51 protein-coding genes and 2 pseudogenes are annotated in these 57,671 nt (G+C 34.3%); 16 read left to right on the top strand and 37 right to left on the bottom strand.

Annotation, left to right across the window (positions count from 1 at the left end; translation table 11 throughout):
• The first annotated feature begins 85 nt into the window (after nt 1-85).
• Together ACNQGJ_RS15540 and ACNQGJ_RS15535 are read left to right on the top strand one after the other, a co-directional pair.
• On the top strand, nt 86-1,117 hold the full coding sequence (locus ACNQGJ_RS15540; protein WP_417974616.1) for a hypothetical protein: 1,032 nt from the start codon (nt 86-88) through the stop codon (nt 1,115-1,117).
• Nucleotides 1,118-1,257: 140 nt separating this feature from the next.
• Complete coding sequence (locus ACNQGJ_RS15535) at nt 1,258-1,980, top strand: hypothetical protein (RefSeq protein WP_417974614.1); 723 nt, start codon at nt 1,258-1,260, stop codon at nt 1,978-1,980.
• 572 nt (nt 1,981-2,552) lie between these two features.
• Here ACNQGJ_RS15535 and ACNQGJ_RS15530 read toward each other — a convergent pair.
• Genes ACNQGJ_RS15530 through ACNQGJ_RS15520 form a run of 3 tightly spaced genes read right to left on the bottom strand, consistent with a single transcriptional unit; the run spans nt 2,553 to nt 8,316 of the window.
• Nucleotides 2,553-3,644, bottom strand: a complete 1,092-nt coding sequence (locus ACNQGJ_RS15530) for an efflux RND transporter periplasmic adaptor subunit (protein WP_417974612.1) — start codon at nt 3,642-3,644, stop codon at nt 2,553-2,555.
• Complete coding sequence (locus ACNQGJ_RS15525) at nt 3,634-6,918, bottom strand: efflux RND transporter permease subunit (RefSeq protein ID WP_417974610.1); 3,285 nt, start codon at nt 6,916-6,918, stop codon at nt 3,634-3,636. The genes ACNQGJ_RS15530 and ACNQGJ_RS15525 overlap by 11 nt, the downstream gene beginning before the upstream one ends.
• 12 nt (nt 6,919-6,930) lie before the next feature.
• Nucleotides 6,931-8,316, bottom strand: coding sequence for a TolC family protein (locus ACNQGJ_RS15520; protein WP_417974608.1), 1,386 nt, complete (start codon nt 8,314-8,316; stop codon nt 6,931-6,933).
• Nucleotides 8,317-8,479: 163 nt separating this feature from the next.
• Here ACNQGJ_RS15520 and ACNQGJ_RS15515 point away from each other — a divergent pair, with 163 nt between their 5' ends.
• The 4 genes from ACNQGJ_RS15515 (at nt 8,480) to ACNQGJ_RS15500 (ending at nt 11,461) form a co-directional block, all read left to right on the top strand.
• Nucleotides 8,480-9,511, top strand: a complete 1,032-nt coding sequence (locus ACNQGJ_RS15515) for a sensor histidine kinase (protein ID WP_417974606.1) — start codon at nt 8,480-8,482, stop codon at nt 9,509-9,511.
• Complete coding sequence (locus ACNQGJ_RS15510; protein ID WP_417974604.1) at nt 9,508-10,206, top strand: LytR/AlgR family response regulator transcription factor; 699 nt, start codon at nt 9,508-9,510, stop codon at nt 10,204-10,206. The genes ACNQGJ_RS15515 and ACNQGJ_RS15510 overlap by 4 nt, the downstream gene beginning before the upstream one ends.
• Before the next feature lie 138 nt (nt 10,207-10,344).
• Nucleotides 10,345-10,914: a TlpA family protein disulfide reductase gene (locus tag ACNQGJ_RS15505; RefSeq protein ID WP_417974602.1), complete on the top strand. Its 570-nt coding sequence runs from the start codon at nt 10,345-10,347 to the stop codon at nt 10,912-10,914.
• Between the two features lie 121 nt (nt 10,915-11,035).
• The gene (locus tag ACNQGJ_RS15500; RefSeq protein ID WP_417974600.1) at nt 11,036-11,461 is read left to right on the top strand and encodes a DsrE family protein; all 426 of its coding nucleotides are present in this window, start codon (nt 11,036-11,038) and stop codon (nt 11,459-11,461) included.
• A gap of 426 nt (nt 11,462-11,887) precedes the next feature.
• Here ACNQGJ_RS15500 and ACNQGJ_RS15495 read toward each other — a convergent pair whose 3' ends face one another.
• From ACNQGJ_RS15495 to ACNQGJ_RS15405, 19 genes are all read right to left on the bottom strand, one after another.
• A complete protein-coding gene (locus tag ACNQGJ_RS15495) occupies nt 11,888-13,582 on the bottom strand; it encodes a bifunctional metallophosphatase/5'-nucleotidase (protein ID WP_417974598.1) in 1,695 nt (564 codons plus the stop codon).
• A gap of 100 nt (nt 13,583-13,682) precedes the next feature.
• Entirely contained in the window at nt 13,683-14,108 is a 426-nt protein-coding gene (locus ACNQGJ_RS15490) for a DsrE family protein (protein ID WP_417974596.1), read from the bottom strand.
• Nucleotides 14,109-14,124: 16 nt separating this feature from the next.
• Nucleotides 14,125-15,111 carry a c-type cytochrome gene (locus ACNQGJ_RS15485; protein WP_417974594.1) on the bottom strand — a complete coding sequence of 329 codons (987 nt, stop codon included), beginning with the start codon at nt 15,109-15,111 and terminating at the stop codon, nt 14,125-14,127.
• Nucleotides 15,112-15,204: 93 nt separating this feature from the next.
• Nucleotides 15,205-15,702 carry a DUF6691 family protein gene (locus ACNQGJ_RS15480; RefSeq protein WP_417974592.1) on the bottom strand — a complete coding sequence of 166 codons (498 nt, stop codon included), beginning with the start codon at nt 15,700-15,702 and terminating at the stop codon, nt 15,205-15,207.
• Nucleotides 15,703-15,712: 10 nt separating this feature from the next.
• Complete coding sequence (locus ACNQGJ_RS15475; protein WP_417974590.1) at nt 15,713-16,282, bottom strand: YeeE/YedE family protein; 570 nt, start codon at nt 16,280-16,282, stop codon at nt 15,713-15,715.
• Between the two features lie 30 nt (nt 16,283-16,312).
• Entirely contained in the window at nt 16,313-16,708 is a 396-nt protein-coding gene (locus tag ACNQGJ_RS15470; RefSeq protein ID WP_417974588.1) for a TlpA family protein disulfide reductase, read from the bottom strand.
• A 271-nt stretch (nt 16,709-16,979) separates the two neighbouring features.
• A complete protein-coding gene (locus ACNQGJ_RS15465; protein ID WP_417974586.1) occupies nt 16,980-17,246 on the bottom strand; it encodes a rhodanese-like domain-containing protein in 267 nt (88 codons plus the stop codon).
• Nucleotides 17,247-17,256: 10 nt separating this feature from the next.
• A complete protein-coding gene (locus ACNQGJ_RS15460) occupies nt 17,257-18,486 on the bottom strand; it encodes an MFS transporter (RefSeq protein ID WP_417974584.1) in 1,230 nt (409 codons plus the stop codon).
• Between the two features lie 67 nt (nt 18,487-18,553).
• Nucleotides 18,554-18,889 (bottom strand): DUF202 domain-containing protein, encoded by a 336-nt coding sequence (locus tag ACNQGJ_RS15455; protein WP_417974582.1) that lies wholly within the window; start codon nt 18,887-18,889, stop codon nt 18,554-18,556.
• 243 nt (nt 18,890-19,132) lie between these two features.
• The gene (locus ACNQGJ_RS15450) at nt 19,133-19,450 is read right to left on the bottom strand and encodes a rhodanese-like domain-containing protein (protein ID WP_417974580.1); all 318 of its coding nucleotides are present in this window, start codon (nt 19,448-19,450) and stop codon (nt 19,133-19,135) included.
• Nucleotides 19,451-19,461: 11 nt separating this feature from the next.
• Nucleotides 19,462-20,862: an MBL fold metallo-hydrolase gene (locus ACNQGJ_RS15445; protein WP_417974578.1), complete on the bottom strand. Its 1,401-nt coding sequence runs from the start codon at nt 20,860-20,862 to the stop codon at nt 19,462-19,464.
• A 346-nt stretch (nt 20,863-21,208) separates the two neighbouring features.
• On the bottom strand, nt 21,209-22,006 hold the full coding sequence (locus ACNQGJ_RS15440) for a sulfite exporter TauE/SafE family protein (protein ID WP_417974577.1): 798 nt from the start codon (nt 22,004-22,006) through the stop codon (nt 21,209-21,211).
• A 455-nt stretch (nt 22,007-22,461) separates the two neighbouring features.
• Nucleotides 22,462-22,656 carry a diacylglycerol/lipid kinase family protein gene (locus tag ACNQGJ_RS15435; protein WP_417974687.1) on the bottom strand — a complete coding sequence of 65 codons (195 nt, stop codon included), beginning with the start codon at nt 22,654-22,656 and terminating at the stop codon, nt 22,462-22,464.
• A gap of 164 nt (nt 22,657-22,820) precedes the next feature.
• A complete protein-coding gene (locus ACNQGJ_RS15430; protein ID WP_470303343.1) occupies nt 22,821-24,518 on the bottom strand; it encodes an LTA synthase family protein in 1,698 nt (565 codons plus the stop codon).
• 356 nt (nt 24,519-24,874) lie between these two features.
• Complete coding sequence (locus ACNQGJ_RS15425) at nt 24,875-25,306, bottom strand: PepSY-like domain-containing protein (protein ID WP_417974573.1); 432 nt, start codon at nt 25,304-25,306, stop codon at nt 24,875-24,877.
• Between the two features lie 108 nt (nt 25,307-25,414).
• Nucleotides 25,415-26,176: a COG4705 family protein gene (locus tag ACNQGJ_RS15420; RefSeq protein ID WP_417974571.1), complete on the bottom strand. Its 762-nt coding sequence runs from the start codon at nt 26,174-26,176 to the stop codon at nt 25,415-25,417.
• 10 nt (nt 26,177-26,186) lie between these two features.
• The gene (locus tag ACNQGJ_RS15415) at nt 26,187-28,598 is read right to left on the bottom strand and encodes a TonB-dependent receptor (protein ID WP_417974569.1); all 2,412 of its coding nucleotides are present in this window, start codon (nt 28,596-28,598) and stop codon (nt 26,187-26,189) included.
• Nucleotides 28,599-28,664: 66 nt separating this feature from the next.
• Complete coding sequence (locus tag ACNQGJ_RS15410; protein ID WP_417974567.1) at nt 28,665-29,954, bottom strand: sensor histidine kinase; 1,290 nt, start codon at nt 29,952-29,954, stop codon at nt 28,665-28,667.
• Complete coding sequence (locus ACNQGJ_RS15405) at nt 29,923-30,600, bottom strand: response regulator (RefSeq protein WP_417974565.1); 678 nt, start codon at nt 30,598-30,600, stop codon at nt 29,923-29,925. The genes ACNQGJ_RS15410 and ACNQGJ_RS15405 overlap by 32 nt, the downstream gene beginning before the upstream one ends.
• A gap of 155 nt (nt 30,601-30,755) precedes the next feature.
• On the opposite strand from ACNQGJ_RS15405, the gene ACNQGJ_RS15400 reads away from it, so the two are divergent.
• Complete coding sequence (locus ACNQGJ_RS15400; RefSeq protein WP_417974563.1) at nt 30,756-30,926, top strand: transposase; 171 nt, start codon at nt 30,756-30,758, stop codon at nt 30,924-30,926.
• A gap of 190 nt (nt 30,927-31,116) precedes the next feature.
• Here ACNQGJ_RS15400 and ACNQGJ_RS15395 read toward each other — a convergent pair whose 3' ends face one another.
• From ACNQGJ_RS15395 to ACNQGJ_RS15370, 6 genes and pseudogenes are all read right to left on the bottom strand, one after another.
• Nucleotides 31,117-33,141 carry a heavy metal translocating P-type ATPase gene (locus ACNQGJ_RS15395; protein WP_417974561.1) on the bottom strand — a complete coding sequence of 675 codons (2,025 nt, stop codon included), beginning with the start codon at nt 33,139-33,141 and terminating at the stop codon, nt 31,117-31,119.
• A 16-nt stretch (nt 33,142-33,157) separates the two neighbouring features.
• Nucleotides 33,158-33,376, bottom strand: coding sequence for a GDCCVxC domain-containing (seleno)protein (locus ACNQGJ_RS15390; RefSeq protein ID WP_233588609.1), 219 nt, complete (start codon nt 33,374-33,376; stop codon nt 33,158-33,160).
• A gap of 51 nt (nt 33,377-33,427) precedes the next feature.
• Nucleotides 33,428-33,766 (bottom strand): annotated as a pseudogene (locus ACNQGJ_RS15385) (MerC domain-containing protein); the annotation flags it as partial.
• Nucleotides 33,767-33,794: 28 nt separating this feature from the next.
• On the bottom strand, nt 33,795-35,048 hold the full coding sequence (locus ACNQGJ_RS15380) for an efflux RND transporter periplasmic adaptor subunit (protein WP_417974559.1): 1,254 nt from the start codon (nt 35,046-35,048) through the stop codon (nt 33,795-33,797).
• Nucleotides 35,049-35,058: 10 nt separating this feature from the next.
• On the bottom strand, nt 35,059-39,381 hold the full coding sequence (locus ACNQGJ_RS15375) for a CusA/CzcA family heavy metal efflux RND transporter (protein WP_417974557.1): 4,323 nt from the start codon (nt 39,379-39,381) through the stop codon (nt 35,059-35,061).
• Nucleotides 39,382-39,526: 145 nt separating this feature from the next.
• Nucleotides 39,527-39,847, bottom strand: coding sequence for a DUF6660 family protein (locus ACNQGJ_RS15370; protein ID WP_417974555.1), 321 nt, complete (start codon nt 39,845-39,847; stop codon nt 39,527-39,529).
• A 120-nt stretch (nt 39,848-39,967) separates the two neighbouring features.
• Between ACNQGJ_RS15370 and ACNQGJ_RS15365 the strand changes: the two genes are divergently transcribed.
• The 3 genes from ACNQGJ_RS15365 to ACNQGJ_RS15355 are packed head-to-tail and all read left to right on the top strand — an operon-like array spanning nt 39,968 to nt 42,839.
• Nucleotides 39,968-41,167 carry a di-heme oxidoredictase family protein gene (locus ACNQGJ_RS15365; RefSeq protein WP_417974553.1) on the top strand — a complete coding sequence of 400 codons (1,200 nt, stop codon included), beginning with the start codon at nt 39,968-39,970 and terminating at the stop codon, nt 41,165-41,167.
• Nucleotides 41,168-41,169: 2 nt separating this feature from the next.
• A complete protein-coding gene (locus ACNQGJ_RS15360) occupies nt 41,170-41,610 on the top strand; it encodes a Rieske (2Fe-2S) protein (protein ID WP_417974551.1) in 441 nt (146 codons plus the stop codon).
• Nucleotides 41,607-42,839, top strand: coding sequence for a hypothetical protein (locus ACNQGJ_RS15355; protein ID WP_417974549.1), 1,233 nt, complete (start codon nt 41,607-41,609; stop codon nt 42,837-42,839). The genes ACNQGJ_RS15360 and ACNQGJ_RS15355 overlap by 4 nt, the downstream gene beginning before the upstream one ends.
• Before the next feature lie 698 nt (nt 42,840-43,537).
• Here the strand turns inward: ACNQGJ_RS15355 and ACNQGJ_RS15350 are convergent.
• A complete protein-coding gene (locus tag ACNQGJ_RS15350) occupies nt 43,538-43,831 on the bottom strand; it encodes a hypothetical protein (RefSeq protein ID WP_417974685.1) in 294 nt (97 codons plus the stop codon).
• A 582-nt stretch (nt 43,832-44,413) separates the two neighbouring features.
• Between ACNQGJ_RS15350 and ACNQGJ_RS15345 the strand changes: the two genes are divergently transcribed.
• Nucleotides 44,414-45,160 (top strand): hypothetical protein, encoded by a 747-nt coding sequence (locus tag ACNQGJ_RS15345; RefSeq protein ID WP_417974547.1) that lies wholly within the window; start codon nt 44,414-44,416, stop codon nt 45,158-45,160.
• 136 nt (nt 45,161-45,296) lie between these two features.
• Nucleotides 45,297-45,743 carry a hypothetical protein gene (locus ACNQGJ_RS15340; protein ID WP_417974545.1) on the top strand — a complete coding sequence of 149 codons (447 nt, stop codon included), beginning with the start codon at nt 45,297-45,299 and terminating at the stop codon, nt 45,741-45,743.
• A 92-nt stretch (nt 45,744-45,835) separates the two neighbouring features.
• Here the strand turns inward: ACNQGJ_RS15340 and ACNQGJ_RS15335 are convergent.
• The 7 genes and pseudogenes from ACNQGJ_RS15335 to ACNQGJ_RS15305 form a co-directional block, all read right to left on the bottom strand.
• A pseudogene (locus ACNQGJ_RS15335) lies at nt 45,836-46,129 on the bottom strand (hypothetical protein); the annotation flags it as partial.
• A gap of 178 nt (nt 46,130-46,307) precedes the next feature.
• Nucleotides 46,308-46,952 carry a hypothetical protein gene (locus ACNQGJ_RS15330; RefSeq protein ID WP_417974543.1) on the bottom strand — a complete coding sequence of 215 codons (645 nt, stop codon included), beginning with the start codon at nt 46,950-46,952 and terminating at the stop codon, nt 46,308-46,310.
• A 351-nt stretch (nt 46,953-47,303) separates the two neighbouring features.
• Nucleotides 47,304-47,963 (bottom strand): P-loop NTPase family protein, encoded by a 660-nt coding sequence (locus tag ACNQGJ_RS15325; protein ID WP_417974541.1) that lies wholly within the window; start codon nt 47,961-47,963, stop codon nt 47,304-47,306.
• The gene (locus ACNQGJ_RS15320; protein WP_417974539.1) at nt 47,947-48,831 is read right to left on the bottom strand and encodes a transcriptional regulator; all 885 of its coding nucleotides are present in this window, start codon (nt 48,829-48,831) and stop codon (nt 47,947-47,949) included. The genes ACNQGJ_RS15325 and ACNQGJ_RS15320 overlap by 17 nt, the downstream gene beginning before the upstream one ends.
• Nucleotides 48,832-48,955: 124 nt before the next feature.
• Entirely contained in the window at nt 48,956-49,246 is a 291-nt protein-coding gene (locus tag ACNQGJ_RS15315) for a helix-turn-helix domain-containing protein (protein ID WP_417974537.1), read from the bottom strand.
• Between the two features lie 368 nt (nt 49,247-49,614).
• Nucleotides 49,615-50,445 (bottom strand): RteC domain-containing protein, encoded by an 831-nt coding sequence (locus tag ACNQGJ_RS15310; RefSeq protein WP_417974535.1) that lies wholly within the window; start codon nt 50,443-50,445, stop codon nt 49,615-49,617.
• Nucleotides 50,446-50,751: 306 nt separating this feature from the next.
• Nucleotides 50,752-53,274: an aminotransferase class I/II-fold pyridoxal phosphate-dependent enzyme gene (locus ACNQGJ_RS15305; protein WP_417974533.1), complete on the bottom strand. Its 2,523-nt coding sequence runs from the start codon at nt 53,272-53,274 to the stop codon at nt 50,752-50,754.
• 261 nt (nt 53,275-53,535) lie between these two features.
• Here ACNQGJ_RS15305 and ACNQGJ_RS15300 point away from each other — a divergent pair, with 261 nt between their 5' ends.
• From ACNQGJ_RS15300 to ACNQGJ_RS15285, 4 genes are all read left to right on the top strand, one after another.
• A complete protein-coding gene (locus tag ACNQGJ_RS15300) occupies nt 53,536-53,916 on the top strand; it encodes a DUF7793 family protein (RefSeq protein WP_417974531.1) in 381 nt (126 codons plus the stop codon).
• Between the two features lie 34 nt (nt 53,917-53,950).
• Nucleotides 53,951-54,862: a helix-turn-helix domain-containing protein gene (locus ACNQGJ_RS15295; RefSeq protein WP_417974529.1), complete on the top strand. Its 912-nt coding sequence runs from the start codon at nt 53,951-53,953 to the stop codon at nt 54,860-54,862.
• 235 nt (nt 54,863-55,097) lie between these two features.
• Nucleotides 55,098-56,624 carry a MauE/DoxX family redox-associated membrane protein gene (locus tag ACNQGJ_RS15290; protein ID WP_417974527.1) on the top strand — a complete coding sequence of 509 codons (1,527 nt, stop codon included), beginning with the start codon at nt 55,098-55,100 and terminating at the stop codon, nt 56,622-56,624.
• A 222-nt stretch (nt 56,625-56,846) separates the two neighbouring features.
• A complete protein-coding gene (locus tag ACNQGJ_RS15285) occupies nt 56,847-57,119 on the top strand; it encodes a DUF6520 family protein (RefSeq protein WP_417974525.1) in 273 nt (90 codons plus the stop codon).
• 45 nt (nt 57,120-57,164) lie between these two features.
• Here the strand turns inward: ACNQGJ_RS15285 and ACNQGJ_RS15280 are convergent, their stop codons facing one another.
• Nucleotides 57,165-57,572: an alpha/beta hydrolase family protein gene (locus ACNQGJ_RS15280; protein WP_417974523.1), complete on the bottom strand. Its 408-nt coding sequence runs from the start codon at nt 57,570-57,572 to the stop codon at nt 57,165-57,167.
• Between the last annotated feature and the right edge of the window lie 99 nt (nt 57,573-57,671).

The raw sequence follows: 57,671 nt of genomic DNA, 5'->3' as shown, positions 1-57,671 counted from the left end.
AATACGCAAAATGGAGTTCTATGCCACAAAAAACAATATAAAAAAGTATCAGTTCGATATTCTACATATTAAATAGTAGCTACATATGAAAACAATTAAATATTTATTAATGTGCGTTACTGTAGTGGTATTTATTTCATGTCAAGAGGAGGAAATATTGGTTATTCAAGACATTACACAAAACTTAACAGCTAAATCTCCTCTTGCGAGTTTGATTTCCAGAGTATCACAAAACCCTACGTCTAAGGATAATATTTTGGATAAATCAAGTTGTTTTAATGTTCAGTTGCCGGTTAATGTTATTGTAAATGGAAAGCATATTACAGTATCTAGCCAAAATGATTATATAGTGGTTCAAAACGCTTTAGATGCTTTTTCAAATGATGATGATGTAGTAAACTTTGTATATCCAATTACAATTCAATATCAAAATTTCAAGACAGAACTGATTACAAATCCGGATCAATTAGAGGATGTTATTGATAATTGTGAGGATGATGACGGGTTTGATGAGATTGACTGCCTACATATAAATTATCCAATAAAGATTAATATTTATAATGCAGATAATCAAATTGCAAACACTATTACTATTCAAAACGATAAAGAATTATATAACTTTTTAAAAGATTTAGAAAGTAATGTGTTTATATCCATCAATTATCCAATTTCTATTACAAATTTTAAGGGTCAAAATGTCGTAATTACAAACAACTCTAATTTTGAAAGCAGTATTGAAGATGGGATTAAAGAGTGTAATACTAATTCCGGCTCTGGAGGGAACCAGAATTTTGTTTCGATTTTGACAAATGGAACTTGGCATGTATCTTATTATTATGATGATAGTGATGAAACTTTAAATTACAAGGGATATAATTTTACTTTCAATTCTAATGGAACTGTTATGGTTGTAAAAGAAAAAAATACTATCGCCGGAAATTGGTCCACTTTTGTAAATAATAGTCAAGATATATTTCTGTTAAAATTTGAAGACAGTAAATTAGATGAATTGGAGGACGATTGGAAAATTACAGAATTTACAACCACAAACGTTAGACTGAAAAATAAAAGCACCAGCGATGGAGCAACTGATTATCTTTATTTCACCAAGAATTAATTAAAACGTAACACAAACCTACTTACTGCAAATTTTAAAGAAACTTTTTTTTATTAATACAATTATTAAAATTGTCTATCACAACTATCAATTATTAACCCCTAATTACATATTATTTAACCTTAAAAAAAATGAAAAAAATGAAAAAAACATCAATTTTAGCACTACTTGTCATTATGATGAGTTCTTGCACGGATGATCCATCTACAAGCGGTAATGTTACCTTAAAAGCTTCATCCGTTTCTGCTACAGGAAAAACGTCTACAACTGCTCGTACTGCTGCATCAACAGTGGTGTTCACGGAATTTAAAATAAACATTGGAAAGATAAAATTTGAATTAGATGAAGAAGATGATAAATATAATCTTTCAGATCCTTTTTATGATGATGATGTAAAACTTGTAGGTCCTTTTTTAGTAGACATTTTAGATCCTAACAAAACTTTGACTCAATTTATTACTTCTGTTAATATTCCAAATGCCAAGTATGAGGAAATTAAATTTAAATTTGAAAAAAGTATTCTGCCTGGCGAAATGGAAGGTAAAACTTTTTTAATCAAAGGGACAATAAACGGTAAAAACTTTATCATTTGGAGTGGCAAAGATGCTGAACTTGAAATGGATTTTGCAGATCCAACTAAAGATTTTACAGTTAATGGTACCGATATGACACTTAACATAAAAATACATCTTGATGCCATAATGGCAAGACTAATAACATTAGCCAATCAAAATTTATTGGTGGATGCAGATGGGGATGGAGTTATCGAGATTAGTACTGATAACGATGATGGACATCATGATATTGGAGAGCAAATAAAAAACTTGCTTGAACAAGAAACGGATTTAGATGACATGGATTAATTAAAAGTTGTAATCTATTGAAAAAAAGGCTGCTTAAAGTATAGTCACTGAAAAAGTCTTTTTAAGAATTATTTGTTTAAAAAAAAGGAGTAGAAATTAATTTTTTCTACTCCTTTTTTGTTTTTTTACTATATCAGAAATGCCGTTTACAGGTTAATAACGCAATAGTATGGTGGTGAAATTTTAATTAAAACATTGGTTTAAACTGAAAATTTGTTTGGATCAATGTGACCGTACCAAAAACCTATTGGCAACAATTTGGAAATAAATTGTATGGAGGATTTGTCGCTATTGTTTAACCCGTTTTAATTGTCGCCTGTAGATTGGAATGTTGGAAAATTTGTGGATATAAATGAAAATATTGGAGAAGGTTTTTGGAGTATAGTTCCGGCGATTAGTTTTTGACCAGTCTCACAAACCGTAATTCATTTGAATTATCGTTACCAAAAGCAACTCGACATTTTTCAAAATCCGCCATCGATTACTGACGGATTTAACTTTGGAATTTCCATTTGTTTTTAATTTTTTTGAAACTTGTTTTAAAATCTTGAGATAGCAAATTGTTTTTTTTGCTACTTCAATTCCACACCATCTTTCATTTCTTCTGAAGCCACTTTTACCAGTATAGAATTTTCAGGAACATCCCCAAAAATTTCAACGCGATTTTCCAATTCACGACCTTTCTGAACGGGAGTTCTTTTCGTTTTATTATTGTCTACTATAAATACATATACACCATCACTAGAGGTTACCACAGCCGATGTAGGAACCACATAATTATGGTCTTTTGATTTTAAAGGCAAAAGCACTTCGGCAATCATTCCTGGCAACAGTTTTTTAGAGGTATTTATAACATCTAATTCTACACGTTCAGATCGAAGTTTGCTGTCTAAAGCGCCGGACATACGAGCTATTTTTGCATGGAAAGTCTTGTTATTGATGGATTTCACATTAAAAATAAGTTCATCACCAATAGTCAAATAACCGGTGTAGATCTCAGGTACATATACCGATAAACGTAATTTATTCTGTTGCTGAAGCGTAAACAAAGGGAATTCCGATCCTTTTCCGGAAGATCCAACAAAGGTGCCTAGATTTACATTTCTGGCTGTGATGATTCCGTCAAAAGGCGCGCGGATCACCAAATAACTTTTCATAATCGCAATTTCTTTATAAGCTGCTTGGGTTGCTAGATATTGGGCGTAATCGGAATTTTTTCGGGCGGCGGCCTGTTCAAGATCATTTTTGGAGATCGTTCCTTCTATTTTGCTGGTCTTAAAGAGCCTGTCGAAAGTGCTCTTGCTTGCCGTATAAACAGCGTTTTGCGAAAGCTGTCTGGATTGGGCTGCCGCCAATTGCGAACTGATTTCCGGTGCTTCTAAAATTATTAATAACTGTCCTTTTTTAACTTGCGAGCCAATATCAACTTTGAGTTCTTTAACAAAACTGCTTACTTTGGCATAAATATCCACTTGTTGGAAACCGGTCAGTTCCGCCGGAATGCGAATTTCAGTAGCTAATTGTTCTTTGCTGATGGTAAATGTTTCAATAACAGGAGCGGTTTCTATGGCTGTAATTTCTTTCTTTTCAGAAGTATTACAGGCAGTTAAAACAGTGGCCAAGACTAAAAACAGAAACGATTTTTTAAATAATTTATTTTTCATTTTGAGGGTGTAAAGATGAGATATAATGTTGGCTTTCTTTGTCTTCTGGATCTAAGGATAAAGAGTGTACTGGAGTTTTACCCATTGCCCACGCGAAAATGAGCGGTAAAATAAGAAGTACCGTAAAGGTGGAAAATACCAATCCGCCAATCACGGCTCTTCCCAACGGAGAAATTTGATCGCCACCTTCCCCATGTCCGATAGCCATCGGGAGCATTCCGGCAATCATGGCAATACTGGTCATAATAATGGGACGCAGCCTCAGCGAAGCGGCCTCACGTGCTGACTGCAAAGCATTGCCATTGTGTTTTCGAAGCTGTTCTGCATTGGTAATCAACAGCACGGCATTGGCAATAGAAACACCCACCGACATAATAATCCCCATGTAGGATTGCAAATTTAAAGTGGAACCAGTGCTCACCAATAGCAATAAGGAACCTAAAACGACGGCGGGAACCGTAGTTAAGATGACCATTGAGATTTTAAAAGACTGGAAATTTGCAGCAAGCATCAGGAAAATAACCATTATCGCAATCAGTAAACCAGTCTGCAGACTGGTCATGGTTTCCTTTAAAACCGTGCTTAAACCAATTTGCTCTATGAACAATCCTCGCGGAAGTTCGCCAAGAGATTCAATGCTTTGCTGAACAGCTTTTGTAGCGGTTCCCAAATCAACGTGATCTATGTTTGCAGTCACAGAAATATAAGGCATGGCTCCAATATTGTCATTTTCTCCATAAGTGAAAGAAGGTGTAATAGTAGCCACATCACTTAAAACTGGACGGGATGCGTTCTTAAGCAACGGAATTTCTTTCAGATCATTTTTACTTTTCATTTTGTTTAAAGGAACCTGAACCTGAACATTATAGGAGAATCCAGCTTTTTCATCTACCCAGATATTCTTCTCGGTATATTGGGACGAAGATGTCGAAGCAATAAGGGAACGCGAAATGTCGTTCATGTCAATCCCTAATTGAGCGGCACGTATTCTGTCAATCGTGATGTCAAGCGCCGGATATTTTATGGGCTGGGCAATCTGCTTATCTCTCAGATAATCAATTTTATTCAGTTTTGCGATGAGTTTCGTGGCATAGGCTTCATTTCGCTTTTTATTTTTTCCGGCTATCCTGATTTCAATAGGAGTAGGAGAACCCTGACTCAGCACTTTGTCCGTCAGTTCGATGGGTTCGAAAGAAATTTTGACATTGGGTAGTAATTTTTTGATGCGCTGACGGAATTCATCTTTAAAAACATCCATATCCACATGATAATCTTTTAATCCAATTTGGAAGACGGCTTCATGAGGTCCGGCAGTAAACAAATATATCGGTGAAACGGAAAAAATGGCTGGATGCTGACCCACATAAACGGAGGATATTGCAACATGTTCTTTACCAATCATTTTTTCCAGTTCGGTCAACACTGTTACTGCTTTATCTTCGGTACTTTCCAGACGGGTTCCATCCGGCGCCCGAAGTCTCATTTGGAATTGACTCGAATTGACTTTTGGAAATACATCCTGTCCGATAATATTCAACAGCAAAATTACTAAACCGGCTGATAGGAAAAGATACAACAGCGCAACGGGTTTTTTATAGTCAAAAAGTCGATTGATGAATCGCATGTACCGGTTTCTGAATCGTTCAAAAAAGTTAATTTTGCCATCATTGTTAAAATCGGCTCTTTGTACCAGGATTTTTTTCTGGTCAAAAGTGTCTTCTTCGGATTCTATAGTCAGACCGGATATATTAAATTCGGCTTCATCATCGGTAATATTCGATGGATGCGCTTTTTTGGGATGTGCTTTCATCAGCCAGTTGGCCATCACCGGAACAAAGGTTTGCGAAAGTAAAAAAGAGACAATCATCGAAAATCCAATCGCTAATGCCAATGGCAGAAACAAGGCGCCGGGAATTCCGGTCATCGTAAATGCTGGTGCAAAAACGGCCAAAATACAAAGCAGGATTAACAACTTGGGCATGGCTATTTCTTTACAGGCATCCCAAATAGCCAAGGCCTTGGGTTTCCCCATATCCAAATGCTGATGGATATTCTCGATGGTTACCGTGCTTTCATCGACCAGGATTCCAATCGCAAGAGCCAAGCCGCTTAAGGACATCAGATTGATGGTTTGTCCGAATAGTTTTAAGAATAATACACCCGAAATAATCGCAATGGGAATTGTGAGTATGACAATCAATGCTGCTCTCCGATCTCCAAGAAACAATAAAACCATGAGCCCTGTAAGAACGGCACCGATTATCCCTTCGATAATTAAACTTTTCAGCGAGTTAATCACATGAACCGACTGGTCAAATTCATACGACAGTGTAACATCATCGGGTAAAGTACTCTGGATTTTAGGGAGTTGTGATTTTAATTTTTGAACAACATCCCAAGTCGAAGCATCACCGGCCTTGGCAATACTAATATATACAGAACGTTTTCCATTGACCAAAGCGTATCCTGCAGTAATATCGGCGCCATCTTTCACTTGAGCCACATCGCCAAGATATAAATTCTGGACACCGCCTTTGAGTAAAGGTATTTTTTCAAAATCCTTTACTTCTTTAATGGTATTATTTGTCGGAATGATATAGTTGATATCCCCAATTCTTAGGTTTCCCGAAGGAGCCGTCTGATTGTTTGTACGGATGGCTTCCACAATCTGATCCGCTGTCAGTTGATGCGCACGAAGCAAATCAGGATCTACATTAATTTCAATGGTTCTGGGGCTTCCGCCAAAAGGTGGTGGCGATAATAATCCCGGAATTGCCGTGAACGAAGCCCTAACATATACGTTTGCCAAATCCTGAAGCTCATTATTGGAACGGGTTTTACTGCTCAAAACCAATTGACCGATGGGCAACGAGGAAGCATCAAACCGAATGATAAACGGCGGCTGGGAACCTGGCGGAAATCTGGACTGGATTCTGTTGGACAGCGCACTGATTTCAGCAGCGGCCTGAGCCATATTAGTGCCTTCATAATAGGTCACTTTCATCAGAGTGAGCCCCTGAATATTCTTGGTCTCGATATCTTTTACACCATTGGCTAAAATCATCACGTTGACATAATTTTTGGCAAAATAGGATTCCATCTGATTGGGCGTATAACCTGCAAATGAGTGGGCTAAATAAATAACGGGAAGATTCATTTCAGGCAGAATATCCACTTTGATATCACGTACAGCACCAATTCCGAAAAAGAATAATCCGGCAACCAGTACCATTATCGAGATGGGTTTGCGAAGGGCAAAACGTATTAAATTCATTGCTTTACATAATTAAAATTCATTCATAAATAAGTCAAAATCTCCCGTGGCCGCGGCTTTCATCAAAAGGGATTGCCAGACATTGGTATAAATAATATCGCGGTCGGTTTCCGCACGGTTCAACGTGTACAAAGTCTGTGTAACATCTAAGAGATTGGTCATTCCGTTTTTATACAAAGTGGTTTTTTGCAAATAGGCCTGTTGCGCTGCCTGAACCTGTTTTGGAGCTTCAACATAATTTTCCAATGCATATTTTATTTTGGCATCAGCCGCATCCGACTGTATTTTTAATTGCTGGTCAATTACATTGTATTCTTCCTGTAAACCTTCGGAAATCAATTTTTGTGCACTAACTTTTTTACTTACCCGAGCAATAGTGGTCAGGTTCCAGGTAGCGCCAACGCCGAACAGATAATTTTGTCGGGAGGGATCAATGCCGTCTGAATAATTTTGGGAAAAAGAATTCTGATTTACGGCATAATCGGAGTTAAAACCGGAAGCCCGGCCCTGGTATATACCAAATAAACTGAAGGTGGGATAGTATTCCTTTTTAAAAAAGCGAAGCTGTTGTTCGCTGAAAGCTACCCTGCTTTTATGATATTCCAATATCGGATTCAAATTCTCACTAGAAGTTTCCTGTGATAGTATTGCTTTTGGTATTGTTGTGACAAATGTAGTATCGAGCACAAACTCCTGAATGGAAACGCCCATCAACGCAGTGAGTTTGTTATTTTGTTCCTTAACCTGATCTTTCACTTGGTTCAGGGTGATTTTGGATCGGGAGACTTCGGCGGAAGCCAGTGTGGAATCTACTCCGGCCAAGAGTCCATTTTTTACTCTCACTGCAGCAATATTCTGAAAGACCATGGCGCGCTCCAGATTTTTTCTTTGGGAAATCAACAATCGCTGACTCGCCAATAAGTTGAGGTAAGCGGCTGCAATTTTAATTTTATGTTGGAATTTTTCCTGATTCAGATCTTTTTCGTAACGCTGGGAATCCGCTTTGGATAGATTGATTTTTTGTTTCATTTTTCCAAAAGAGAAAAAATCCCAATTGACATTGACCAAATACAAGGCGCCGAAAGCTGCATTCCAATTTTGCTTTTCCAACGGAAGGCCCGAGGAAGCCACTCCAAGTCCACCAAAACCATAGAGCGGTCCGTTTTGCCCGTTAACGGTGCCGTAATCCTGTTGGCCTGAGAGCGTGACATTGGGCAGATATTCTCTGCGAACCTGTTTGATCGTTTCTTTGGAAGCATCGGCATAGTTGCTTTTTGCTTTTATCATTCCGTAATTAGCAATTCCGTTTTCCAGCGCCTCTTTTAGCGGAAGCGTCTGAGAAAATCCTTTGGAAAAGAAAATCAGAAATATAAAAAGAGTTATTTTTTTTGTTGTCATTGTTGTCTTTAGAATAAATTTGATATGCAAATCTAGCCTGGCTACTTCTTTTTGGACAGTTATAAATGACGTACACTTTTTATAAATGACGAATTGAATTGGTCACTCAATCGGTGCCTATTCAAATTATATGTCGTTCCTTTGGAACTTTAATTAACTGGAAATGAAATGGAAATTTAAACCGATTTTAGAAAATAAATGGGAACAGGAAACGGCTATTTTAGTTTTTTCTTTTATCCTTTTTACACTCAACGACTGGGTTTTTATACAAAGTTGGAAAGGTTTTAGTAACGGTTTGCTCTATTTTTTCGTGCTGTATTTTCATGCACAGCTCAATCGTGTTTTTCTACTTCCGGTTTTATTAAAAAAACATCAACCGGTTTTATATCTATTTCTTACCGTTGGGTTAATCGCGTTGTTCACGGTCTTTTTATATGAAGTATCAACCGAGTTTATTTATAAAAACTGCTTTTTATACAAATCATCTCATCAAAAAACATATCAGTTTCAGTTTGCTACCTTGTCCGGAACCCTAGTTTGTATTTTGGGAACTATACAGATTTTAGAACATTATCGGGACCAAAAAAACAAGACTAACAAGGCTCTTTTGTCCAATCAGGTTCAGCTTAATGCATTAAAGAACCAGTTTAATCCCCATTTTTTGTTTAATACGATGAATACGCTTTATGGAATTAGCCTGCAACATCCTGAACGCACTTCGGAAATGATTATGGAAGTGTCACAACTGATGCGGTATCAGGTGGAGCAGGGGAACAAAGAATTCGTTTCTTTAAAAAATGAAATTGCATTTATTTCCAGTTATATTCAGCTCGAAAAAGAAAGAGTAGGCTACCGCTGCAGTATTATTTTTGATTACGAATGCGATCAGGAAGAACAGTATGAAATTGCACCGATGGTTTTGATCACTTTTATTGAAAATGCTTTTAAGCACGGAGCCGCTACCATAGAAAAGTGTTTTGTAACCATTCATATAAGGGTTAACAAAGGAAAATTGTATATGAATGTATCCAATTCGGTTCCACAGCATAAAAAAGAAGTTGTTTCTACCAATATTGGTTTGAAAAACACGAGAGAAAGATTGGAAATATTATATCTAAAAAAACACCGTCTAGAAATCACTCCAAACGAGCACGATTATACCGTTAATTTAGTAATTGAACTACGCCAAACATGAACGTAAGAAAATGTATTATTGTAGATGATGAACCTGCCGCTCATTATGTGTTGGTGAACTATATCAGCCAAAACCCGCAATTGGAACTGGTGCAACAGTGTTACAATGGCATTGAAGCTTTAAATTATCTTCGATTCAATACGGTTGATCTGATGTTTTTAGACATTGATATGCCTGAGATTACTGGACTGGAGCTTTTGAGAACGCTGAATGATCCGCCCAAAACAATTCTGACCACTGCTTATTCAGAATTTGCATTGCAAAGTTATGAATTCGGCGTGTTTGATTACCTGCTAAAGCCCATTTATTTCCCACGTTTTTTAAAATCGATGGAGCGTTATTTTTTCTCTTTCATCGATGAAAAAATCGAAATAATGAACCCAATTATTGCAGTGAAAATTGATGGTTTTATGCTTGATCTTAATGTGAAAGATATCCTTTTTGCCCAAAGCTGCGGTAATTATGTCAAAATTTTCACATTCAAAAAAGTATATCTTGCCTCGATGACCACTAATGAACTGGAAAACAGTCTTTCTTCGGAACTTTTCATGCGGGTGCATAAATCCTATATTGTAGCCATTGCTAAAATTAACGAATGGGAGCGGAACACGGTGGTTATCAATAACGAGAGAATACCAGTCGGGATTACTTACAGAAGGGCATTGAAAGCGCGATTAAAGCTCAATGATATTTAATAAAATCGAAAATGAAGATTAACTGAAAAATAAAAAACGCTGATTTGAGGCCTTGTACATATCATCTCAATTTTGCAATCAAAAAGAGTCATAAAGAATCTGAAACTGAAGTATTCAACTTACTTAAAAAAGGAAAAAATGAACTGGAAAACACCAAAAAGAGCAACAATAAAAAATATTGTTTTTATAGTATTTTTAGCACTGCTACTATTTAGTCCACTGGGGACTTTTGTAAAAGTACAAATAAGTCGTTTATTGGCTTTGTCGCCAACAACCCTACCGGCAACCGAACAAAAAAAACTTTCAACCTACCAATGGCAATTGATTGACAACAATGGAAAGGTGGTATATTTGGAAGAATTTAAGGGTAAAATAATTTTTATAAATTTTTGGGCCACATGGTGTCCGCCATGTATTGCCGAAATGCCGGGTATGCAAAAACTGTATTCCGACTATCAGGACAAAATTGTATTTTTGTTCGTAACGACTGATTCCTTTGAGAAAGCTAATGCTTTTTTAATTAAAGAAAATTTAAACTTGCCAATATTTCAATCGGTTTCCAATCCCCCTTTAGAAATGGAGTCTTCAACCATACCGGCTACGTATCTTATTGATCAGGAAACTAATGTGGTACTTGAAAAAATTGGCGCTGCCGATTGGAATAGTGATTCGTTTAGAAGAAAATTAGATGATCTGCTCAAAAAATAATGCCGATTCATAACAATAGGTTTTAAAAAATATTTTTTCAAGGAGTGGCAATATGAACTAACATACGTATTCTCGCTCTTTTTACTCTCACCACTTTCTACTAAAATTTGAATACCTAATTATGAAAAACTTAATTTTAATATTTTTAGTACTTATCGCAATAACATCATCTAATGCTCAATCAAAACATGTGGAAGTAAATCAAAAACATAGAGTGGTATTCCAAATGAATTCCAATGATCTGGAATCCCAGAAAGCACTTGTTAATAACATTCTAAATGTAAAAAAAGCGTGGGGATCTCATGTTGCAATTGAAGTAGTCGCTCTTGGTCCGGGTATAGAATTGGTAATGACTGAAAAATCTGCTGCAGCGTTAGATGTTGCCAAAATGATTAAAAGCGGAGTAATTTTCGTTGCATGCGAGAATACGATGGCTAAAAAAAATATTACTAAAGCAGACCTCATTGAAAATGTTGGAACAGTACCAAGTGGAATAGTAGAAATTATTATCAAACAAAAACAAGGATGGTCTTACATTAAAGGATAAATCGCCAATTAATATCAGGATTTGGATTCTTACAGAATATGACGTGGTTAATACAGGGGAAAGTGTTTCACTATTAAGAGTAATACAACAAGGATTAGCAATGGTGAATATATAGAGAAGGTGTCTCTTAAATGGTCTGGTCATCCTTATAATAATTTTCTTAAACTACTATATTTTTAATCTATTGGTTCCGTTACAAAGCCCATTTCTGCTGGATTTTTATTAAATATGAAATTCCTTTTAGCATTACATGTACCATTGCTGATGCAGCAGATGAATGGATATTTAATAAAAAAACAAGAAATTAATATAAAAAAAATCTTTTGTAAGACTTTGATTTTTGACAAAAATAAACCCAACTGGAATAAATAGAGGTAACATTTATCACAGTTGGGAAATTATATGAGAAATTAAATGGTCAAATTGCTATCTAAACGTATAATCAACACCGGTAACTTGAGTTAATAGTGTTTCAGGAGCATCAAGAATTATTGCGTTTTTTTGCGGTGTAGGTGTAACAGGAGAATTTTGTTTTAAATAATCTCTCATTACCGAATGTAAGGTTGCATTTGTATTTTTGGCATCCATGACGCCTTTCATTCTGCAAAGCATGTCCACAGGATCCCCGTCACGCTCACAGGCCATGATTGAATATAATTTTTCAGGATCTAAAGGCATATTTTTCACTGTAATACTTTGAATTCTTTTGTCCATTTCGGCAAAAGCATTAAAGTGCACTTCCATTCCTTTAAATTTTACTACCCAGCCACCAAAACGTTTTGAAGCGTCATCAGCAAAAACATTGTTTAATTCCTTTTCCAGCCAGTTTTTCAATTGCTTTCCGGTTACTTTTGCTGTTCTTACGGTGCTATCAACGGGCAACATATCAAAAATAAATCCGTTTGTGATGGGAATATATCCGGTTTGATCTGGTGAAGTTTTTGGTGGACAAAAGCGGAATCCATTAGAAAGATTAATATCAATATCCGGGAATTTCCAGTGGAGAGCATTTAAAATCATAGTATCAATTGGATTTTCGACCACAAAATAGCGGTATAGAGGAATCGTGCTATAACCAATAACCTGATTAATTTTTTCAAGAGAACCTGATTCTTTTTCTTTCAATAATTTTTCGATTTTAGCATCGGGTTTTATTTTTGGAGAATCAACTTCAATTAATTCATAATTGTCACTAACCACTTTCCCGTTTAAAATGGTCAAATCTAATTTTCCAATAAATGAGCCAAATGCTCCCGGTTCCACCACTTTTGAATACTTACAAACAATTGGTTTACGAACTCTTTCGTGAGTGTCGCCGCCCAAAATGTAGTTTACACCTTGACATTCCGGTCGGTTTGCCAATGTTATTTGCTGCGATAAACCCAAATGTGCAATTATAATTACATAACTACATTGTTCCTGATTTCGTAACACATCTACATAATGAGCCAGATTTTCTTCGGGATTGGTATAAATAATTCCTTTACTGTAATTTGGACTCTGTCTTAATGGTACCAATGGATCGGTATAGCCTAAAAAACCAATTTTTGCTCCAGCAATATTCCAAATTGTATAGGATTGAAAAATAAGTTCCCCTCTCTCCCCTTCGCCTAAATCATGGTACATATTGGTACAGATTTTTGGTGCATCCAGAGAACCCAAAAGGGTTTGCATTCTCTTTTTGCCGTAAATCACTTCCCAATTCCCGGGAAGATATAAGTCATAATTCAACGCATTTAAAATAGGAACAAAAGCTTCACCGGCAGTTTCTACGCTTAATTCGCTACCTTGAAACATGTCGCCGGTGTCAATGGTATAGGTATTTGGGTTTTTCTTTTTGAGTTGTTTCAGTAAAGTTGCTATGTAGGCATAACCGCCCGTTTTTCTAAAAACAACTTTCCCATTTTCCCAAAATAACTCATCATGCGGATGAATTTGACAATGCACATCAGTGGTTTGAAGAATAGTAATCGTTTGCGGTTTGCTTCGGTCGACTACTGCATCCAGTTTAAGTTCTTCAGTTTGATTAGTATTTGCAACAGCGGAAATAGGTGAAATAATCGCTGCACTCAGACCTAAAGTACCCATTGATTTTAGAAAATATCTTCGGTTATTGCTCATTTTTTTAGATTTTTAGGTTCAGTTTTTAACAGATTTTTACAGGAAAAACTACAGCTAAGTTCATGGTGTACTAGGGTACAAAATAATTTACAATCTTACTTTAGAATCCGCCCTTGATGTACGTCCAGCCTTGTTCTTGTTTTTCTACAATTTCTGCTATTCCTACTGGTACATATTCTACTTCTGAAATCAATTGTTCTTTAGTTACTTTTTGACTTTTCATGGTGTTTTCGCACACTAAAAAACGAACACCTTTAGCCCGAAGTGCTTTTATTGCTTGTATTTGCTTTGATTTCCCTGACATTACAAATGGTAAACCCATGCTGTGAATTACCACCTCATATTTAGACTTTGGCCAATGCGTTGTTAGGTTTGTCAGCTGGTTTATTAGTGCTTTTTGTTGTAAAGTGTCAGCAGCATTGGTAAACTGAAAAACGATTTTGTGTTTGTTCGGCTTTTTTTGTGCCATCGAAACAATGGAAATCATACTCAGTACAAGAACAAATAAAATGGTTAGGTTTTTCATAATTAGGTTTTTAAGATTATTTTTTTTCGTTTTTCTTTTTTTTGGCTTTTATTGGTTTGAAAGGTCCAAATTTATGTTGGGTTTCCGTAAATGAATCTGAAAATGGACCAAAAGGATGATCCACCGGTTTTTTGGAAATATTGGGCCAGTCTCGACTTAAATCTTTCGACGGTCTTTCCAGATTTTCTACATAGGCAGCAATATCCCAAGATTCTTCATCGGATAATTGAGGATTTTCATAGGAGGCGCCCAATGGCATATTGTATTTTATGTACCCCGCAAGACGACTGATTCTAAACAATCCTGCACCGCTATTATACGAATTTTTACCCCAAAGTGGTGGATATGTATATTCTTTTTTATCCGCTGCCAAAATCCCCTCACCATTCTTTTGATGGCAACTGGCACATTTGGCATCATATAGTGCTTTTCCTTCTACAGGATCAGCGGCGCGATCTAAATACTCCAAATCATAGATTCCAGACGCATTTGCCTCTTTTCCTTTAGGAACTTTACTGCCAATATATTCAATGTACGCTATCATAGCCTTCATTTCCCTGTTAACTTCCTTTAGCGGCTGACCATTTAAGCTTCTTTCCATACAGTCGTTAACTCTTTTGTATAGATTCTCCACTTGGCCGCTTCTCGCTCTCATTTTAGGATACATCGAATATACGGAACCATAATTGTTTCCCCAAGGTTTTGTTCCGGCGTCCAGATGGCAATTGTTGCAATTCATCCCATTAGTGATTTGTTTCACACTGCCATTTGGACCCAAGTATTTAGCCGTATGCGCAATTAGATCTTTTCCATATTCGACTTCTTGTTTTAAAGTTGAATCTTTAATCAGAGCGATATCAGCCGGTTTCCAGAATTTTGCCGTTTCATTTTGCAAAATCACTTTTTTCTCAGCATCTACAAAAAGTGAATCAATTTGCGTATCATTTTTTTGAAACCAGGCAGTGATTGATGTATTAAAAAACAAAACAACGAACAAAAGCATTACCAGGAAGATAATAGTTGTAAACAGATAAATTAGCCTTTTTACGAGCGATTTAAATTGGACTGTATTTTGTTTTTCTGGATTCATAGGGTATTAATGAGGCAGTTTATCTCTAAAATAACCATATACCCAAGTTCCCACTATTGCAAAAAACAGAGTTACAATCATTACTGTGGCACCCGTTCCAATTTGTGCAAATAATGGTCCAGGACAAGCTCCTGTTACTGCCCAACCCAATCCAAAGATAAATCCTCCGTAGATTTGACCTTTGTTGAACGTTTTGTCATGGAACTCGATTTTTTCTCCATAAATGGTTTTAATATTGAATTTTTTAATTAGGAAAACGGATATTATACCCACCACAACGGCGCTTCCTATTACACCATACATGTGAAAAGATTGGAAACGGAACATTTCCTGAATGCGATACCAACTAATAATTTCTGCTTTAATGAAAACAATACCAAACAAAATACCAATGATTAAATATTTTAAATTGTGGTACCATTTGTGTTCTAATTGACTCTCATTAACACAAGAAGTATCTAAAGAACGCGTTTCGAAATCTGTATTTTGATCTTTGATGTTCATAATTTGTAATTTAAAGTGAAAGAATAAATGGTAAAATAACATTTGCCATAATCAATCCGCCAATGAAGAAACAACATGTTGCTATGAGCGATGGCATTTGTAAATTAGATAAACCGGAAATAGCGTGACCACTGGTGCAACCTCCCGCATAACGAGAACCAAAACCAATAAAAAAGCCACCAATAACCATCATAAAAAAGCCTTTGAGTGTAAATAAACTTTCCCACGAGAATAATTGCTCCGGTAAAATTCCATAAATTTCAGTTATGCCGTAGCCTGCCAATTCGGTTTTTAGATTTCCATCAACAATGATTGGATTTGGATTTGACAAAAAGCTGTACGCGATTACACCACCCAATACAATACCGAAAACGAAAAACATATTCCAGATTTCTTTTTTCCAGTCATATTTGAAAAATTTTATGTTTGCGGGTAAGCACATGGCACAAGTATGACGTAATGAGGCGCTAATGCCAAATGATTTGTTTCCAATGATTAATAAAGCCGGCACTGTAAGTCCAACTAATGGGCCTGCAATATACCATGACCAAGGTTCTCTGATTAATTCTAAAATTTCCATATTTATTTTTTATAACCCCAAAGATTAGATTTATAAATGAGTAGTTATGTTACTTTTGTCACATAAGAAAAAAAAAGTAAAAAATGACAGAGATTTTATTTTTTTGATAATGTCTAGCATTTCTTGGAACAAATCACTATTCCAATTTACGGTTCCGATTATATTTCCTGATTGATCAATAAGATAGGTTTCCGGAATTGTTGCCGATTCCATTTCTAATAGAGGATTGGTTACCGATTGATATACAGGGAGCGTCAGATTGGTCTTGATAATCAACATATAATTTTTGAATGCTTGCATTTCGGCAATACAAGGCGGAAACCAAGTGACCCAGAAATTAATGAATACTATTTTTCCTTTGTATGCGTCCAATGATAGAGCCTTTCCGGTGGCGTCTTTTAATTGCCATTGATAATTGGAAAGCATTTTTTGGTCTGTTACAGCATTGTTTTGGGTGAAAAGGTAATTAATCGGTTCAGTTGTACTTGTACAAAAGTGGCCAACGGACTGAACAGAAGCAGTGCTATTAATCCGATAAAAACAATATTTTGAATAGTGGATTTTTTTGGTGTTTCCAGTTCATTTTTTATTTTTTTAAAACATTACTTTCTGAAAAGAAAGAATCTCTTAGTTTTAGCTTTATCCCTTATTTTAAATTCAACCATTCATTTATTCCACCGAACCAGTTTGCATTGTATCACATTTCTTTTAAAAGTTTAGCTCCATCCATCGATCTTTCTCCACCTTTTCCACAAACGGTAATAATTTTACGATCTTTTTTGATTTGATCTATTTGGTTTTCAATTTCTGTCAAAGTAATATTTATGGCTTTCGGAATATGATTATTTGCAAATTCTTCTTTGGAACAGACATCAATAATCTGTTTTTTCTCAGTTCGCTGAAGCGCTTGTTTTACTACATCAACTTGAATGCATTCATTTGAGGAGCTTACTATTGCTTTCATGTCGTTTGAATCAGTTAATTGTCTTTTGTAAATTGTCTTTTGGCATTCTAAATTTGATTATTACTGATGATGCAATGGTGATAACTCCTATCAATATAATGGCATAATTTACACCGAATAAATCAGCTGTTATTCCTGAAATAATCGCGCCTATCGCATATCCTAAATCCCTCCAAAGTCTGAATGTACCAATGCTTTCGGCTCTTTGATGCGGATTTGTCGCCTGTGCGATGGCGGATAAAAAAGTAGGATAAACTAACGCCGTTCCTAAGCCCAAAAATGCTGAAATGGCAGCTAACTCATAGAATTCTGCAGCAAAAGGAATAAAAAGTATCGCAATTCCCTGAAGTAACATTCCCCAAAACAACATCTTTTTTTTCGAATAAACATCTGACATTTTTCCGGTTACCAATTGTCCAAAACCCCAAACAGTAGGATAAATAGCGGTTATAATTCCAATATCCTGCGAATCATAATTCAAAGAAAGCAACACAATAGGTAAAAGTCCCCAAATCATGCCGTCATTTAGGTTATTGACTAATCCTGCTTGTGTTATGGAGCTTAGTGTTTTGTTTTTGAAAGTGGTTTCCAGAAAAATATTATCTAATTTTTCAGTTTTATTCGTTGTGTTTTCTTGGTGAACAAATACTCGGGTATCTTTCACAAAAAACAAAGTCAATAAAAAACCAATTATCGAAATCCCAATTCCCAAGTAAAAAGGGTAGGGCGTAATGCCATATTTTTGTGCAATGTAGCCTGACAGAAAAGCAACTAATCCAACGGCAAAATAACCGGCAAACTCGTTGAGTCCCATCGCAAGTCCACGATCTTTTTCTCCAACTAAATCAATTTTCATCACTACTGTACTGCTCCAAGTAAGTCCTTGACTAATTCCCAATAAAATATTGGCAAAAATCACCCAGTTCCAAGATTCTGCATAAATTAAGATAAAAGGAATTGGAATGGCCAAAATCCAACCGAATAAAAGTAAATTTTTTCTCCCAAAACGGTTCGCCAGTTTGCCAGTAAAATAATTGGTAATGGCTTTTGTAATTCCAAAGGCAATGATGAAAGAGAGAATAGCCGTTTTTGAAGCAATGCCAAATTCAATCTCAGCAAATTTTGGAATAATGGTTCGTTCCATTCCTATCATTCCGCCGACAAAGGCATTGACAATAACCAAAATAGTGAACTGTTTCCAATTTTCTTTCAGTCCAATTTTGGTTGCATTTGTTTTCAATTGATGTAATTTATTAATTTAAACTCTCCGTTTGGAAAAGAAGTTAGGAACATAAAAGTTCCAGTTCTTATAATTTGTAATATTCTAATTGGTAGTCACCTATGTGTTTTTTATTTTCTGTTATGGATTTTTTGTGTTTAAAACAGTTCACAGTTCCAAAAACAAAAATGATAAATGAAGTGGCAAAAAGTGCGATTTCAATCAGTAAACTATTTTCAATCTTCAACAGATTTCTCAAACTCAAACCTGCAATCAAAAAATACATTGACGTTCTCAAAAAGGCAAGGTATGTGGATTGATTGGACAAAGTTGTTCGTTGCAACGCTAATTTCTCTCTTAAATTAAGTCTTTGTTTGCTGGTTTTTTCGCTTCCATAGCTTTTTATGTGTCTGATTGTTTGCAAAAAGTAGTTAAGTCGTTTTTGGTTTTTAAAAATCTAAAAATCATTAATTTTTTCTAAAAAGACTATAAAATTTACTCTTTATTTAAGTTAATTTGAAAAATCAAATATTTAAAGATACTTACTAAACTAACTACCAATCCAATTGCGTTAATTTACCGCAACTGCTGCGACATAAATAAGAATGCAGCTTAAAACAAACAATTTCAGATCTTAAACTGCACACTATTTTAAAACTATCGTTGTTTATTTACTTATCGCTTCGTTTACATCTTGCCAAGTACCGCCATTTGTAACGTTTTTGAAACCATTTTGTTCCAAAATCATTTTGGCTTGACCACTGCGATTACCGCTTCGGCAGAAAACAATAATATGCTCTTTTCCTTTAAATTTTTCCAATTGGCTCGCCACTTGATCCAAAGGAATATTGGATGAACCTTTTACGTGACCTTCTGTGAATTCTGACGGTGTGCGCACATCTACTAGGAACGCACCTTCTTTTATTATTTTTTCCATTTGTGTGGTGTCTTTTTTTGAAAACATATTTTTAAAAATTCCGAACATAATTGAGGTTTTTAGTATTCAGTAGGATTATTTTGGCCGATCCACTCGTTCATTCCAGGAGAATAGTTAAGTACATTTTTATAACCATTTCGTGCTAATAACGAATAGGCAATTGTAGCCCTGTCACCGCCTTGGCAATGGATTAGTACTTTTTTATCTTTGCTTATTTTGTGCAGATTATTTACTAAAGTACCTACAAATACATTGTCGGCTCCTTTGATATGACCTGCATTGTATTCCACAACACCACGGAGGTCAACAATTTGAACGTCTTTTTCTTGTTGTAAGGCTTTAAATTCTTTTATTGTAATTTGATTTACTTTCTCCAAAGAGCCGCCATTTTCTTCCCATATTTTAGTAGAAGGAATGTACCCGTGAATGTTGTCTAATCCAATTCGCATTAGTTTTCTGGTCAAATCGTCTAATTGTGATTCATCGGCAAGCAACATAAAAGGTTCTTCATACGTAAGAAACCATCCTGCCCAAGTGGCAAATGAATTATTTCCCTGAATGTTGATGCTTCCCAGAATAAATCCTTTAGAAAATTCCGTTTTATCTCTTGCATCAATCAATTTTATCCCTTTTTCTAAAGCTGCTGTTAATTCGCTATAATCCAGTTGTTTTAATTTTGGAACAGTTGTAAGAAGCGGACGATCAACTTTATTTAGTTTTTTCATCATTGCAAAATATTTTGGTGGTTCAGGTTGGTCTTCTAACAAAAATTTTACAAATCCAGTTTCATCATTTTTATGCTTAAAAGCCCAGTTTCTTATTTTTTCATATCCTACAGTGGTACTTGGTACTGTTCCTAGTGCTTTTCCACAAGCAGAACCAGCTCCATGGCCTGGCCATACCTGAATATGATCAGGTAATGCAACGAATTTATTAATCGATTGATACATTTGTTTGGCGCCAATGTCTTGAGTTCCTATCATTCCGGCTGCTTTTTCAAGTAAATCAGGTCTTCCTATGTCACCAACAAATACAAAGTCACCGGTGAATAACATTACGGGTTCATTGCTTGCGGGAATATCTGTTAACAGAAAACTGATGCTTTCCGGAGTATGTCCTGGCGTGTGAACTACATCGATTTTTAAGTTTCCTACTTTTAGAACATCACCATCTCTCACGTCAACATGAGGGAATTCGTATTTCCAATCGGGTCCGCCTTCCGCTGAAAGGTACATTTCTGCTCCCGTCAAAGCGGCTAATTCTCTGGAACCTGCAAGGAAATCAGCATGAATGTGTGTTTCTAAAATATGAGTAATTTTCATATTGTTCTGCTTGGCAATTTCAAGGTAGGTGTCAACATCCCTTTTAGGATCGATAACTGCGGCTACACCTGCTTTTTGACAGCCAATAAAATAACTTGCCTGAGCAAGACTCTTGTCGTAAATGTGTTGAAAATACATATCGTTTTTTTTTTAGATTAATTATTAATTTGAAACCAAAATTACATATAGCATTTATTAAAAACGGTGACATATGTTACACAAGCTTTTTATAACTATAATTGTACGATTTTACCAATATGAACGTCGTGGCGTGTAGATACAATTTTTGTTACTTCTCTTGTACAATTTGATTTTGGCCGATTAAATTTTTTTAATAAGCAATTGTGGAGTAACAGAAAGCACCGAATTACCTCGAGCTTTGCTTATTAATATTTGATATTGATTAGCCATTTATTTTAGTAATAAGAAGATAAATTTATTTAATTTGCTTGTGCATCAATGTGACTTTTGTTATACAATAATTTTATTTTAGAAATAACTCCTTAGTAATAATATAAATTCCCATCACTAAAACAAACCAACCAAAAGCAGGTTTCAGTTTGTTGCCATCAATTTTTTTGGATAATGCTGTACCAATAAAAATTCCAACAATTGCAAATGCTGAAATGGTAAATAAGAATTGCCAATCGATAACGTTTTCTCCACCTTCTCCGAAAAAACCGATTAAAGATTTTGCAGCAATGATTACTAATGAAGTCCCAACCGCTTCTTTCATAGGAAGTTTACTCAAAATAACCAAAGCCGGTATAATTAAAAATCCACCGCCAGCTCCTACAAACCCGGTAATTATTCCTACGATTGCTCCTTCTACAAGTATAAGTGGATAATTGAATTCTTGTTCATGTGGTTCTTCAGAAGCGAGTTTTTTGTCTTTTTTAATCATGCTATAAGAAGCAATAATCATTATAACAGCGAAAAACAGCATTAAAAAAAGGTCTTTAGTCAAAATAAAATTTCCCACAGAAAATAGCTCTTTAGGAATTGCAGGAACTATTATTGCTCTTGTTGTAAAAACGGCGATAATTGATGGGATACCAAAAACAATTACTGTTTTTATGTTAACCAAACCTTTTTTGAAATAGCCAACAGTTCCTACTGCACTGGTTAAACCAACAATAAACAACGAATAAGCTGTTGCTAATACTGGTTCAACTGCAAATAAATAAACTAAAACGGGCACAGTAAGTATTGAGCCACCTCCCCCGATTAGTCCTAAAGCTACGCCAATAAGAATCGACGAAAAATAACCTATAAAGTCCATAAATATAAATTTTATACTGCAAATATTGCTAGTTAAAATTTTATAGTCTGTGACATTTATCACAAGGGAAGATTAAATCTAAAAGTTAAATATTATTGCGATGCATTTTTAGAACTCCTCGTTGTTCTACTATTTTGAGTAAAGGAGAAATAATTTCTCTGAAAGAATTCAGTTCAGTTGGAATTTACTTGATGCGATAATTTCGTCGTATCACAATTACAAGCATCGCTATATCTTTTCAATTAAAATTCCAAACATTCATCTTCTGCATCTATTTTTTTTCATTAATTACTGCAAAAGTTAATCCCAGCACTTCAAATAAAGAAATATACTTCTTTACTGTATTTACATAAAAGACAATTACTTACCGGTAAATAACTTACTTTTTTCGTTATAATAGAATTTAATTGCTTTTCTAATTCTACTCCTGTCTGTTATTTTGGTTGCCATAAACATTATTTTTTTAACAAATGTATGGTTCTGACAACATGAATAAAGTCAGTAATTGAGATGTTTAAGTTCGACGCTAACCCATTTCCGGAACCTATCGGAATAATTCCTAATTTAATTTTGGTGTTTATTAAACACGATGCTACTTCGTTTATTGTACCATCGCCACCACAAGCTACCAAATAATCGGGTTTATCTATGACCGCTTTTTTTTTAGCAAGTTTTACATCGTGTTTTTTGTATTTTGAATAATCGATTTATATTTTATATTTTTCTTTTGGAATATGACTTTAAAGGAATTTTTTAGTGATGTTATGCTTACCACTTCCAGAAATTGGATTAACAATAAAATGAATGTAAATCATTATTTTAATAATTTGTTTACAAACAGATAATCGGCTGTTTGATACCAAGAAATTGTTTCTTTTAGAAAGGACTTGTCAATTGGAATTGACTTCAAACTATTGTCTGTTTTGTTCCAAGTATAAAAAGCTTGCTTTTTTTGGTCAGACAAAATCATTACTTTGTCTTTTTTCATAAGTACTAACTTTCTATAGGTTCCAACTAAAGCACGTTCTTCAAAATTAGTATTAAATACATTTTTGCCAAAGAAGTTGCTTCCATACTCCCAGTTTTGCAAGGCAAAGAAAGTAGGGAAAATATCAATTTGTGAGCATTGTTTGTCAATTTTTTGATTTAATGTTTCGGGAAGATTTACTATAAAAGCAGGAATATGATAATTGGCAACATCAATTTCATCTTTTCCAGCACTACTAGCACAATGGTCAGCTATGATAATGAAAACAGTATTCTTAAACCAAGGTTTGTTTTTAGCTTTCTCGAACATTTTTTTTATAGCATAATCTGTATATTTTACTGCACCATCACGACCTGTTCCAGATGGAATGTCAATTGAATTATCTGGGTAAGTATATGGTCGATGGTTAGAAGTTGTCATTACAAAATTGAAAAACGGCTTGTTTTTGCTATAATGTTCATCAGCCACTTTTAGCATTTTGGAATAAATGTCTTCATCGCAAATTCCCCAAGCATTTTCAAATGTTACTTCGTTGTCATTAATATTATGTCGTACCGTTTTGATTTTGTCGCTTAATACACTACCACGTCCACGATCATAAATTGTAAAACCATTTCCTCCGAAATAAGCATTCATATTATCAAAATAACCATCACCACCGTAAAAGAAGTTAGAGTAGTATCCTTTTTCTTTGAAAACATTGGATATCGTAAACAGGTTTTGATTTTCAGGTCTTTTTACGATGCTTTGCCCAGGTGTTGGCGGAATGCAAAGTGTCATTGCTTCCATACCTCGAACAGTTCTTGTGCCTGTTGCATATAAGTTGTTAAAGAATATACTTTTTTGGGTAAGACTGTCTAAAAATGGAGTTATATTTTCCTTATTACCAAACTCTTTCATGAAGCTGCCGCTTAAGCTTTCAACCAAAATAAAAACCACATTCTTCTTACTTGACACTTGGTTAGTTGTGTCTGTTATTGTTCTATGGATGGATTGTCCCTGCGATTGATATTTACTGTTTTTATCGCTCAATTTATTTCTTATAATATCAAAAGCCAGTTTGTCATTTACAGAAGTATAAAACTCATTATATACCATTTGGTTATTCCTGAAAGCTGCAAAAAAAGAATAAATCCCCGATTTTGATATTTCAGCATTATATCTGTTTTTAGACCATTCTGCGTGATTGTTGGTGATGAATGTCGTGAAAAACAAGCAACTAACTAAACCAATAACTAATACAATAGCTCTTTCTTTAAAAGTCGCCGTTTGGCTAAAAGTGTTTTTGAATGCATTTTGTTTATAAAATAGAAATAAAAGCAAAAAAGTCAATAATGAAACGCCTATTATCAATAATGGCAAAGGATACGATTGTTGGATATTTGCAACTACTTCGTGAGTATAGATTAAATAATCCACTGCAATAAAATTAAATCGAGTTTTGAATTCGTCCCAGAAGGTGATTTCGGCAAAAAAAGTAAAAACCAGTATAAAGATTGTTAACGAAGTAAAAAACCAAATCAAGATTTTATCAAACCATGATCCAATCCATTTATTTGGAAAAATAAAGTAGTATATAATTGCCGGGAATATTATAAAACTAACTGTTCCAATATCAAAAAATAATCCTGTTAAAAGTGTTCCTAAAGATGTAAAGATATTAAACGAAACTTCATCGTATTGTAAGATAAAAAATATAATTCTTACTATTTGAGAGACAATAAAAAACCATAATATGAAAGAAAATAATAGCGAAAATCTGCTTGATAAATTGATGTTTTTGAACATAATAATTGGTAAAACGAATAATATATAGATGAAGAATCCAATAGAAAAATATAAGAACACTCACAAAAGTGTAAGTGCTCTAAAATCAAAATTCAACTCTCTTTATTTGATGAAATGTAATTCCCATTTTCATCAAACAATACGTCATTGCCTTTTATTTCAATTTCATAAGTAATCTTGCCTTTTGAGTTTGTTATTTTTGCAACCTCCTTAATTTTTTCATTTTTAAAGTGTACATTTAAATAGTTTACAACTTCCTTTGGTAATTGACTAACTTGGATTTCAACTTCTGTTTCCACTATTTTTCCTTCAGAATTCAATAGCATAGATATGTCTACTTTATTTACATCAAAACTAGCTTCGTAATTTTTTTGCTCTTTATCCCACTTTACTTCTTTAGCACCAGGGAATTTTTCATATAAGGCTTTCCTGATGATTTTTGGCACTTCTTTTTCTTTGATCATTTGACCAAAAGTAACTAATGACAGCATGCATAAAGCGATAACCAACATTGATTTTCTCATTGCTATTACATTTAAAATTAATAATATTCAAAGTTGTAAACCAATTTTGAATAAATATTGAATTTTGAACCGGATATTGTTTTTTCTGATAATTCTTTGAAAATTATTCTATATATTTTCTTTTGATAACGTATTTTGTCGTTCAATTGTATTGTTTTTAATAATAAAAGCGGTTATCAATACCACTAAAATTGTAAACAGTATTGCTGATGAACCTATAGTCCCAAAATTTAGTCCACCTTTCCCAAGAGGTTTTGTAAGTAAATCTCCAAAAGTTGCCCCAAATGGTCTTGTTAAAATAAATGCTAACCAAAACAATATTACTGATGATACTTTAAGAAAATAGTGTGCTAAAATTATCATCAGTAATAAACTTCCAATTAGTAACGCACCACCAAGAAACCCAAGCCCTGAATTATCAACTAAAAAGTCGCCTAAAGCTGTACCTAACGTATTGGAAAATAAAATCGCTATCCAATAAAAAGTTTCTCCACGAAATGTGTGAATATCGTTTACAGAAACTGATTTCTCTGTTTTTTTCCAAATTATAAATGTTGTGATCAATAGTGTAATTAGAATTAATGAACCTACAGCATATCCTAAGCCTAATGTGCGATCCATAAAATCTGAGATTGTAGTTCCAGCTGTGCTTGTTGCAAGAATTACTGACCAATAAAGTATTGGTTTGTATTTTTCTGCATACAATTGCATTCGAAGTGTAACAATAAAAAAAACAATTAAGATTAATGAACTCAATGCGTAACCAATATTTAATGTAATTGAAAATAAGTCTCCAGCAGTTTCACCCAGAGTAGTTGCACAAATCTTCATTATCCAAAATGCGACTGTGATTTCTGGTAATTTTTTCATTTGGTTTAGTTTAAAATTTATAATTATAACCTAATCGAACTACTTGTGTCTCGTAATAATCATTGCTAGTATAACTAAAATCCTGCCCTTGAATTTCTTTTTTGATTACTAACGTATTTAATAGATCAGTTGCATTTAGAAAGAACTCGCCTTTGCCTTTTTGAACTGATTTTTTTAGTCCTAAATCAAGTGAAAAGCGCGATTTTATTTTGCCTTGCGGAATAATATCAGGTGCTAAATAAATAGCTGTTACTTGCGCGTTTACTTTTTCAGTTAAGTGAAATGTGTTGTTCCACTTTATGTTTCCAGAGAAAACATCTTGTTTTACTGCTGAAAAGGTATTGGGCTCAGGATATAAATTTTGAACTGTAAACGCACCGATTTGGTTGTAATAGGCATTAAGATTTATATTGAATGAATACCATTTTGCAATATCTTGCGAAATGACCATTTCAACACCTGTATTCGTGCTTTTATTTACGTTTTGAAAGATGGCATAAATTAGATTACTATTGGGAACGGTAGAAGCTATTCTTGTTATAGTAGCTTCGGCAAAACGATGGTAGATAGCCGAATATAAATATCCTTTTTTTAAATTTCTTTTGAAACCTAATTCTACTACATTCGTGAATTGTGGTCGTAGTGCAGGATTACCCACTTTTATAATTTCAGCATCGTCGTACTTTGGAAATATTCGAATATCTACTTCGTTTGGCCTGTCAATTCTACGGTTGTAAAACAAGGATATTCTGTTGTCATCATTAATTTTATAAGCAAAACGAAAATTAGGAAATGGTTCAAAATACGAGTAGCCGTCTGTTCTGTACGTTGGATGGTTTGGGTTTACTTCATATTCTAAATCTAAGTATTCCAGGCGCAATCCAATTTCAGCTTCTATTTTATTGGTTTCATAAATGTAGTTTCCATAAACTGCAGGAATGATTTCTTTATACGTTGCTTTGCCACCTGCACTTGCATCTAGAGGCGAATTCGTTCCCGGAAAGAATTGCATATTGGTTGGAATAATTCGGTTACGAAATTTAAAACCCGTTTCAATTCTTCCATATTTTAAAGGTTTTATATAATCGATATTTATATCAACCACACTTTCATCGGATAACAATTTGAATGCATCTTTACTGGTTGAAGTAGGTAGAATATTATTGAAGAAATATTTTTCATCTTCTCTGTGAAAAGTATAATTGAAACCTATATTCAATAAATGTCCAGCTTGTTTAAATTTATGCTGATAGGCAGCAGTTCCCATAACCGTAGTTTTTAATTCATCCTCTAAAAATTGCCAAAGTCGCAATCGTGCGGAATAATCTGCATTAAAAAAAGGTTGGTCGCCGTTATCGATAATTTTTTCTGAACCAAATAAGCCCGAAATGGTTAGCGTATTGTAATCATCAATAGTCCAATCAATTCCCGATTTTATTGTAGTAAAATGTGTGTTTCGGTTTCTTTTTAATTGCTGGTTAATGATTGTTCCATCATTGTAGGTTCGAGTTACAAATTCATTTTTATTTAGTGTTTCGGTATATAAATAATCTCCTTGAAAGAACGCATTTATTTTGTTTTTACGGTAATTAAGCGCTACTGTAGGATTTATTTTTGGTGTTAGTGAATATTGTGGTCTTATTGTTGGCAAGTTTTCTTTTCGTTCCCACAAAGCACCTAAACCCGAAGTAAAACCTACTTTACCGTTGAATCCTTCTTTTTTATTTTTTTTGTAGATAATATTGATAATTCCAGCATTACCATTGGCATCATATTTAGCTGATGGATTATTAATGATTTCAATTTTATCTATTGCTGAAGCTGGAATATTATCTAAACCTGATTGGCTTCCAAAACCTGTTAAAGCAGTTTGTTTTCCATCTATCAATACGGTAACTTTATCATTGCCTCTAATTTGTACTTTTCCGTCTTGCACTGTAACACCCGGTAAGTTTTGCAATGATTGCAAGACAGAACCGCCGCTTTGACTGATATTGTCTGCCATTGAAAACGTTTTTTTGTCCATTTTATCGCTGACAGTATTTGTTTTAGAAACCACCACCACTTCCTGTAAGGTTGTAGTATCTTCTTCTAATTCGATAGTGCCTTGATCTAAAAATTCAGAAAGTGAACCAACATAAACCGATTGCGTTTTGGTTTTGTAACCAATAAACGAAAATTCTAAAATATAGTTTCCCGATTTTATATTGGCCAATGAAAATCTTCCTTCTTCGTTGGTTATTGTTGCGGCAATTAAAGTAGCGTCTTTAGAAGTTTTTAAAGCCACATTTACAAATGGCAAAGCCAATTTTGTAATTTTGTCTTTGGTGCTGCCTGATAGCGTAACCGATTTATTTTGTGCTGTTAAATTTGTTACTGATAGTAGTAAAAATGAAACTAAGAGTAGGATTTTAATTCGCATTGTATTTTATCTTTTTTGATTTTAATAAGACAAAAATATAAATGGAAATTGAAGAAATTCTGAATTTTAAAATACTATTTCAAAAGTGTGCATTCTGTTTATAAAATGATAGTTAATTGTCCAATGGTTTGTATCTACGATTTTTTTAATAATAGATAGCCCTAAACCATTTCCTTGAGAAGTTGGATTGGATTTAGAAAAACGCTCAAACATTTTTTCAGTCTGTAATGGTAAAAGCGTTCCTGTGTTTGAGAATGTTACACTATCATTAGTTAATTTAATCATAATTTGACCGTTTAGCTCATTGTGATTTATGGTGTTTAAAAATAGATTACTGATTAACATTTCTGCAAGAATATGATTTGAATTGATTACAACCTCATCTGCTAAATCGTTTGTAATACTTATTTTTTTTGAAAGTGCTTGTTCGCTAAAAAAGGTTAATTGATAATTGATAATTTCGTTTAAATTTATTTTCTCTATCTCATTGTATGAATTGCTATCAATTTTTGATAACACCAACAGATTTTTATTAAGTTTAACCAACCTTGAAGTAGTGTTGTTTAAATCATCAATCAATTTAAATTGTTCTGAGTTTAGGTCTTTTCGTTGTAAAATGTTTTCTAATTTACCTTTAAAAATAGCAATTGGTGTTTGCAACTCGTGTGCAGCATTTTCTATAAATTCTCTTTGACTTAGATAGATACTACTATTTTTATGGATTAAGCTATCTATGGCGTTATTTAATCTGTTGAACTCTTCGGTTGTGCTTTTAATTAATTTTACTGAGGTAGATTTGTCAATTTCAAATTGTTCCATTTTATCTAATGCCACATAAAATGGCTGCCATAATTTTCTTGAAATTATTTTGGTTATAATGAAAAAGCCAATTATTAGTAATAGTAACAATGAAATGAAAAGAATTACAGTGCTTCCAATTAGATTTTCTTTTTCGACCATATTTATTTTGGCGGAAAAGGTATACCATTTTCCTTCAATTTTTACAGGAGAATTCAGTGCTCTAAACGGTTCGTTTTCTTTATTTAGAGCATCATAATAACTATGGTCAAATAAACTGTCTTTTTGTATTCCATTGAATTTTTGGAGCGTGACATCGCGATTAAACTTGTTCCAAAGCGTTATATCTTTTATTGTTAAATTGTCTTTTGTGAACTTATCGAACTGTTTTTTTATAGCATATAAATCCTCATTGGCATCGTCTTCATACAAAATATTAGAAACAATATAGAATACCGGACCAACTGTGATCAATATTACTACAGCATAGATAAAATAATAATTTAGTGTTTTTTGAAGTAGTTTTTTATTCATCTTCCCATTTATAACCTGTTCCATAAACTGATTTTAGATAATCTGTAGTACCCATTTTTTTGAGCTTTTTTTTCATGTTTTTTATGTGTGCATATACAAAATCATGATTATCTAACATATCTGCCATATCACCTGATAGATGCTCCGCAATTGCGCTCTTGGACAAGACTTTATTTTTATTACCTATCAAAAATAATAATAAATCTATTTCTTTTTTGGTAAATTCAATTTTATTCCCTCGAATTTTAACCGACTTGCTTATCGTATCAATTTCAATTTCATTAAAAAAAATTACATTATTTCCGTTGAATTGTTTCCGTCTAACCAATGCTTGAATACGAACTAATAATTCCGACAAATGAAATGGTTTTGTTAAATAGTCGTCGGCTCCAAGTGTTAAACCTTCGATTTTGGTTTCTAAGGTGTCTTTGGCAGAAATTATGATAACACCTTCTGTTCTATTTTGTTTTTTGAGTAATTCTAAAATTTTAAATCCATTGCCATCCGTCAACATTAAATCCAATAGAATACAATCATACGAATATAAATGTATTTTCTCGATTGCTATTTTTAGTGAACTTGCTGACTCACAAACGAAATCATTACTGCTTAAGTAATTTCTAATACTTGCAGCAATTTCAATTTCATCTTCAATTATTAAAATTTTCATGTTGCAAATTAAGTAATCAATTTTGAATGAAAATTGAATTTGGAAAATTAAAATTTTTATTTTTTGATTCACAATTTTTATAAATTGTTATTACTTAAATGGACATGCTAACTTAGCCATCACAGAAAGTTAAGAAATCATCTTAATTTTAACCTATGAAAGAAGTGCGCAAAATTTATGACAAAGCTTTCAAAGAAAAAGCCGTCCAATTGAGTTATGAGAGAACAAACCTATCAAAGCTCGCCAGAGAGTTTGGAGTAGGTGCACCACAGTTGTATAAATGGCGCAAAGAGTTCGAGGATTTTGGAGAAGGAAGTTTTCAATAAATTAATTCAGCATAAAAAAAAGACATCAATAACGATTTCAAGTGCTGCCGTTGAAAAGCTACAACAGTATCTAATGAGAAAAATCTTGTAGTGTAAATGGTTATTGTTGAGGAGGAGGAAAAACATCTCTAAGAAATCATAAATATTTTAAAGAGCGTCCCTATTATGGGACGCCTCTTATTTATATAATTTAAAACTTCATTCGTTGTATTCTCACCGCATTTATAATTGCCAATAAAGCCACACCAACATCTGCAAAAACAGCTTCCCACATTGTGGCTAAACCGCCTGCACCAAGAACTAAAACAATAGCTTTTACTGAAAATGCCAAACCAATGTTTTGATAAACAATTTGTTTTGTTTTCTTGCCGATGTTTATTGCTGTGAAAATCTTTAAAGGCTGGTCATTTTGAATAACAATGTCGGCAGTTTCAATTGTTGCATCACTTCCTAAGCCGCCCATTGCAATACCGGCATCGGCAAGGGCAACTACTGGCGCATCGTTTACTCCATCGCCAACGAATGCAATTTTTAGGTTTTGCATTTTTAATTCCTCCACTTTTTCTACCTTGTTTTCCGGTAATAAATCGCCATATGCTTGGTCTATGTTTAATTCTTTTGCCACAGCATCTACAACGGCTTGTTTATCTCCCGAAAGCATTACGGTTTTCACGTTTATTTTATGTAAACTCTGAATTGCTTCTTTGGCATCTTCTTTAATTTCATCAGCAATTAAAAAATACCCTGTATATTTTTGATTGATTGCAATTACGATAATCGTGAAAGGTGTCGTATCGATTGCGACATCGTAACTAATGTTGAATTTTTTCATCAGCTTTACATTTCCTGCCAAGATCTCCTTTCCGTCCACTTTTCCTTTAAGTCCATGCCCTGCAATTTCTTCTACGTCAGTAACGGTAGCGTCTTTTTCTGAACCTTTTGCATATTCAATAATAGCTGTTCCAACTGGATGAGTCGATTTAGTTTCGAGAGCTGCTGTATATTTCACTAAGTCGGCTTCGGAAATATCCACAGCAACCACTTTTTGTACTTTGAAAACCCCTTTGGTCAGTGTCCCTGTTTTGTCCATAACCACTACCGCAATGGATGCCATTAGATCTAGAAAATTAGATCCTTTAAACAAAATTCCGTTTTTGCTTGCTGCGCCAATGCCACCGAAATAGCCTAATGGAATAGAAATAACCAATGCGCATGGGCAGGAGATAACCAAGAAAATTAAGGCTCTGTACAACCAATCACTGAAAATGTAGTTTTCTACAAATAGTATTGGAAGCAAACAAATCCCGATGGCAAGAAACACTACTGCTGGCGTATATATTTTGGCAAACTTCCTGATAAATAATTCCGTAGGGGCTTTTTTGGCTGTTGCTTCCTGCACCATTTCTAAAATTTTAGATAATTTACTATCGGTGTAGGCAGTTGTTATTACGACCAGAACTACCGTATTCAAATTAATCATACCGGCAAGAACGGTATCGTCTTTTTGTTTAGTGTCTGGTTTGCTTTCTCCTGTTAGCGCTGCGGTGTTGAACGAGGCCGTATCAGAAAGTAGTTTTCCGTCTAATGCTAGCTTTTCTCCTGGTTTTAATTGAATGATTTCTCCAATGGTGATTGCGGATGCTTTTTTTATAGTCGCATTTTCTCCGTTCATTACTGTTGCTTCATCAGGTCTTTGGTCTAATAATAATTTGATGTTTGTTTTTGCTCTCTGAACAGCCAAGGTTTGAAACACTTCACCAACGGCATAAAAAAGCATTACCGCAACACCTTCGGGATATTCACGAATTGCAAATGCACCAATGGTAGCAATGCTCATCAATAAAAATTCCGAAAACACTTCTCCTTTGCGAATACTTTCGAATGCTTCTTTTAAAACGGGGAAGCCTACTGGAACATAGGCAACTCCATACCAAATTATCCGAACCCAACCTGTAAACCATGTTTGTGTAAAATAATTGTCAAAACCAATAGCCACAAGGAGTAAAATGAAAGAAATAATTGCGGGCAAAAACATTTTAAAAGTACTTTCATTCCCGCCTGAAGGGTCATGGTCGTGACCGTCATCATCAGCATGTTCGGATTTATAGTCAACGGTACAACATCCCGTTTGTTTGTCGGTTTTGTTGTTTATTTTTTCTTCCAGTGTGCAACAAAGCTGTTTGCCGTTTGCATCATATTTATGTTTGTGTTTCATTTTTTTTTATAATATGTTAACAACAATTATCTCCCGCTTGTATTGGTGGACATTTTACGGAACCGTAGCTACAATAAACGCAACAATCACCCTCTAATGGTTTGATTATTGTTTTACATTTTACGCATTCGTAAAAGAACTGGCACGCATCGGTTGGCATTAATTCCTCTTTTTTGTTTCCGCAGTTGGGGCAAGTTAAAGTTGATTTCAATTCAACCGTTTTCCCTTCATAGATTGTACAAGTTTTGCAATTTCCGTGAAGTTTATTTTGGTAATAATTTACGATTGTAGCAATCAGAAGACCAAACATTCCGGTATAAATTAAATAAGCTGGATTTTCTATTTTGCTAAAATAATAAGCAAAGAATATTACTATTCCACTCGGAATCGCGATTAGCAAAGAATACAAACAAAGATGTTTTCGGTAGGAAATGTAAAGTCCGCCAATTGAAATTAAAACCATCGATTGAAAAATCCACATTGTCCAACCTCCAAATAGTTCTATACTTCTAAGTCCCAGTGCTGATGCCCCGAAAGCAAATAATGGAAAACAACAAGGGGAAAATAGTGCCGTAATGAAAAGCCCTATTGTTCCTAGTTTGTCGATGTTTGATTTTAGTTTCATATTTTTAATTATCGTAAGGGTTCTAAAATTATTCTTCCCCTTTGTTAGTCAATTTTGCATTTACAAAGAATGCTCCTTTGGTTGCGATTTTAGCATTGGCTGGAATGTTTTTTACTAATGTGATTGCGGTATAGCCCATATTCGAAACGCCTTTTACCACTTCAATTTTTTCGAAATTGGTATTTTTTGATTCTTGTTCTTTACCTTTTGCTTCAGGTTCTTTCTCTGTTTCGACTTCTTCAGGTTTTTCTTCTTCGGCTTGTTTATTGGTAACAACAAAAATATAGTCTTTGCCATCTGCACTCACAATTGCATCGGTAGGTACTGCACTTGTAGTTACATCATTTAAACTTACAATTGCGGTTATATTCATCCCATCAATTAGTCCAGATTTATTGCCTTGAACTCTTGCGTGCACGGGTATTGACTTACTATCGCTCTCAAAAGAGGCACCTATTGAATATACTTTTGCATTATAATCTTCGCCTGAATTATTGGTTATTCTGAAATGTATAATTTGTCCCACTTTTAACATTGGCAAATCTTTTTCGAAAATATTCAAATCCAAATGCAGCTGCGAGTTGTCTACAATTTCAGCGACGGGAGATGATACATCTACATAACTGCCAATTTTGGAAAAGATATTACTAACAGTACCACCGATAGGACTTGTAACGGACAAAGCAGAACGTAAATTACCATTGTTTAAACTATTTGGATTGATGCCCATCAGTTGGATTTGTTGTTGCAAAGAAGCTCTTCGAGTTCGCATTGATTTCAGTTCCGCATTGGCACTTTGGTAATTTTTTAAAGCTCCAGCGTTTCCTTCGTTGAGTTCTTTCTGTCTGGCCACTTCTTGTTCCGCAAAGGTAATTTTACTGGAAGTACTTAAATATTCTTCTTGTAACTGTATAAATTGTGGATTGGCTATTGTAGCGATTACTTGCCCTTTTTTTACAAAATCGCCTAACTGTACATAGATGTTTTTTATAACACCACCGTACATAGAAGTTGCATTGGCTTTGTTATTGTTAGGCACTCGCAATGCGCCATTGGCTTTAAGTGTAGCCGTTAATTGCTTTTGTTCAATAGTTCCGTATTGAATGTCTACAGTTTTTATTTGTTCGGCTGTGAGCGAAGCAATTGTTGGTTCGGCTTCTTCTGTTGTTGCTTTTTGTTCCTCTTCTTTTGGATTAGTTTCTTTATTACCACAGGAAATCAGAAGTAAGCAAGTGGCAATTAGCAAAAGATAATTCTTATATTTTATTTTAAAAGATTTCATTTTTTTAAATTTATTTGTTTGTAAAATAATTGTATTCAATAATCGCTTGGTTGTATGCATTTAGATTATCTAAATAATTTTTTCGTATTTCGATGGCTTGGCTTAAATAAATTGAAAAATCAGCATAACTTATTTCTCCTGCCTGATAGGATTGATTAGCAGCTTTTATAATTTCTTCGGCTTGTTGCAAACCCAAAGTTTCGTAAAATTGTAAACCTTGTATGCTTTTTTCCACTTCAGTTTGATGTTGAGCTAAAGAAGATTTAAGTATTTGTGTTTGGTATTGCAATTGTTGTTCTTGTACTTCTTTTTCAGTTTTGGCAGCTTTTATTTTGTTTCGATTGGCTCCGCTTCCAAAAATTGGAAATGAAGTTGAAAATGAAAAACCACTAAAAGGATCTTCAACACCGTATAATTTTTGCGAAAAGACACGACCGGAAAATTCAGGTAAGCGATTGCTTTTTTGAATAGCAATTTCACTATTGGCAATCATTACATTTTGTTGTAATAAAAGAAGGTTTGGATGGTTGTCTGACGAATTTTGTATGCCGTATTCTAACTTTTCCAACGATTTTGAAAGTGGTAAAATGGCTTCTGAATTATTAAGCAGTTGCATTAATGCCTGTTGTTGCATTACCATTTCTTTTTGAAGTTGTGTGATGTTGGTTTCAATTTCTTTCAACTTCACGTTTGCCGAAATTTTTTCGATACCGGCACTTTCTCCTGTTTTTACTTTTACTATTGTAGTTTTTAGCAATCCAATATAAATACTGTCTAATCGCTGATATAAAACCGTTTTGTCCTGTAAATACCATAATTGATAATATACAGAACGAATATTTTTTTTCAATTCCGTATTGATTACTTCTTTGTTAAATTCATAGTATTTAGTTTGCTCTCGATAGTAATTTTTCTTTGCTTGGTTTACCTGTGGCATATAGAAACTTTGTTGTAAACCGATTTTCCAAATTCCCGTTTTATCCGAAGGTCGCAGATCTTCATTTTCTACAAAGATGCCCGTTTTGGGAAATTCCTTGTTTCCCTTTATCAAAAGCTGATTTTTTGAAATTTGAGATTGATTAATATTGTATTGCAAATTATCTTTTAATCCTAAATTCAGAACGTCATCGATACTTTTTCGTGATTGCGCCTGACTAGTATTGAATGATAAAAACAATCCAATAAATAAAATTGTTGCAATTGATTTCATACTTGATTTTCTTTTTAATTTAATTTTTGTATTAAAAATAATATAGAGCAAAGGCAAAACAAATAATGTTAAAAATGTCGCGGACAGTAAACCACCAATTACAACCGTTGCTAATGGTTTTTGGACTTCGGCACCCGCACTGTGGGATAATGCCATTGGCAAAAATCCTAACGAAGCTACGGTAGCCGTCATTAATACAGGTCGTAATCGTATTTTTGTTCCTTCAATTACCCGTTTTATGACATCGTCCCAACCTTCTTTTTCGAGTTGATTGAATGTGCCCACTAATACAATTCCGTTTAAAACTGCTACACCAAATAATGCAATGAAACCAATTCCTGCCGAAATACTAAAAGGCATTCCGCGTAGGAGTAAAGCAAAAACACCTCCAATGGCACTCATTGGAATTGCCGTAAAAATTAAACTGGCTTGTTTCATAGAATTGAATGTAAAATACAAAAGCATAAAAATTAGAAGTAACGATATTGGTACAGCGATCATCAATCTATTGGAAGCTTTTTGTAAGTTTTCAAATGTGCCACCATACGTGAAATAGTAACCCGATGGCAACTTTACTTTCGTAGCCAACTTTTCTTGAATTTCGTTAACCACACTTTGGACATCTCTATCTTGGATATTAAAACCAATTACAATTCTGCGTTTTCCTGCTTCACGACTTATTTGCGCTGGACCAAGTTTAAAATCTATGTTTGCCACTTGCGATAAGGGTATTTGATTGCCTGTAGGTGTTGGGATCAATAGATTATTTACATCATCGATACTTCGTCTTGACGTACTGTCTAACCGCACCACTAAATCAAATTTTCGTTCGTTTTCGTAAACTACACCTGCTGCTTTTCCTGCAAAAGCAGTACTTACAATATTGTTTATATCCTCAATATTTAATCCATAATTTGCAATACGTAAACGGTCGTATTCGATATTAATTTGCGGTAAACCATCGACTTGTTCCACCTGTGGTGATGAAACCCCTTTTACATTTACAATCACATTTTCCACTTTTTTGGCGTATACAGAAAGGCTATCTAAGTTTTCGCCAAATATTTTTATGGCAACATCTTGTTTAATGCCTGTCATTAGTTCATTGAAACGCATTTGAATGGGCTGGCTTTTTTCGACAAACACGCCTGGTATGACACTTAGTTTTTCTTCTAATGCATCACCTAATTCATCATATGATCTACCAGATTTCCATTCCTCTTGTGGTTTTAAAATAATCATCATATCTGTAGCTCCTGGTGGCATTGGGTCAGTAGGCACTTCTCCAGCGCCAGTTTTTCCAACCACAATTTTTACTTCGTCAAATTGCTTGGCAATTCTTGCGCCCTGCATGGAAGTTTCTATACTTTGGGATAAAGATGTTTCGAGTGGCATTTTAAATTCAAATGCATAGTCTCCCTCTGCAAGATTTGGAATAAACTCACCACCCATTTTGCTGAATATAAAAAAGGTAACTAATAATAATGCGATAGTAATACCAACGACTTTGTATTTTATTTCAATCACTTTTACTAAAAGGGGTTCGTATTTTTTATACAAAAAGTCCATCATTTTATCAGAAAATGTTTTTTTATGACTGATAAGCTTAGGCAAAAACAAAGCACTCATCATCGGAATATAGGTTAATGAAAGTATCATTGCACCTATGATTGCGAACGAAACTGTTTTTGCCATTGGACCAAACATTTTTCCTTCAATTCCCACTAAAGATAAAATTGGAAAATACACTATCATAATAATGATTTGTCCAAAGGCAGCACTACTCATCATTTTTTTAGCACTGTTTTCTACTGCAATATCCATTTCGAGTTGCGTGAGTTTTGCCTTACTCTTATTATGTTCCAGAAAATATAAGGATGCTTCTACGATAATTACTGCTCCATCTACAATTAAACCGAAATCTATTGCGCCCAAACTCATTAGATTTGCACTTACTCCAAAAATTTTCATCAATCCCAATGCAAAAAGCATTGAAAGTGGTATTGCAGAAGCAACAATAAGTCCAGCACGTAAGTTTCCGAGAAATAACACCAATACAAAAATTACTATTAATGCTCCTTCGATTAGGTTTTTTTCAACAGTAGAAATGGCACGGTTTACAAATGTACTTCTATCAATAAATGGTTCAACGATTACATCATCGGGTAAAGATTTTTGTATAATAATCATTTTTTCTTTAACCCTCTTTACCACTTCGTTACTGTTGGCACCTTTAAGCATTAACACGATACCACCAACGGCATCTACCTTTCCGTTATAGGTCATTGCGCCGTAGCGAACGGCATTACCAAATTGCACTTCAGCAACATCTTTTATAAAAATAGGAACGCTGTTAGGACTGCTTTTTACGACTATGTTTTTTACATCTTCCAAGGAAGTCACTAACCCAACACCACGAATAAAGTAGGCACTTGGTTTTTTGTCAATATATGCACCTCCTGTGTTTTGATTGTTTTTTTCTAAAGCGTTGAAAATGTCAGGAATAGTTACTCCCATTGCTTTTAGACGATTTGGATTAACGCCCACTTCATATTGTTTCACTTTCCCACCAAAACTATTTATTTCGGCTATTCCTGGTGTTCCATTAAGTTGTCTTGCTACGATCCAGTCTTGCATAGAACGTAAATCCATGGCTGAATATTTATTTTCACTTCCTTTTTTTGGATGCAAAATATACTGATATACTTCACCAAGTCCTGTACTTACCGGTCCTAATTCTGGTGTTCCAATGCCTTGAGGAATTTGGCTAATGGCTTCTTTTAGTCGTTCACTGATTAATTGACGTGCAAAATAAATATTTACATCGTCATCAAAAACAACTGTAATTACCGATAAACCAAAGCGAGAAATGCTTCGAGTTTCCTCTAAATCGGGAAGATTTGCAATACTTTGTTCTATTGGAAAAGTCACTAATTGTTCTACTTCTTGACCTGCCAAAGTTGGGCAAAGCGTAATAATTTGTACCTGATTGTTTGTAATATCCGGCACGGCATCAATGGGTAATTTAGAAGCACTCCAAACTCCCCAAATAATGAGAAATAAAGTCATCAAACCAATGATGAATTTATTATTGATACTAAAATGAATGATTTTGTCTAACACTTTTGAAAATGATTAATGTTTAATATTAATTTAAATTTACAGCAATTGAAGGTGTCAAATACCGTAAAGTGATTAATGGAAAACAACAGTGTGATTAATGCACAAGTCATTAATCGCTATTCATTTAAACATTAATCAAAAAAAATTAAGCATTAATTTGTGGCGGTTGCCAAATACTTCCATAGAAATTGGAAGTTAAAATAGATTTGTAGGTTGGTAATGGTAATTTAATAATCGCTGAAACTGTAGGTAAATTAAAAGTGGTGGTTGGAAAATAACTTGATATCTGTGCTCCACAACAATTACAAATGCAAAAAGGAGAACATGAATCTTTTTCTTTATTGTGAGAATGGCTTTGGTTAAAGGAGGAAAGTTCCTTCGCTGTATGTGCAAGATCATTTGCTTCCAAATCAGCACAAGGCAAAAACGAAAGTGCTATTAGATAAATTGATAGTATGAGGTTCATCCATTTCACGCATGTAAAAGTAAGAATAAAATTTATATGATTTTAATATCGATTCATTATTTTTTATTTTCATTTATCGAAATATTTATTTAGCTTTGTCTAAATATTAAATTAAGTATAATGAAAAATAAATTTACCAGTTTATCTCTATCATTTTTAGCGTTATGCATGAGTTTAATATCATGCGACACCAGTTATACAGATGTACCATCTAATGATGAATTATTAGATGGTACCGTAGAAGGACTTTCTAACTCAGAGTCCTCACAATTTTTGAGAGGAGATGTAGCAGTCAATGAAGTATTTACAAGAGAAACAGGTCTTGGATCGACATTTGTAGGAACCAGTTGTATCAACTGTCATGCTGGTGATGGCAAAGGACATCTATTTACTACCTTGATCCGTTTTGGTCAAATTGATGAAACGGGAAATCGATTTTTAAATCAAGGTGGTCCACAATTGCAAAATCGAGCTTTGCCTGGTTTCTTACCGGAACAAATACCCGGTGGTGCAACTTTTTCCAAATTTACTCCACCAGCAATTACTGGTTTAGGTTTTTTACAATATGTTTCAGATGAAGATTTGCTTGCAATTACTGATCCAAATGATACTAATGGAGACGGCATATCAGGAATTGTAAATTGGATCATTATTCCAAAGTATCTAATTCCTTTATCGAATGCGGTAACCCAAAATGGTAAACATATTGGACGATTTGGCAAAAAAGCATCCGCCTTCGATTTATTACATCAAACGGTTAATGCCTACAATCAAGACATGGGAATTACATCTTCATTTAATCCAATAGATCACTATTCAACTTTAGAAATAGAACCAGAAGTGACCAATAATAAAGTTAATGACATAGTTTTTTATCTGCAAACATTAAAGGCTCCCATTAAACGGAATCAGAATGATGAAATTGTCCGGCAAGGAAAGGATTTATTTAGTCAAATTAATTGCGTTGGTTGCCATAAAGCAGAACTTAAAACTAGCTACTCTCCAATAAGTTCTCTTTCCTATAAAATTTTTGCTCCATATACTGATTTGCTCTTGCATGATATGGGAAGCAATTTAGATGATGGTTATACAGAAGGAAGTGCTAAAACGTACGAGTGGAGAACTCCACCACTCTGGGGAATTGGACTCTCAGAGAATTCTCAAGGCGGCAACTTATTTTTGATGCACGATGGAAGGGCTAGCAGCATTGAACAAGCAATAATAATGCATGGTGGAGAGGCAGCAAACAGTTCTAATGCATTTCAAAAGCTTACACAATCAGAAAAAAATGCGATATTAAAATTTATAAAATCATTGTAATCATGGATAGGAAGCAATTTTTTAAAACGTGTGGATTTGGATGTTTAGCTGGAATTACAGGAATAACAATATTACAAAGCTGTAGTACTTCGCAAATTATTACGGCTCCAATTGAAGGTTCGGATATTTTGGTGCAGATTACTGATTTTGAAATAAAAAATAAAAAAGAAACAGAATTTAAAAAGTATATCATCGTCCAAAATGAAATCTTAAAATCACCGATTTGTGTTTATAGATTTGAAGCAACAGATTATGCAGCAATGTTAATGACCTGTACACATCAAGGGGCTCAATTACAAGTTTTCGGTGATAAACTGCAATGTCCTGCGCATGGAAGTGAATTTAACAACAGAGGGGGGTTAGAAAACGGTCCCGCAAATACCGATTTAAGAAAATTTCCAATAGTGATTGAAAATAACACCTTAAAAATATCCCTAAAATGAGATTAAAAGCCAACTTTATTTTAGTTATTCTATTTTTATTAAATTTGAATTCCAATGCCCAAATAGATCCAAGTTTGCTGAAAAGAATCCCCAAGGACACTGTAAAAAACATTCTGAATATGGATGCTTTGTACAACAGGCCTACACTGAATATAAACAAAACACCCATTTCTATTGGTGGTTATGTTGAAATGAATTGGCAGAAAATTACTACCGATGGTGTGTCAGAAGGACATCAATTTCAAGCGAGAAGACTATCCATTTTTATGTCTTCTGTAATAAGTAGAAGAGTAAAGTTTTTAAGTGAAATTGAATTTGAGGATGGTGGAAAAGAAATCGCAATCGAATTTGCTTCAATTGATTTAGAACTGGATCCGCTATTAAATTTTAGAGCTGGAATAATTTTAAATCCGATTGGAGCGTTTAATCAAAATCATGATGGTCCCAAATGGGAGTTTACGGACAGGCCAATAGCTGCTACACAAATGTTACCGAGCACTTTTAGTAATGCCGGAGTTGGTTTTTTTGGAAAAAAATACACTAAAAATTGGATGTTTGGCTATGAAGCTTATTTGTCAGGCAGCTTTGATAATACCATAATTGAAAATAGTGAAAACAAAACGTTCTTACCCGCTTCAAAGAACAATCCAGAACGATTTGAAGAAATAAATAGCGGAGAACCCTTATTTACTGGAAAATTAGCTATTAGAAATAATAAAGTGGGTGAGCTTGGAATTTCGTATATGGGAGGGATTTATAATAAATTTACAGATGATGGAATTATTATAGATCAAAAAAGACGTGTTATCGTCTTTGCCTTAGATTTCAACACCACAATTCCTACGATAAAAACCTTTATCACTACAGAATTTGCCTGGATTAATGTAGATGTACCAGCAACGTATTCCCAACAATTTGGGAATAAACAGCATGGTGGATTTATTGACATTGTTCAACCCGTTTTTACAAAATCAATTTTGGGATGGGAAAAAGCTGTTTTTAATGTTGCCTGCAGATTAGAATATGTAGATTGGAATGTTGGAAAATTTAAAGAAACTAATCAAAATATTGGAGAAGATCTCTGGAGCATAATTCCTGCAATTAGTTTTAGACCGACATCACAAACCGTAATACGGTTGAATTATCGCTACCAGAAACAACGCGATATTTTTCTAAATCCGCCATCGATTACTGACGGATTTAACTTTGGAATATCAAGTTACTTTTAGCAATGAGAGTTTGCCCGAATTATTTACGGCAATTATTAGTTTTATCAATATAAAACTGTAAATCATACAAATGTATTAACTCGTCGTGATTTTGTGGCAGTTGTGCTAACAGTACAAAATTTATATGTTGGTACAAATATTTTTCTCCAAAAATATCCTGCATAATTATGAATAAAGCTTGCCTCCATGTTGTCGTATCGCAATACATACTGTAATTTTTGAAATAGACTGTGATGTCAAACTTTTTAAAATATTCATCACAGTGCATGGGTAAGAACATAATGTCCATTAATGCGTTCTTGTTCGTCCGAAATCTTCCGACTTTTTTTAAGGTATTTGATATTGATTTCCCCAATTTTATGATTTAGAAGTTCAATTTTAGAATTTATTGGATTTTCTATTTTTATAATTTCAGTTTTAATTTTGGCTAATTTGATAATGTTCTTTGCTGAATTTATAATGGAATCTTTTTTAAGATCTTCTTGAATTTATCCCAATTATATTTAGTATTTATATAATCTTGTAGCCAAATTTTTCTATAGTCTTGGCAAGAGCAAACTAGGAGAATGATAAATCCAATGAGTATCGTTTTATACATTTTTATATAGTTTGAAGTTGTGCTGAATTACTTTTTTTAATCCTCTACATTTTTCATTTTCATCAAAAGTAAATAAGAACCTTTAATCACAATAGTTGCCTTATTCAAATTTAATTTTAATTACATTCAATTTTGTTAATTCAAAATATTTTGCTGATTTCGATTTGAATAGATCATTGTTAATGAGTTCGTGATTTTCGTGTTTCTCCAAAATACGTTGATAATCATCTGATATCTTTAAAGTAACCATTTTTATTTCTTCAATTGAGCTATTTGCATTTAGTGTTTTGAATATTCTAAGTTCATTATAAAGCTTTGAAAGTTCAAGACCGCAATTATGATATTCTTTTGCTTTTGCACCATAATCTTTTGCATCTTTTTCATAAATTAAAATTAAGGTTTTTATTCTTAACTTTTTATGAGGGTAAAATTAGCATGTCCACGACACTGATAGTTAAAAACTTGCTACTAGCCCAAAAGATGCTTTTGCGAGCAGAGGTGAAAGTAAAAATCATGCATATTGTAGAATTAATTGTAAACACACAGAACTTGTAAATATATAGTAATAAAGTATTATTGAAAGGTTAAAATTCTAGATGGCCATAATCTTTTTTGTTTGCTGAATTCAAGTTTTATAAAAATTTTTATTTTTGCAAACAATAATTTATTGGTTTTTTTTAACATTTTTAACATTTATTTTGTTTTTAAATTAATGAAAATGAGTGTTTTAACAGATTTTTATGTTTTGTGTCGATAAGGGAGAGAAAAAGAAAGAGAGATTAAGTACATTTATTTTCGAAATTAAATCTAATGATTATGTAATAAAAAATATTCTTTATTGCACTTCTATCATTTAGTTTATTTACATCTTTTAGGGATTTTTCATTTTTAGAGCGACTGTATCCCTGTAGTATTTTTATCAAAGTTATATGTGGAATTTTAATCTGAATTTTTATTAACTAAATCTTTAAATATTATGAGAAATTTTAAATTATTGTCGGTATTATTTTTAACAATTTTATTAGGAGTAAGTTGCTCTAACGAGGATTTACAATCTTCAGCAGCAGAAAATGAAGTCACAACTGCAAATGCAAAAAACAATTCTTCGGGCAGTCTAACCGCACGAGGAGGAAATGGCGCCCCAAATGGCGCACATTACAGCCTGAACATCATCGGCGTATCTAAAGGGAAAAATCCTGATTTCAGTGGGGGTAATGGGCACAGAATCTTTGTTCCACTGGGATCTGCAGGAGGGGTAGCGAGAACAAAAATCTTGTTAGCGAAAGGCGACTTTGCGGTATTGGATGCCAACGGTACTGATGGTGAAGCCACATTCCAACTGCCTGAACCCGATGCAACAAACGATGGAGTAACAGATTATTCTGTTTACGTTCGTGGCTTAGGCAAGCCGGGGGGCAGTGCACAGATGAAATCTTGTTATTGGGATCAACAATTAGCGACGGAATACTGCAGCTCAGGAGAATATATCTTAGATATTTCTGCACACGGCAATAACAATAAATTCCAAAACGTTACCAACCAATTGTTGTATGTATGGGCAGATATTGATGGTGACGGAGATTTAGACAGAACAGAACTCTTCAGCGATCCATTAGACACGTACTACTGGTACTTTGATAATTCAGGCTTGAAAATAGCCCAACTGAGATTCTATCCTGGTGTTGGAACGCCTGTATGGAATGATCCTGAACCTGTTAACTAAATCAGAAGGATTATTATCAGAAACACAGAAAGTCTCTGCCTTTATGCAGAGACTTTTTTGAATTGCTTATATATGATAAGTTTAAACCTGTTTGCATATATCTCAAATAGCTTTTATTTTTAACTCAAATTTATTTATGAATACTATCCACAACACCTCTAGTACCCTCCTCAACAAAGAAACTGCTCCATTAAAGAGAAAAAAAAATTTTATAACAGCATCTTTCTTAATATTGCTTACCCTTATTGCTGTTTTACTATTTTTCAATAAAAGGGAGCCGTCTTCAGTTTATGGTTCGTATAAGATCTATAGCAATGATCCTACGGTTAACAAGTTTACTTCCGGACAAGATATCTACCTGAAAGTAAATAATGACCGAACCATTATTTATCATACCACCATCAATGGGAAGCAAAAATTTCATAATACAGGAGTTTTTATCCTGAATGAAAAAACAAATACCTTAGCCATTCAATGGAAAGACGGGAAGCTTCCATCAAAGTTAAAAATTGAAAAACAAAAAGAAAATTACGTAATCAAAATTGGCACAACTGTTTACATGAAGGAAAAGGCAAACGGTTAATTCAAACTTATCCCGCTTTAAATCCGCATTACGCTTTGCTTTTCCAAAGAAACTTTTGATTATAGAGCCGGTTGAATACATTTGCAAGATCAGATTGCGTTTCCGTCTTTCAGGATGGCGCCATCGACTTTTTTAGAACCTTTTATATTTTTGAGTTCCGTGGTCAGGTTGAATTTTGGCGTTGGATTCAGCGTGTAGCCTAAGATATCCACAAATAGCTCCCGTAGAAATCCTTCCTGAAATTGTTCTTCTTTACTGTTGCGAATGTTTTCTTGAATGGCGGTATTATGAAAATACTTGCTGTATTTTTTATAGGCTTTCTGAACTTGGTCTGTATCTTGTTGGCTCAAATATTTTTTGAGTACTGAGGGCTGAAATAATGACATTGGTAACACTTTTTTTGAGAATCTAAAAACACACAATTTGAGAGTAGTGTAAGAATTATGGTATTAACAAATTAGTTTAATAAAAACACAATTCGAGCAATTTAATTCTGCTTGGTTGCTCAAAACTAAGTTGATTAAATTAATTTACTTTACGGTTTTCCACATTTTTAGAAAACAATTATTTAATTCCATACCCTTTTAGATTGTCTAGAAACAATTGAAAATCGTACAATTGAATTAGTGCTTCTTTGTTATCCGGTACTTGTGCCAACTGGACAAAATTGATGTTTTGGTACAAGGATTTTTCTCCCACAATGTCTTGCATGATAATGAAAATTGCTTGTTGTAACGTCTTTGTATCACAATACAAATTATAGTTTTTTAAAAAAACTACAATGTCGAATTTATGCGATATTTCATGATACTCAAGTGGTAAAAAAGTGAGTTCGCTGGCTTTTAATGTAATCTCATGGAAGATGTATGGTTCGTCAAGACCCTTCATAATTTTGTCAATTCTTTCGGTTGGTTGGATGAAAGCGGTGAATTTCCAGTTTTTCAATTGGGGTGCATTGTCAACTAAATTAATTACCTGTTCAAAGTATTCCGGGTTGCCATTCGCGGTTAGTATTAGCTCAGATTTATTATTATTATTATTATTAATTGGGAAGACAATCATAAAGTCAATTTCCTTGCAATAATAGCTGAGGTTTTTGCTTATCCAAAAGCTGATGTGTTTTTGGTTTTTAGGGGTTTCGGTGATCAGGTTTTTGATGGTTTGATTGTTGTCTTGGAACCAGTTCCAGAAGGTGTTGATTTTTTTCATTTATTTTTTTGATTCAAGTTTTAAGTTTAAAGTTTGAGGTTTCTATTTTTTCTTTTTTGCATTGCCCAAAAAAGAAACAAAAAACGCTAGCCCTGGACTGTTCGCCGACCCGCTATTTTCTCAATTCTGAAATCCAACGAACTCGCTTCGCTCAAACAGCGTTGAATTTTTTCAGAATTTTCGAAAAACGGGTGCCCGGCTGCCACAGTCAAAGGGCGGGTTGAAGTACGATTGTCAGATGTATTTGTTTGAATTAACGTTTGTCATTTGAGTTTTTATTAAAACTGATGAGGTTGAACATGTATTCACGGTGTTTCTATTGTTTTTTTATGGGGTTCATGAATGTTCAATTTACCTCTTGTCTTTCGTTTTACTATCAAATGTTATCAAATTGAACATTTGTCGCATCCTAGAACGGAGCCGGTTGCCGTAGCTGTTTTCGATTTCGGAGGCGGAAAGGTTGGTGGTGATGTGCGTGATGGATTTGTTTTCGACAAACTGTTCGTACCGGCTGATCAGTACCTCAGCCATGACATTACAATCATTTCCAAAGTGCTTTATTTGCTGTTCGGCACCCAAATCGTCAAAGCAATAACCAGTTAATTTTGATTGATTGGCTTGTTTTAGCGTGTAGCAGTTGATTGCATCAAACCCATTTTTGGCAAATTCAAACGAGACTTCCCTACATGTTTTGATTTTATACTCGGATGCATGATAGGCAAATGGGCGTACTAAGTTCATTAGGGATGTTTTTCCGCAACCTATCGAACCTGATACTAGAATTCCTTTTGATAAGTCAATATTTTGGTTCATTGCCGCTTTCTCATCTTTTATCATATAAATTAATAATTTGTAGATGGTAGGGTGATCCATTTCGCTGATTTTAAATGAACTACCGTAGGTCGTTTTTCCTTGGTTTTCTAAATATTCCAAGCATTTTTGGAAATTATACACTTTGAAACCTTTGTGGACTACGAAGGTTTCACGGACGGATTTACAATGGTTCGTCATAGTTTTTTTGGGTTGCCGTGTGCAAGTGCATCGGTTTTGGTTGGGAGTTGTAATCGGATTTTGTCGTGTTTGTTGCAAACTTAGCGGTGTTGAGCATCCAGTTTCTTGCTGCTGCTTTCCAATCTTTCATTTTTGTTTTTCCGCCAATGAGCCAACCAATGCTGGAGTAGTAATTGAAAAACTTATTGGCTTCTGTTTGTGAACTTTCCTTGAAAGAGAAGTATTCCAGTATTATTTCGAGTGATGGTACTGTAGTTTCAAAAAATAAATCGAGTTCAACTGGTTTTTCTTTTTTGGCGCAACTTTTTTCTTTTTGCTGCCCGCTTTCAGTTTTTATTTCTTTCTCTTTTGGAATTATTATAGGACTCAAATTTTGAACAGGTTGATTTATTGAATTTTTATATATATCTTTTTTTATAGTGTTTAAAATGTTTTCAGCTGTTTGTTTTTTATTATATATATAGAGCTGTTCATTTACCTGTTCAATAACTTGTTCAGTTTTTGATTCGGTTAAATTGTGTAGCGGTTCATTTTTTGAACGGGTTGATTGTGGTATTTTTGAAATTCTTTTTTCTTCTTCAGAAAAATTGACCATTATGATGGTGGAGCGGGAGTGGGGATTGAATGTAGGGTTGTATTGCATAAACCCCAAAAGTTCTAACTCTTTCATGCATTTATGATAGGTTGCTTTAGAATTGATTTTGCTGGCTTTCATAATCTCTTCCCGGGATATGCCTGTTGGATTTTTAAATCGATTTACGTTCCAACATTGGAACAGTGCCAAATAGAGCGAAATGTGCGTTGGATTGAGGTTGGTTTCATAATTGATTTTATTAAAAAATCCGGTGAGGTGTTTGATATAGTTCATGTTTTTAGGTAAAAAGTGTCTCTCGTCTGCGCTCGAGATGACGGTGAGTAGTGAAAAGTGTCTCTCGACTGCGCTCGAGATGACGGGGAATGATTATTTGATTGCTCTGCTCCATGCAATGACTTTACTTAAAAAGGGTAGGGAGGGCATTTACTTTATTTCCGTTTAAAAGTTTTTCAATATCTGTTTGGTCGTAATAGATAGTTCCCCCAATTTTAGTGTAAGAAAGTGTTCCATTGATGCGGAGGTTTTGAAGTGTTCCCGGTGAAATATTTAGCAATTTTCGGACTTCATTAGATTTTAGCCATTTTTTTGACTGTGTGGTCGTTTGCGATCCGATAATTTTTCTAATCTCTTCTAATAAATCAATTTTGAATTCTAAAAGATCTTCTGTTGTGATAATTGTTGCTGCCATTTTAAAACGATTAAGGTTATAATTAATTTTAAAGCTTTATTGTGGTACAAAATTGATTGCTTTTATTCTTATTTAATCCCAATGGCTTTCGTAGTACCGAAGTAATTTAACATTTGAACATTTTTAAAAGCACGTTTTGGGGCTTTTCCGAGTTTCTTTTATCTTCATTTTTGCGTTTGTTCAAATTTCTTATTACACATATATTTTTCCAATGAAAAATGCCCCAATTGGGGCATCAATGTGAGCGTAGTTATTATTTCAGCAATACCAAATAGTGCCGGATGCTAAGTATTAGGCTTTAATCCTCAATTATAGGCTGTGTTTGTGGGTTGTATTTTTCGTAGGTACGATTGGGTCCGATATTTTAATCATTCGTCTTCTTTGTGGATTTTCTGCTGCAGATTCAACATCAGTTCTTCTAAGAATTTTGTTTTGCTACTCTTTCTATCTTTAATCTCTGAATAGGTTTTGTAGATATTGTCTATTTTGATGTTGAAAAAATCCTCAAAAGATGAGGCGATTGTATTTATGTCGGCAGCACCATGATTTAAAGCCCCATTGGAGTAAAGCGCATAGATTAATTCAGCGAGTGCCGTTTTTGGAGCTGTCCAAAGCAGTACTTTGTGTTTTTTTTCGTCAAACATAATTGTATTTCCAGCATTGAGTTTTTGCATTGCTTCGCGGATGTAATGAATAAACCGGTGCATTGCTTTTACTTTCGCCCAAAGCATGTCATGTGAGGAGGAAAATTCGGGATATTGATAGTAATCTGTCATTGGCGTGAAAGGGAAATTATTGCCTGGGTTTCTTGTGAAAAACTGATGATCGATATAGGTGTATCCTTGTTCCATATAATTAACAAAATCTAAATTTCGAGAGAAAAATTTATTGATTTTTCGCATTTCCTTTTCAAAAAATTCGATTTGATAGGATGTGCCCGCTTTGGGTTTGCGAAGTTCGCAAGAACGCAGTTCGGTAAAATAAATCAGGTAACTCATCGGAAGTGGTTTGATGTTTTTAAAAAAATCAATTTCATCGGGAACTGTGTCGAAATCGTTTTGCTCGACTCTTTCTTTTAGGGTTGCCAAGGTTTTGTTGCATAAATTAATGCCGTCAATTGCTTTTTTGAGATGGTTTTCTTCTGTAGTAATAATGGTATTTATTTTTGTATTAAATTCTTCAATGATACTTTTAAACATAGGCTTTTGGTTTAAATCTCACTCCAGCTCTTTTCCTCCCCCAGCCCCTCCGAAGGAGGGGAGTAGGAAGGAAAGGGAGTGAAGACTTGATTAGTTTATATTTTTGATGTTAGTTGTTTTAATGGCAAAGGTTTGATTGATGAGATTGCTTCGCCAGTTCGTACAAAGTCCTCGTGTCCTCCTTCGTCGGGATGACAAAACAGAGAAGAACCAAAGCGGTTCTCGATACATTTTTCATTCCATTTTATTCCATGAAAAACACTCGAACTGACGACTGTATTTTTAGACTTTATTTCCTGTATCGTTTTAACGTGTTTTGTCTTCGTTTTGAAGTGTGCCCATTAATTCCATTGAAAAATTATCTCTTGCCTGAATGTAGGCTACTTTTGGAATTATGGTTGCTCCCAATTTTCTTTTTTCGAAAGTGGCGGATACTCCAAAATCAATTTTATTAAAGTTTAGTTCTTTAGCTCGTTTAATAGTTTGAAACAAGAGTTGTCTGTAGAGTTGAAATTCTTTTGCATAAGTATAATCCATTCCTATCAGAGATGGGACATAGGTATGTGCCGTATTTTTATAGCAAAACAGAATTCCGACCAATGGGTTTGTATTTTCGTTTTTTAAATATAGAAGTATGAATTCCCATTTGGAATGTTCTTCCATTTTTTGGAATACTTCTATCGGGTAGGAAAATGTATTTATAGCGTGATTGTTGTTTTTTACGTTCTGATATAATTTATATCCTTGCTCTAATTCTTCTTTTGTGAGTTTGTCTTTGATTACAATATCAAAAGACTGTTCAAAAGGAAGTACCTCTTTCAAAAAATGTTTTCTAGAACGGGGAGAAAGAGAAGTCGAAAATTCTTCGATACTGTTCCATTCTGTATTTTGTATGATGCAGGTTTCGGGCATATTTATTTTTAAGAAACCTTGATTGTGGAATATACGATTCAATTGTTCGTCTTCTTCAAAATCTCTCAACACAAGCATATCGGCGTTTAATTGATAGTACAATGTTTCCACTTGTTCCAGTAAAAGCATTATAGCTTCTTCTGCTAATGGGTGTTTTTTATTGATGTAACAATGATTGCCCGCTGTAAATAAGGAACCCATTCCCAAGACTTTTGATGTGAGGTATGATGGGTCTTGTTTTCTTTTTTCTTCCAGTTGAAGTGAAATGGATTCTGCAGCTAGCATATCGTCTTTCCAAAGTCCGAAAGTGAAAAAAGTTGCCAGTACAGGAATTCCCTTTTTGTCTTTGATTATATAATAATGAAAGTCCCAATTGTTTTCAGGAGCGTTCGTATTTGTAAAAGCATTTTCTAAGAAGCATAGCCCTTCCCAATCAAACGTGTTTTGCTTACCTAAAAGTTCGTTCCAGTTCTGTTTGTTTATTTTATCTATGGATACTTCGTATTGTACTACTAAGTCCATTTTTATCTCTGCATTTTCTTCCGGAAAAGTTATTGTTTGGCTTAGGCTGTCCTTCCGATAATTATCGGGACAGTTTTTAATTTCATCGGAAGGAAAATTTTTCTTCTTGTGGGTTTCTATTTGCGGAAAAGTCTCGACTATTCCAAAAGCTTTTTTTACTTTGTTTAGACTATTACCCGATTCTTCCAATGCTTTTGGGAAATGGTATTCCAACGCTTCGACTAATGCTTTTATTTCTTCTTTTTGGTTGTGTCGGGAAAGTGTAATTCGAATACCGGTATTTTTGATTGGAACTGCGGGATATATTGCGGGATTTACATAAAACCCTTCGTTAAAGAGCCTTTGCACCATTTTGTAGGCAGTTAAAGGCATGGCGGTACCCAAGAAAAAAACAGGGGAATTATTTAGCGCAATCATCGGAAGTGCAGTTTTTTCCAATAGTGACTTGAAATATTCTATTTTTTCTGACAAGTCGTATTGTAAGCTTGTGATTTCGGGAGAAAGATGAATGTTCGCCGATGCAATGGCCGCTGCTACAGAAGCCGGTTCCAATTGTGCAGAAAAAGTAAGAGGTCCACCAAAATTTTTAATTTTTTCGCGCAGACGGGTATTAGTACAAAGTAAAGTTGCTCCGCTGGCACCAAATGTTTTACTTAAAGTACCGAATAGTAAAACATTGTCCGGTAAATTTTTTAAAATATCCAACACGTAGCCAGTACCATTTTCCCCTCTCCAACTCATTCCGTGTACATCATCAAAATAGAGCTGTAACTGCGGGTATTTTTTGCACAGTTCCATTAAATCTGGTATTGGCGCGAAATCGCCAAACATAGAATACACGCCGTCAGCCATATACCATATCTTATTACATCTCGTCGCCAGATATTTAATTTTATCTTCCAGCATATTCAAATTGTTGTGGCGGATCATTTCTACAGCAACGCCTCTAATTTTTAGTAATTGGCAGGCATTTTGTACGCTCCAATGTACCTGATGATCTAAAATCACTCCGTCTTCATCCCTTACCACTGTTGGAATTACTGCCAAATGACCAAGCGTACTGTTTTTAGTAATTATAGGTGGTATTCCATACATTTTTTCAATCTTGGATTCTAATTCACCGTATAACGGATTTGAAATATATGTTTTAGAAAGTGGAAACTGTGTCCCATATTGATGAATAGCTGCTATTGCAGCTTCTTTTAAGCGGATGTCTTGTTCCAGTCCCAAATATCCAGTTGTACCAAAATGAAACATTTTCGTGCCTTTTATTTGTAGCGTTCGACCATTTAAGATTTGATCTTCCGCATATAAATGCAATACTCCTTCTTTTTTTGCTCCGGCAATTACTTCATCTACTGTATCAATGAAATTGTTGTGTTTGATTTTTGCCATAATTATTTAGGTTTTAGTTGTTAAAAATAAAATTTACCATCATATTCTGCTTGTTGTTTGATATTTATTAGGTAAAATTCTGAATAAAAAATTAAGTAAATTCTCTTGTTTGTGAGAAAATCCTTTTATGACAACTTAAACTCCCGATTTGATAACTTTTGTATTTAATTACATCAAATTGGATTATTTTGGTTTTAATTAGTGTAGTTTTAAATATTTTTTTTGCTAAATTGTGACGATTTATTTAAATTTTTTATAAAAATGATGCAGAATTACCATGAAAATGAATTTTCCCAATTTTGGATCCATGAGGAGATTCTTTTTTTTAAATACAAGCCCAAAAGTGTTATTAACTTGAAGGCTGCACAACGAATTGTAGCGGATCGGATACAATTGCAAAATGAAATATCCTATCCAATATTTTGTGATATCAGAGGAATTATGGATTCTGACAAAGCTGCAAGGGACTATTTGGCGCAATCAGGTTCTATTTTAACTAAGGCAGTAAGTCTAGTTGGGCACCAAAGTGTTTCCCTAACTATAACTTCTTTTTATCTTAAAATATGTAAACCAAGTGTTCCAACTAAGCTTTTTACTGATGAGTCAGCTGCTTTGGCTTTTTTGGAGGGGTATGTTAAGTAACAGTTCTCTCATTTATTACTAATATTTATATTGTATGTATCAAGAAATCGATCAACAGCGAATGCGCAGTATGTCGCAAATGCTTCTTGAAATGGCAGGAGGTAATTTTTCTAATAAGATCCAAAGAACAGAAGAGGATGATGAATTAGAGGCATTAGTTGTACTTATGAATATGGTAGCCGAAGAAATGAAGGAGTCTGTTTTCCACTCGGGCTATATAAATCCTCATCATTCCTACAGGAATCTAGTACAAAGCACTTTTATCTTAAATGAGCATTTTGTAATTATACGTTATAATTCGGAAGCCTCTGTTTTGTTAAATTTAATTCCTGACTTTTTATGTAATACGTTATTTAAAAATTTATTATCAGAAGAGTCCTTGTGTTTTTGGAATAATTTAGAGCAAGAAATATTGCTGGACCCTCACTATAAAGCTACTGTGCAATTAATTTATGTTGCACAAAACAAATTATTAGTTCCTGTCTATTGCACTATTTCAAGGCTGATAAACTGTTCTGAAATTTTGATTAGTTTCGTAACGACAGTAGTTGAAGAAACTATTTCGAAATCTGTTTTGATAACTCCAGATCGTAATGACCAGTCAAATGTATTAAGCAGACCTTCGGATATACTGATGATTCAAAATGTTTATGATTATATTTTAGACCATTTAGATAGCCCATTACCTTCTGTAAAAGAACTTTCTTATATTTTTGGAACAAATGATAATAAGTTGAAATACGGATTTAAGCAACTCTTTCGCACGACCATTTATAAATTTTATATTAACGAGCGGTTGAAAAAAGCACATCTTTTAATTCAACAGACTATGATTCCCTTAAAGAGTATTGCTACTATGACAGGTTTTAAAACGTACCCTAATTTTTCGAAGGGTTTTAGAAAACATTTTGGGTATAAGCCGATGGATGTTAAAAGAAAATCCTAAGTTGAAAGTCATGAAGTCATGAAGTCATAAAGTCATAAAGTCGAAAGTCCTAAAGTCTGAAGGTCGAGATGTCGAAAATCATACAGTTATACGTTGAAGTCATACAGTTGAAAGTGGCGATTAATGCACTGTACTAAAAAAACTCCTTTTCTGACAAGTTATACTCCCGATTTGCTTCTCTTTATTTATTTGTATTTCGGAATTTTATATCGGATTAAATTTAAAGTTCGCCGATATGAAACTATCTACCTCAACAAAAAGTATTCATGTCAACAGTATTTGTCTGTTGTATGTTTTATTGTTTGTCTACGCCGCTGTTAGCAAATTACTGGATTTTGAAAACTTTCAGGTGCAATTGGGACAATCGCCTTTGCTCAGCGAATATGCCAGCTATGTTGCCTGGATAGTTCCTGCTGCTGAAATCATTATTGTGCTCCTGCTACTTTCTTCTAAATTTAAATATGAAGGCTTAATTTTAGCATATAGCCTAATGATACTGTTTACCACTTACATTATTATAATTTTGAATTTCTCCCCGTTTGTTCCTTGTTCCTGTGGTGGCGTACTTTCAAAACTGGGATGGACAGAACATTTAATTTTTAATATTGTATTTGTAGTAATGGCAGTAGTGGGAGTTATTTTGCATCATAGCAACTTTGAAATAAGCCCTTCAAAACAGTCTATTCTAGATATTAGGAATAAATCTGCTGTAATTCTATTAGTAGTTACTGGCAGTATAAGTGCAGTCTTCATTATAAGCCTATATCTGTTGTCAGAAAATGAAATACACCGCAACAACAGCTTTATTCGTCGGTATCCTCATCATCCTGTAGCGATGATTAAAGGCTACACTATAAAATACAATTCCTATTATATCGCTGGTGCTGCTAACGGTCGCATTTATTTAGGAAATACAACTGCGCCGAGACAAATTCTAGTTATTGATACTTTATTGAGGGAAGCAAAAACTTTAAGAGTTCAAGTTGAAGGCAAACAAGATTATCCATTCAAATCAGTGCAAGTGCGTGTTAAGTTTCCCTATTTTTATCTGGTTGATGGAACGGTTCCAGTAGTTTATAGAGGCAAAATAAGCGACTGGCGTGCCACTCCTTTAACAAATATCAAAAATTACTTTTCTGCTTTTGAACCTATCGATTCCACTCTATTTGCAATAAGGAGTATTGATACAGCTGAGAGCCTAAACATTCTAGGAACGCTAAATACAGCCGAGCCTACTGCTTTCAAACAAGTGTCAGGCATGTTACAAAAACGGATTGATGGCATTTTCGATACCGATGGGAAACTGATCTATAACTACCAACTAAAAAAGATGGTTTATGTCTATTACTACCGAAACCAAGCAGTAATCGCCAGTTCTGATTTGAAAACATTTCAAGGGCTAAAAACTATAGATACGGTGAGTCAAGTTCCGATCCAGTTCGCCTACCTGCATACTACAGGAGAAAAGAAATTTGCCAAACAACCTCCAATGATTCAGCAAGGTGCTGCAACATTTGGGAAGTACCTGTTTACAATGTCAAACCGTTTAGGAAAGTTTGAGGCCGAATCCATGCTTAAAGAAGCCTATATTATTGATGTCTATGATTTGCAAAAGAGTACCTATGAATTTAGTTTTTATCTGTACAATTATAAGAATGAAAAGGTTGAGAGCTTTCAAATTTATTCTAACCTATTAATAGGAATCACAAAACATAATATAGTACTCTATAGGCTTAAGAGCAGCCACTTCGATTTAAAATAGTTGAATAAACAATGATTGATAATAACCCGTTGGTTTTAAAAACGGTTCTCGGTACATTTTTTATTCCATTGCATTATATAAAAAAACACTCGAACTGACATTTTTGCAAATTACGTCCAACGGGTTGACAATACTAATTTATTATGAAATACCGGGCCTGGTTCAGGGGAAGATCGAAAACCTGTAAACAGAGTAGATCAAAATATTTTAAATTTTAATATTATGAAAACTGAAATTTTTAAAATCGGATTTCCGGTAGCTGCAGTTGTGTTAGCTATCGCAGGTGCCTTTGCTTCACAGGCAGCGCCTAAAAGCACATTGGCAACCAAAATTGGTTATTTAGACACTCCTACTCCGTGTATAGAAGCAAGGGAATGTAGTGATGTCAACAATGGAATTGTTTGCACCTACATGTGGCAGGGCAGCAATCACCAAGCATTTGGAAAAAACCTAAGTGGCAGCCAGTGTGCGGTTACGCTTTACAAAAAACCGTAAATTTTTAATGAGGATAAGGTGTCCCATTTGAGGGACACCTTATTTTTAATAACTGTCTTTTTTTAAGTAAAAATCAAACCATTCTTTGATTTCGAAATATAGATTCTCCTTGTTTCTGGGATTTGTTAATACGTGATCTTCCTTAGGGTAAATCAAAAGGCGACTTTTTTTTCCTAACCTCCATAGTGCAATTTGTAATTTTGTACTGTTCGTTGGATTTACCATATGATCTTCTTCACCTGTCCACAATAACAATGGTGTACTGATTTTTTCAACTTGTGCTATTGGTGAATTTTTCAAAAAAGAATTGGTATAAAATGGGGATTTGATGCGAAACTGCTGGTCTTCATAACGCCAAATGTTCGATTGTCCATTGCCATCCACCATTAGATAGGCACTGACAATATCCGTAACCGGAGCACCCGCAACAGCCGCTCCTATGTAAAGCATCATTAAGTTATTAACAACTTTTAAGATGGTTATATGTAGGGTGTTTTTCGATTACGAATTCCGTTCCAGCGGCTTGTTGGAAAAGTTGGAAACAACTTTTTG

The organism is Flavobacterium cryophilum (genome assembly GCF_048286555.1).
Taxonomy (GTDB): Bacteria; Bacteroidota; Bacteroidia; order Flavobacteriales; family Flavobacteriaceae; genus Flavobacterium.
Note: the sequence above shows the minus strand (reverse complement) of the source record. Positions and strands in the feature narration are given on the sequence as shown.

Excerpts from the sequence above, each read along its gene's own strand:
- ACNQGJ_RS15425 (WP_417974573.1), bottom strand. The coding sequence starts at position 25,306 with ATGAGAAAATCAATGTTGGTTATCGCTTTATGCATGCTGTCATTAGTT.
- ACNQGJ_RS15515 (WP_417974606.1), top strand. The coding sequence starts at position 8,480 with ATGAAATGGAAATTTAAACCGATTTTAGAAAATAAATGGGAACAGGAA.
- ACNQGJ_RS15315 (WP_417974537.1), bottom strand. The coding sequence starts at position 49,246 with ATGGCAGCAACAATTATCACAACAGAAGATCTTTTAGAATTCAAAATT.
- ACNQGJ_RS15495 (WP_417974598.1), bottom strand. The coding sequence starts at position 13,582 with ATGAGCAATAACCGAAGATATTTTCTAAAATCAATGGGTACTTTAGGT.
- ACNQGJ_RS15370 (WP_417974555.1), bottom strand. The coding sequence starts at position 39,847 with ATGAACCTCATACTATCAATTTATCTAATAGCACTTTCGTTTTTGCCT.
- ACNQGJ_RS15465 (WP_417974586.1), bottom strand. The coding sequence starts at position 17,246 with ATGAAAGCAATAGTAAGCTCCTCAAATGAATGCATTCAAGTTGATGTA.
- ACNQGJ_RS15480 (WP_417974592.1), bottom strand. The coding sequence starts at position 15,702 with ATGAACATCAAAGATCAAAATACAGATTTCGAAACGCGTTCTTTAGAT.
- ACNQGJ_RS15330 (WP_417974543.1), bottom strand. The coding sequence starts at position 46,952 with ATGAAAAAAATCAACACCTTCTGGAACTGGTTCCAAGACAACAATCAA.
- ACNQGJ_RS15470 (WP_417974588.1), bottom strand. The coding sequence starts at position 16,708 with ATGCTTTCCAATTATCAATGGCAATTAAAAGACGCCACCGGAAAGGCT.
- ACNQGJ_RS15360 (WP_417974551.1), top strand. The coding sequence starts at position 41,170 with ATGGATAGGAAGCAATTTTTTAAAACGTGTGGATTTGGATGTTTAGCT.
- ACNQGJ_RS15415 (WP_417974569.1), bottom strand. The coding sequence starts at position 28,598 with ATGCGAATTAAAATCCTACTCTTAGTTTCATTTTTACTACTATCAGTA.
- ACNQGJ_RS15380 (WP_417974559.1), bottom strand. The coding sequence starts at position 35,048 with ATGAAATCTTTTAAAATAAAATATAAGAATTATCTTTTGCTAATTGCC.
- ACNQGJ_RS15530 (WP_417974612.1), bottom strand. The coding sequence starts at position 3,644 with ATGAAAAATAAATTATTTAAAAAATCGTTTCTGTTTTTAGTCTTGGCC.
- ACNQGJ_RS15505 (WP_417974602.1), top strand. The coding sequence starts at position 10,345 with ATGAACTGGAAAACACCAAAAAGAGCAACAATAAAAAATATTGTTTTT.
- ACNQGJ_RS15355 (WP_417974549.1), top strand. The coding sequence starts at position 41,607 with ATGAGATTAAAAGCCAACTTTATTTTAGTTATTCTATTTTTATTAAAT.
- ACNQGJ_RS15485 (WP_417974594.1), bottom strand. The coding sequence starts at position 15,111 with ATGCTTTTGTTCGTTGTTTTGTTTTTTAATACATCAATCACTGCCTGG.
- ACNQGJ_RS15320 (WP_417974539.1), bottom strand. The coding sequence starts at position 48,831 with ATGAACTATATCAAACACCTCACCGGATTTTTTAATAAAATCAATTAT.
- ACNQGJ_RS15420 (WP_417974571.1), bottom strand. The coding sequence starts at position 26,176 with ATGAAAAAATTACCAGAAATCACAGTCGCATTTTGGATAATGAAGATT.
- ACNQGJ_RS15305 (WP_417974533.1), bottom strand. The coding sequence starts at position 53,274 with ATGGCAAAAATCAAACACAACAATTTCATTGATACAGTAGATGAAGTA.
- ACNQGJ_RS15405 (WP_417974565.1), bottom strand. The coding sequence starts at position 30,600 with ATGAAAATTTTAATAATTGAAGATGAAATTGAAATTGCTGCAAGTATT.
- ACNQGJ_RS15300 (WP_417974531.1), top strand. The coding sequence starts at position 53,536 with ATGATGCAGAATTACCATGAAAATGAATTTTCCCAATTTTGGATCCAT.
- ACNQGJ_RS15400 (WP_417974563.1), top strand. The coding sequence starts at position 30,756 with ATGAAAGAAGTGCGCAAAATTTATGACAAAGCTTTCAAAGAAAAAGCC.
- ACNQGJ_RS15475 (WP_417974590.1), bottom strand. The coding sequence starts at position 16,282 with ATGGAAATTTTAGAATTAATCAGAGAACCTTGGTCATGGTATATTGCA.
- ACNQGJ_RS15290 (WP_417974527.1), top strand. The coding sequence starts at position 55,098 with ATGAAACTATCTACCTCAACAAAAAGTATTCATGTCAACAGTATTTGT.
- ACNQGJ_RS15410 (WP_417974567.1), bottom strand. The coding sequence starts at position 29,954 with ATGGAACAGGTTATAAATGGGAAGATGAATAAAAAACTACTTCAAAAA.
- ACNQGJ_RS15450 (WP_417974580.1), bottom strand. The coding sequence starts at position 19,450 with ATGTTCGGAATTTTTAAAAATATGTTTTCAAAAAAAGACACCACACAA.
- ACNQGJ_RS15340 (WP_417974545.1), top strand. The coding sequence starts at position 45,297 with ATGAATACTATCCACAACACCTCTAGTACCCTCCTCAACAAAGAAACT.
- ACNQGJ_RS15500 (WP_417974600.1), top strand. The coding sequence starts at position 11,036 with ATGAAAAACTTAATTTTAATATTTTTAGTACTTATCGCAATAACATCA.
- ACNQGJ_RS15525 (WP_417974610.1), bottom strand. The coding sequence starts at position 6,918 with ATGAATTTAATACGTTTTGCCCTTCGCAAACCCATCTCGATAATGGTA.
- ACNQGJ_RS15490 (WP_417974596.1), bottom strand. The coding sequence starts at position 14,108 with ATGAAAAACCTAACCATTTTATTTGTTCTTGTACTGAGTATGATTTCC.
- ACNQGJ_RS15365 (WP_417974553.1), top strand. The coding sequence starts at position 39,968 with ATGAAAAATAAATTTACCAGTTTATCTCTATCATTTTTAGCGTTATGC.
- ACNQGJ_RS15285 (WP_417974525.1), top strand. The coding sequence starts at position 56,847 with ATGAAAACTGAAATTTTTAAAATCGGATTTCCGGTAGCTGCAGTTGTG.
- ACNQGJ_RS15345 (WP_417974547.1), top strand. The coding sequence starts at position 44,414 with ATGAGAAATTTTAAATTATTGTCGGTATTATTTTTAACAATTTTATTA.
- ACNQGJ_RS15535 (WP_417974614.1), top strand. The coding sequence starts at position 1,258 with ATGAAAAAAACATCAATTTTAGCACTACTTGTCATTATGATGAGTTCT.
- ACNQGJ_RS15445 (WP_417974578.1), bottom strand. The coding sequence starts at position 20,862 with ATGTATTTTCAACACATTTACGACAAGAGTCTTGCTCAGGCAAGTTAT.
- ACNQGJ_RS15295 (WP_417974529.1), top strand. The coding sequence starts at position 53,951 with ATGTATCAAGAAATCGATCAACAGCGAATGCGCAGTATGTCGCAAATG.
- ACNQGJ_RS15280 (WP_417974523.1), bottom strand. The coding sequence starts at position 57,572 with ATGATGCTTTACATAGGAGCGGCTGTTGCGGGTGCTCCGGTTACGGAT.
- ACNQGJ_RS15520 (WP_417974608.1), bottom strand. The coding sequence starts at position 8,316 with ATGACAACAAAAAAAATAACTCTTTTTATATTTCTGATTTTCTTTTCC.
- ACNQGJ_RS15395 (WP_417974561.1), bottom strand. The coding sequence starts at position 33,141 with ATGAAACACAAACATAAATATGATGCAAACGGCAAACAGCTTTGTTGC.
- ACNQGJ_RS15325 (WP_417974541.1), bottom strand. The coding sequence starts at position 47,963 with ATGACGAACCATTGTAAATCCGTCCGTGAAACCTTCGTAGTCCACAAA.
- ACNQGJ_RS15510 (WP_417974604.1), top strand. The coding sequence starts at position 9,508 with ATGAACGTAAGAAAATGTATTATTGTAGATGATGAACCTGCCGCTCAT.
- ACNQGJ_RS15540 (WP_417974616.1), top strand. The coding sequence starts at position 86 with ATGAAAACAATTAAATATTTATTAATGTGCGTTACTGTAGTGGTATTT.
- ACNQGJ_RS15310 (WP_417974535.1), bottom strand. The coding sequence starts at position 50,445 with ATGTTTAAAAGTATCATTGAAGAATTTAATACAAAAATAAATACCATT.
- ACNQGJ_RS15440 (WP_417974577.1), bottom strand. The coding sequence starts at position 22,006 with ATGGACTTTATAGGTTATTTTTCGTCGATTCTTATTGGCGTAGCTTTA.